The following is a 57671-nucleotide window of genomic DNA, read 5'->3' as shown; positions in this document are numbered from 1 at the left end:
TGGCGGCAATCCTTACAGCGTGCTGGTGGGGGATTTTGAGTTTGGTCGTCACCCGCAGGACGTGGCGCTGCTGGAGAAAATCTCTCAGGTTGCGGCGGCGGCTCATGCGCCGTTTATCGCCTCTGCCAGTCCACGCCTGTTTGATATGGGCTCGTTTGCCGAACTGAGTGTCCCGCGCGATCTGGCGAAGATCTTCGAAAGTACCGAGCTGATTAAATGGCGGGCGTTCCGCGAGAGCGATGATTCCCGCTATGTGTCGCTGGTGCTGCCGCACGTGTTACAGCGTCTGCCGTACGGCCCGGATACGGTTCCGGTGGAGGGCGTTAATTTTGTAGAAGACGTCAACGGCCTCGATGCCAGCAAATATCTGTGGGGCAATGCGGCCTGGACCCTGGCTACCCGTATTACCGAGGCGTTTGCCCTGTACGGCTGGTGTGCGGCGATTCGCGGTGCGGAAGGCGGCGGGCTGGTATCCGATCTCCCGGCGCATACGTTCTCCACGCCATCCGGCGATATCAGCCTGCGCTGCCCGACGGAGATCGCCATTACCGACAGGCGTGAGAAAGAGCTTAACGATCTGGGGTTCATCGTGCTGTGTCATAAAAAGAATACCAACACCGCCGCGTTCTTTGGCGGACAGACCACCAATCAGGCAAGGATCTACAACACCCCGGAGGCCAATGCCAACGCACGGATCTCCGCAATGTTGCCCTATATCCTCGCCGCTTCCCGTTTTGCGCACTACCTGAAGGTGATTATGCGCGACAAGGTCGGCAGCTTTATGAGCCGCGATGATGTCGAGAGTTACCTCAATAACTGGATTGCTGACTATGTGTTGCTGCGCGACAGCGCGCCACAGGAGGTTAAAGCGCGTTATCCGCTGCGTGAAGCACGGGTGGACGTGAGTGAAGTTCCCGGCAAACCCGGCGTTTATCGCGCCGTTGTATTCCTGCGTCCGCACTTCCAGTTAGAAGAGTTGACCACCTCGATTCGCCTGGTGGCAGAACTGCCGCCGCCAGCCGCTGCCTGATTACTAAGGAGATAAACCATGGATGCGATTTTTTTAAAGCTTGACGATATCAAAGGCGAAAGCCAGGCCGATGGCTTTAAAGACCAGATTGAGATCATGTCGTTCAGCCATAACGTGGCGATGCAGGTCACTAACGACGTCAGTAATACCGAGCGTACCTCCGGGCGGGCGCACGTGGGTGAGATGTCGTTGACCAAGTTTGTCGATCTCGCCACGCCGGTGCTCAATGAATATTGCTGTAGCGGGAAGGTGATCAAAGAGGCGAAGTTGACGCTCTGCCGTAACGACAATAGCGCGATGCTGCCGTTTATTGTCTACACCCTGAGCAACGTGGTGATCTCACACCTGAGCGTCAGCGGCGGATCCGGCGGTAAGCCGGTAGAGACGATGTCGCTGAACTTCACCAAAATCAAATGGGAAATCACCGCCCAGAAATCGGAAGGCACCCAGCAGGGCACCAGTTCATCCGTCTGGGATATGGCGCTGAATAAGAAAGGCAGCTAATGGTGGAACCTTTCATCCCGGTTGCGCTATTCGACAGGCTGCTGGATGAGGAGATAAGCCCGCGTGAGTCGGTGTGCCGGGAGTTGAGGCGATTATTCAACTCCCGCGCACCAAAGGATGCCGACGCGTTACCGGCGCTGCTCGCCTGGGGCGTGCCGGAATGGCACCGCCTGAACGTGGGCGATGAGCGGGTACTTCACTGGTTTTGTCGCCAGCTTCGCGCCGCCATTCTCCGCCATGAGCCGCGCATTCAGGCGCTGATGGTGAGCGTCAAAGATGCCCGTCATCAGACGCTGACGCTGCATCTCGATGTGATGTTGTGGCGCGACGACGAACCGCTGACGCTGGATCTGACGTATCTGCACGGCAGCTGGCGATGACTATCGCAGGAGAAGATCAATGGACGATCGATTGCTGAACGACTATTTGCAGGAGCTGAGATGGCTGCGTACCGCCAGCGGCGAGTTCGCCCGGCGGCATCCGCACGTTGCCTCCCGGCTGCGGCTGAGCGAGTTTGATTGTCCTGATCCCCATGTCGAAAGGCTGCTGGAGGGGGTCGCCCTGCAAAGCGCCCGACTGCATCAGCGCCTTGACGACGGCTTTGGCGAGCTTTGTGAATCGCTGCTGGAGCAACTCTCTCCTCATTTAATGCGGCCTTTTCCCTCCTGCGCTACCGCCTGTTTTACGCCCGATCCGCTGGCGGGCGATCTGCATCAGGGTTACACCCTTCCTGCCGGAACGCCGCTGTATGTGCAGAAAGAGAGCGGGGAGACAATCTGGTGGCGTACGGCGCTTGAACAAACGCTGTGGCCGCTGGTTATCGAGGATGTCGTCTGGTGCGATGCCGGGCAGGCCCGGCAGCTGAGCGGGCTGGCGCAGGCGCGCGGCGCGTTGCGTATTGTGTTGCGCTGCCTGCCGCCGCATCAGTTTTCGACGCTGACGGTAGACACACTGCGGATCCATCTCTGCGGGTCGCCGCAAATCAACGCCACGCTGTTTGATCTGCTGTACGCCCATGTGCCTGGCCCACGGCGTCCGTTGCCGGCAGGGCTACTGAATGCTGAGCAGATTTTGCCTGGCGAACCTGGCGTGGAGTCCAGCGCGCTGGCGTTAAGCGTGTGGATGAACTGTCCGCAGGCGCTGATGTATTTTGACCTGCCGCTCCCGGAGCCTGGCGAGGGCGATACGCTGACGCTCTGCATTCCGTTCGACAGGGCTCCGCAGGCGGCACGGCATATTCAGCCTGGCGATATTCGTCTGGGCTGCACGCCGGTCGTCAACCTTTTCACCCGCACCTCAGAGCCGCTGCTGGCTGAACACACCCGGAGCGAGCATCGGCTGGTGGCGGATCATCATGACAAAAATGTGCAGATCCATCGCCTGCAAGAACTGTGGATGAGCCGCCGTGAGGAAGCCTGGCGCGTCCCGCCGTACTACTCGGCGAGCGGACATAACCATGCCCGCTGGTTCTGGCACGCCCGACGCAACTGCCGTCAGGGGAATGAACTGTGGCTGACGCTGGTGGACAGCCGGTTCGATCCTTTTGAAGACGCGGAGGAAACCAGCCTGACGGCAAAACTGTGGTGCACTAACGGCGAAAGGGCCATGCAGCTTTCTGCGGGAACGCCGCTGACCTTTGAACAGCCCGGCCCGGTTGCGCAGGTTTGTTTACTTGGCACGCCGACGATGCCTTCGGTTCCAGCCTCTCAGCGGGATGCGCGCTGGAAACTGCTCTCAACGCTTGCGCTCAACCATCTGTCGCTGACGGCAGGGGAAATGGCGCTGGAGACGCTAAAAGAGCAGCTGGCGCTGTATGCCCCTTCCGCTGCGTCGCCCGCTATCTGGCAACAAATTAACGGTATCTGCGGGATGTACAGCCAGCGGGTGAGTGAACATCGGGGGCGGGATGCCTGGCGCGGCTGGCGTAACGGTATCAGGGTGACGCTCACACTCGATCCACAGGCATTTACCGGCAGCAGCCGGCTGCTGTTTGCGGGCATTATCGCCCGTTTTCTGGCGCGCAATGCCACCGCAAACTGCTTTATTCACACAGTATTGCAGGACGAAGGAGAGGAGCTGTCGCTATGGACCGAAGCCGAACAAACCACGCAGATAGCGTAATGGCGCAGCTTAAGGGCGAGCCGTGGCGCTTTTCGCTGGAGCAGTGTGTCCGCATCCTGGAGGCGGAAGGTGAAACGCCTGAACTGCGGGGCGATCTGGGGCTGGCATTTAGCCCGGCGGAAGTCAGTTCGCTGGATAACGGCTCTCTTCAGGTTCGCAGCCTGGGGCCGGGCGGGGCGGACGGCGTGCTGCCCTATGGCTGGCTCGAATGGCTGCAACAGGCGGCGCAGGACAAAAACGGCGCGCCGCAGGATTTTATCCACCTGTTCCAGCAGCGTTTTATTCAGCATCACTGCCGTAGCCTGAGTGTGTATCGCCTGGCGACGCCTTACGCCCGCCGCGATTGCGCGCCGGGGCTGGTGGTGATGCGGTCGCTGTGCGGCTTCGATACCGACGCCATGAAAAAGCGTGAGTCTGCACAGATACCGAACCTGTTGGCGCATAGCGGCGGGCTTGCCCGACGCAGACGCTCGACGGCGGGATTTGTCGCGCTCGTGGCGGCGGTACTCCGTATTACCGTGAATATTGAAGAGTTTGTCGGACGCTGGCAGCCCTTGCCGCTGGCCTCTCAGAGCCGGACCGGATGCCGACTGGGGCGCGACAGCGTGGCCGGACGGCGAGTATGGAATCAGCATGCGGCGCTGCGGGTGCGTCTGCTTGCCAAAGACGCCGCGCAGTGGCGGGCATTTTTACCCGGCGGGCCGGGTTTTGTTCAGCTTAAGCGACTGGGTGACATCTGGTTTGGCGCAGGGATAACGCTTGAGCTGATGATGCGCGGAACGCTGACGCTGGACAACCGTTTAAGGCGCGCTGCGCCGCCGCGCCTGGGTTATACCGCGCAGCTGACAGGGCGCAAACCTGCGTCGTTTCGCTGCCAGCAGTATCTTGAGGAGAACAATACATGGATTTAAAAGTGCGGGTACAACGCCTGAATCCGCTCTGTTTTCGGGCGCTGGAGCAGGCCGCCGAACGTAGCCGGGCGCAGGGACACTGGTTCGTGGAGCCGGAACATCTGCTGCTGGCGCTGCTGGATGATGAACATAACGATCTGGCGTACTGCCTGAGCAGCGCGTCAGTTTCCGTTGATTCTCTGCGCGAAGAGATACGCCGTGCGCAGGCGCAGTTTAAAACCGGCTGTACGCGGATGCCGGTGTTTTCCGTACAGCTGGTCGAACTGCTGGAAGGCGCAATTTTGCAGGCCGTGTTCCAGCGCATTTCACAAGTGCGTTCCGCTCTGTTACTGCTGACGTTACTCACCCGCGAGCGGCTGCGCGCTCAGCTGGCGCAAGGGATGCCGTCGCTGCTGAAGCTCTCCGCTGATGTGCTGGGGAGCCAGTGGCAGAACTGGTGCCGACGTTCCGTAGAGGAAATAAGCGACACGCATGAGGGGGAACCCGTGGCGCGTGAAGGCGGGGTGCTGGATCAGTACACTCACGATCTGACGCGCGACGCGCGGGAGGGGCGGATCGACCCGATCATTGGGCGCGATGCCGAGATCCGCCAGTGTATCGACATTCTGCTGCGTCGTCGGCAGAACAACCCCATTCTGGTCGGCGCGCCCGGCGTCGGGAAAACCGCCGTTGCCGAAGGGCTGGCGCGACGCATTGCCGAAGGCAGCGTACCGCCGCCGCTGCGTGATGTGGCGCTGCTCTCGCTGGATCTGGGTCTGTTACAGGCAGGCGCAGGCGTAAAGGGCGAATTTGAACAGCGTCTTAAAGGGGTGATCGACGCGGTAAAAAAATCCTCACAGCCGATCGTTTTGTTTATCGACGAAGCCCACACGCTGATTGGCGCGGGGGGCGCAGAGGGCGGCAGCGACGCCGCGAACCTGCTGAAACCCGCGCTGGCGCGCGGGGAACTGCGTACCATCGCCGCGACCACCTGGCAGGAGTACAAAAAATATTTCGAGAAGGATCCGGCGCTGGATCGGCGTTTTCAGCGCATCCAGATCGAAGAGCCGGACGAGAACAGCGCGGTGGTGATGCTGCGGGCGGTAGCGGACAAGCTGGAAGCGCACCACGGGGTGCAGATTCTGGATACCGCTATCCGCGAGGCGGTGCGCCTCTCCCTGCGCTACATCTCCGGACGTCAGCTACCGGACAAAGCCATCAGCGTGCTCGACACCGCCTGTGCGCGGGTGTCGCTGGCGCAGCACGATGTGCCGCCCCAGCTTGAGGAGATCCGCCAGCAGCTGGCGGCAATAAAAGAAGAGAGCGAACGCCTGAACCGCGAGCTGCTGGTGGGCGTAGATCATCATGACCGATTGTGCGAACTGGAGGCGCAGGCGGAAAAACTCCAGCTTCAGGCGCAGGAGGTGGAAGGGCGCTGGCAGGATGAACGCCAGCGGGTGGGCGAACTGCTCGCCGCCCGTCAGCGGATGCTGGATCTGAGCGAGCGGCCGGACGACGACGATCTGGAGCAGGATCTGGTGGAGTGCGCGGCGCTGATCGGCAAACTGGAAACCGCCGCCGCGCAGCTGCGCGACGAGGTGCCGCTGGTGCCGGACTGCGTGGATGCCGCGACCGTTGCGGCGGTGATCGGTGGCTGGACGGGGATCCCGCTCGGGCAGATGCTGACCGACGAAGCCCACGCCCTGCGCACGCTGGTTGAACGGATGAGCGCGCGGGTGATGGGGCAGCAGGCGGCGCTGGAAACTATCGCCCGGCGCCTGCGCGCTTACCGCAGCGGCCTGACCGATCCGCAAAAGCCGGTCGGCGTGTTCCTGCTGGTGGGACCAACCGGCGTCGGTAAAACCGAAACCGCCTGTGCGCTGGCCGATGCCCTGTACGGCGGGGAGCGCAATCTGATTACCATCAACCTCTCCGAATACCAGGAGGCGCACACCGTCAGCCAGCTGAAAGGCGCGCCGCCGGGCTACGTCGGCTATGGCAGCGGCGGGGCGTTAACCGAAGCCGTGCGCCGTCGCCCCTATTCGGTGGTGCTGCTCGACGAAATTGAAAAAGCGCACCCGGACGTGCTGGAGGCGTTTTATAACGTCTTCGACAAAGGGGTGATGGAGGACGGCACCGGGCTGATTGTCGATTTCAAAAATACGGTGATGCTGGCGACCAGCAACGTGGGCGCGGAGCTGATTCTCGATACGCCTGCGGCTGAATTAAACAGCGAGCGGTTTAACGAGGATTTGCGCGAGGAGCTGTTGCGCCATTTCCGCCCGGCGTTCTTAGCGCGGATGACCACGGTGGCCTATCGGGCTTTGGATGAAGAAATATTAAAAGGGATAGTGCTGGCTAAATTAGAGAAATTAGCGCAGCGCTATTTCGTGGCGACGGGGGAAAAATTAAATATGGAGGATGGATTGGTGGAAAGTGTAATGGAGAAATGTAAGGGTGTGGGGGCCAGGGATGTTGAGAACCTGGTGGTTGGGGAAGTGGAGTTAATTTTGTGATTTTATGGGGGGTATTATGATTGGTCTGATTCCTTCAGTTAATAATTTTCAAGCCATTTATAGGCGCTCTGTCGCTTATCTTTGTAACTCACCATTTGCTGCAGAAGTAATTTCTAGTTTAGATGAGTCGCCTTTGCACTTGGGTATTCTAATAACAGTACAAGGAGGATGCGAATATGTTCCTCCTTATGATAGAAGATGCCCTAGATATTTAGATGGAGGGATTATTTATTGGAATATAAATAAGACAGTAGAAACAATGGATTTTGCTTATAATGACCCAAGATTGGGGCTCAACGAAGCTCGAAGAGAGAATGTACCATGGAATCGTGAAATATCTTTTCCTGGTCGAGTAATGGAAGTATTTTTTGGTCCTAGGACGAGATTGGGATTATTGTCTCCATCAATGTGTCTTATGCATGAAATGGGGCATGCATTACAATATTTTTCTGATTCAAACGCATTTTTGCAATTGCATAATAATAATTATATGGAATTGGAAAATATCAACATCAGAGCCATTGAAGCAACTGTGGTTCAGGAGTTACGAAATTTAGGTTATGGTGAAACAGCAAGATGGGATTATGCTCATATAAATCATTATCCAGGAGGTCGAGCTTGGCCTAATTGGTTAAGATGGTTTTATGGGTAGGTAGTTTTAGATGGCATTTGAATATTTAGCTCAATGAAAGTTTAGTCGGATATATTCAATAAATATAAAAGGACTCTCCCATGCCCGACACCACCATCATCAAACTCACCGCTCCGGCCCTAACCGGTCTTACCGCCGCTACCGCACAAACCGACTCCCAACTTAACGGCCTGACCACCGCCACTATCGCCGCAACCACCTCCGCGCCGTTAACGCTTGATGCTGTGCTGGCAACCCATCTGACCGCCACCATCAATAACGCCGACTACGACGGGCTGATTGCCGAGGCGCACCAGCTTCCGGCGACCGGTAACGCCGACCGCTACCAGTTTGTGCTGCGCCCGTGGCTGTGGTGGTTGACGCTTGCCAGCAACAACCGCGTGTTTCAGAACCTCAGCGCGCAGGAGATCGTCGAGAAGGTGTTTAAGGACGGCGGTTTTACCGACTACACATTCCAGCTCAAAACCAAACCGGCAAAGCGCGAATACTGCCTGCAATACAACGAAAGCGACTTTAATTTTGTCTCGCGGCTGCTGGAGCAGGAGGGGATTTTCTGGTTCTTTACCCACGAGCAGGGCAAGCACACGCTGGTGCTGGCGGATGATAACAGCGCCTTCCCGCCGATTCCTGGTGAGAAAAAGGTCAGGTATCAGGCCGCGCAGAGCGGCGAGCGGGAAACCGGCGCGATTCGTTCGGCAGAGCTGCGTTTGCAGGCCACCGCGCAGGGATTCCAGAGCAGTGATTATAACTACGAGCAGCCAAAAGCGGCGCTGTTCGCCCAGGCCGGTGAGAAGAAGGGCGGTATGCACTATCAGCACCCTGGCCGTTTTAGTGAAAAAGCCCAGGGTGACGCGCTGGCGGCGTGGAAGGTTAGCGCCCTGAAGGCGCAGGCGAAACAGCTGGTCGGAGAGAGCGACTGTGCGGCGCTGGCCGCCGGGCACTGGTTCAGTTTGACCGATCACGATGACAAAGCATTAAACATCGACTGGCTGGTGACCGCCGTCAGCCACGAGTACGACGGCGAGCGCTATCGCAACCGCTTTACCGCCATCCCGAAGGCCACGCCGTACCGTCCGCAGGGCAGCACGCCGAAGCCGTTTATGCATACGCAAACGGCGCGGGTAGTTGGCAAAAGCGGCGAGGAGATCTGGACCGACAAGCTCGGGCGGGTAAAAGTGCAGTTCCCGTGGGACAGAGAAGGTAAAAACGACGAAACCAGCTCCTGCTGGCTGCGGGTCGCCACCGCCTGGAGCGGCAACGGTTATGGCGCGCAGTTTATCCCGCGCTTCGGACAGGAAGTCGTGGTGAGCTTTATCGACGGTAACCCGGATAAGCCGCTCATTACCGGCTGCGTTTACAACGGCGCGAATGCCCTGCCGTATGCGCTTCCGGCAAATCAGACCCAGTCCGGCATTAAGACCCGCAGCGACAAAGGCTTCAACGAGCTGCGCTTCGACGACAAAAAAGATGCCGAGCTGCTGGCGATGCAGGCGCAAAAAGATTTTCAGCTCACCGTGCTGAACGACAGTAAAACCACCATCAGCCACGATGACATTCACAGCGTCAAAAATGACCGCACCCGCACCATTGAAGAGGGCAACGAAACCGTCACCCTGAAGAAGGGGAATCGCACGGTAAAAATCGAAAAAGGCAGCGACACGCTGGAGGTGAAAGAGAAACGCAGCGTGACGGTGAAGGGCGATCAGGAACTGGCGGTGGATGGCAACGAGACGCACAAGGTGAAGGGCAACTACACGCTGAACGTCGACGGCAATCTGACGATTAAGGTCAGCGGCACGCTAACGCTGGAGAGCGGCAAAACCCTGAGCGTGAAGAGCGGGGCGGCGCTGAACGCCAGCGCGACCAGCGATCTGAAACTCGACGGCGCGAATATCGCCAGCGAAGCCAAAGCCTCGTTGACGCAGAAAGCGGCGACCATCAGCCATGAAGCCAAAGCCACGCTCACCAGCAAGGCCAGCGCCACCCAGACCGTGGACGGCGGTGGGATGCTGACCATCAAAGGCGGTATGGTGAAAATTAACTGATGCGCGAGATGATGGAACATCAGCAGGATAGCGTCCGGCTACAGGCCGAACTTAACGGCGGTCAGCTTAACGGCGAGACGCGGATTGAGGAGCACGGACGCCTGCTGGCGGTGCTGCGCTATCGGCAGGGCGTGCTGCACGGCGTGATGGAGCGCTGGCACCCTAACGGGCAGCTTGCCATGCAGCAGGCGTACTGTGAGGGCCGGCCGGACGGTGTGGCCCGCTACTTCTCGCAAGAAGGGACGCTCTTACGTGAAGAACAGTGGCTTAACGGTCAGCTGCACGGCGAATGCCGCAGCTTTTATCCTTCCGGACAGCTACAGGTGCGCGAACAGTGGCATCAGGGATTGCGTCACGCGCTCAGCGAACAGTTTTACCCGGACGGCACGCGGGCGGTGCGTCAGAATTATGAAAAAGGGATGCTGAAGGGGGACGCGGAGCGCTGGTTACCGGACGGGCGCGGCATTGACGCCAGCGGTAAACCGCAGTCGCGGATCGGTAAATGGACAGAGCGGCTGTGAAACGCTCCGCGCTGTCCGTCAGGCGTTCAGAACGTGGGTAAACCCAGCCCGCGTTTGACTTCATGAAGCGTTGCCTGGGTTACCTCATGCGCCCGCTGGCTCCCTTTTTTTAGCATCGCCATCAGCATACCTTTATCCTGAATAAAGGTTGCCCGCCGTTCACGCATGGGGGCGATCAGCGTCTGCAGACACGCCTCCAGCTCGTTTTTGCAATTACGATCGCCAAGCCCGCCCTGCTGATAGTGCTCCTTCATGGCTGCCACTTTCGCTTTATCCGGATGAAATGCATCAAGGTAGGTAAATACGACGTTCCCCTCGACCTGTCCGGGATCGCTGACCTTCAGGTGATGAGGATCGGTATACATCGCCCCGACCGCCCGGTGGATCTCCTCTTCGCTGGCAGAAAGCAGCAGCGTGTTGCCAAGAGACTTTGACATCTTGGCGCAGCCATCAATTCCGGGGAGCCGACTGGTATCGCTGAGAATGGCCTGGCAGCGTTGTAGCACCGGCGCTGGCAGCAGGCTGTTCATTTTATGCACGATCTCATTGGTCTGCTCGATCATGGGTAACTGATCGTCGCCAACCGGGACATATTGCGCCTTAAAGGCGGTAATATCCGCGGCCTGACTGATGGGATAGGCCATAAAACCCACCGGTAACGAGCGGGCAAATCCTTTCTGAGCAATCTCATTTTTCACCGTCGGGTTACGTTCCACGCGAGCCACGGTGACAATATTCATGTACAGCACCGTGAGTTCGGCGAGGGCCGGTAAAGCGGATTGCAGGCAGATCGTGGTGAGATCCGGATCGATATCCGCCGCCAGATAATCCGCTAATACTTGCGGAATGTTGTCACGGATCTTCTGTGGATTGCTGCCGTTATCGGTTAACCCCTGCAAATCGGCAACCAGCACAAACTGTTGATGCGTATGTTGCAGGGCGACGCGCTGACGCAGCGAGCCGACGAAATGACCAAGATGTAGCGCGCCGGTTGGGCGATCGCCAGTAAGAATGATGGGTTTGCCGTGCATAAAGACTCCTTCGTGGACTAAGAGCCTGGCCCGTCAGGTCACTGTGCCTGCCATTTTGAACCCGGGCCGCGCTCGCCATCCTCACGTACGCCGTGTACGCTCCGGGTGCTCCGCGCCATCCGTATTCAAACTGCCTGCGCCATAATGCCTGGCAGGCCAGCCTCTGAAAAAGCCGAAAGACGTCTCTGAAATGCAATAGCCGCCTTTCGGCGGCTATCTGAATGGAAAAAACAAATCCGTGCCGCCTTAAGAAGGCAGCCACCAACGGTAATAATGTGAAAGGGTGACGGACTGTTTGCTGTTCATCTTTTTATCCTGCCACGGTAACACGATCCGGTCAATGTGATAGCGGTAGCCGAAAGGGGGCAAAACCGGTTCGCTTTCGCTGCGCTATGACTTTTACGCATAGCCTCTAATAAAACGGCATTTTTTACATACACATCAGGGTGATAGTGTCTTTCTGAATGACGGCGAAAGAACGGAGGCAGGCGATGAAACATACCATTGGGATTCTGGGCGGCATGGGGCCAGCGGCAACGGCAGACATGCTGGAGAAATTTGTTGAACTGCGCAGCGCCAGCTGCGATCAACAACATATCCCGCTTATCGTCAGCTCAATCCCGGATATTCCCGATCGCACGGCCTGCCTGCTTTCTGGCGGTCCCTCTCCCTGGCACTATCTTGAACGTTACCTGCACATGCTGGAGGACGCCGGGGCAGAGTGTATTGTTATCCCCTGCAACACCGCGCACTACTGGTTCGACGATTTACAGGCGGTGGCAAAGGCGGAGATGATCAGCATTCTGGACGCCACGCTCAGTGAGATCCCACCCGGCATGACGCGCGTCGGCCTGCTGGCAACCCACGCCACGCTGGCGACGGGGCTGTATCAGAAAAAAGCCATGGCTCAGGGACTCTCCCTTGTTCAGCCGGAAGAGGACGGACAGGCGCAGGTGATGGAGGCGATTTATGCGCTGAAACGCGGTGATAAATCCGCGGCGCAACGTTTGCTGTTCCCACAGGTCGGACAGCTGATTTCCCGCGGCGCCCAGGTCATTATTATGGGCTGTACCGAGATCCCGCTGATTGTCGCGGGGCATGAGCAGGAATTTGGCTGTCGGTTTATTGATTCCACGGCATCGCTGGTCCGGGCCGCTATTCGCTGGTATGAGTCCTGGCCGGATACGCAAGTCGATCCATTCCTGGCCCAGGCGGTCTGCGCCTGAGTCAGGGGACGGTATGCTGGTTGCGTAGCTCCTGCCAGAACCGCTCTGCCAGCGTGTTCATCCGCGTGTCCATGCGGTAAGCGTAGGCCTGGATAGGGATAATCAGCGCGTCCTGATCCAGCACAATTAGCTGCCCGCTGCTGATTTCCTGACGAATGGCATATTCCGGGAGCCAGGCGATTCCGCAGCCGTCGAGCGCAACCTGTTTAAGCAACTCACTCATTGAAGAGACAAAAAACGTGCTGAAACTCAGTCCGGGATGGCGGGTCAGCGTGCGATTGATCAGCCTGCCCATGTAGGAGTTCTGACTATAGTTGAGCAGCGGGAAATGAGCCTGATCGAGCGTGTATCGCGGTTGTCCGCGTTCATCGCTGGCGCAGACGGGAAACAGTTGCGATTCGAACAGGCGAATATTGGCGAACGGCGGCTGGAGCAGATTTTCGTCGTGATAAGAGAAGATAAAATCGCTTTGGCCTTCCCGCAGCATGTCCACAGCCTGATCGACATCGATCGCCTCAACCGCCCAGGTAAACTGGGTGGGCATCTGCCTGACGATACCGGGCAACAGGCCGAGCGAGAGGGAGTGCGCGGCGGCAATCTTGATTTTACGTAGCGTGAAATCGCTGCCGCCACGGAGTTCAGCCAGGTTGCTTTCCAGCTGTTGTAGCAAATGGCGTACCTGAGAGTGAAAGATTTTCCCCTGTTCAGAGAGTTGCAGCGGCGAGACCTGTCGATTGAACAATTCAACCCCTACCGCGTTTTCCAGCGCGCGAATGCGGCGACTGAAGGCAGGCTGCGAGACGTTACGGATAATCGCTGCCTGAGAGAAGTTTCGGCACTTTTCCAGGGTCAGGAAGTCATAAAGCCATTTTGTTTCAATGTTATACAAGCCAGCACCACTCACATCCATTTATCATTACCTGTCAGCCGTTCGCCTGCGCCATTTTACGGGCATTCGCACGGCTGACAATCGATTGCTCTTACTCGAAGGTGCCTTTCACGCAGGCCTTACCGTCAACGACCATCCGTTTGCCGCGGGCGTAAACCTGCGCAATGCGCAGCTCCGGAGTCATCACCAGCAGGTCGGCATCGTTACCGGGGGCGATTTCGCCCTTAGCGGAAAGGTTCAGGAACGCGGCAACACTGGTGGTGAGCGGACGTAGCGCATCGGTCAGGGTAAATCCGTAATCGTTCACCAGCGCCTGTACGGTTTCCAGCAGGCTTTCGAAGCCCGCCACGCCGATTCCGGTGAGCTTTCCGGTGTCGTCGAACAGCGGCTGGCTGCCGTTACCGTCAGAGCTGACGGTAACCCGGGCAAGCGGGACACCGGCTTTTACTGCGCGAGCCACACCCTCAGCAGACGCGATCGGATCGGGAATGCCGCTGGTGATATCGATGGTGCCGCCCTTGATCGCAAAGGCCAGCGCTTCTTCAAACAGCGCCTCATTGCGATTCACATGGGTGGGAAGCAGCTTGCTCATCGGCACATCGCTGTTTTCCAGAATGTCGTACAGCGGTTTGAGTCCTTTTTTGCTGTCGCCCATATGGAACACGCTGACGCCCGGCTTGCCGCCCAGCAGGCCGCCAACGCGGGATTCCGCCGCCATATTAGCCAGTTGATAATCGCCGGGGGCGGCAGAGCGGTGATCGGACACTGCGCATTTCACGCCGATAACGCGGTCAATCAGCGCCACATCTTTCTCCACGGAACCCGTAATGGTCGGGGAAGGCACGTGGTAAGCGCCGGTCAACATCCAGGCGGTGATCCCTTCTTCATTCAGCGCCCGGGTTTTCGCCAGCAGCGACTCCGGATGGCGGGTCACGGAGTCGGTGCCAAGCAGACCAATGACGGTGGTGACCCCGGCTTCGGTCAGTCGGCTCAGCCTGACCTCCGGCGTTCGGGTGGTGGGGCCTGCTTCGCCGCCACCGCCAATCAGGTGAACATGCTGGTCAATAAAACCCGGACACAGAATCTGTCCGCTGAGATTGATAACCTTACAGTCCGGCACTATGTGAGGAGGAATATCGCGTTCTACGGCAATAATCTTGCCGTTGGCGAGAAGTACGTCGCAAATCCCCTGGTCTTCTGGCGCGTAAAGATGCGCCCCCTGTAGCAGCGTAAAATCTGCAACGGATAAATCAGGCATGGTAACTCCTTACTAAACAATGATCTGCATGACCCAAATCGACAGCAATGCGTTGATGGCGCATACAGCGATGATGTGGGGATAGTATTTGGCGTTCACTTCAGCGGTACCGAGGCAGCGACCCACGTTCTGCACCGGGTTGCCCATCAGATAGATAGCCGGGAGCAGGACCGTCACGTCGTGGCCGTTTAATGCGCCGGCAGCGAGCAGACTGGCGGAAACGCCAACCGCGCCGCCCATACTCATCAGCGAAGCCAGCAGCACCGTGGCGGCTTCACCGGGAAGTCCCCAGAGTGCCATGACGGGCTGAAAAATGTGTCCAACCCAGTCAAGTAAACCGGTAATTTTCAGCGCCTGAATAATCACGAACGCCATGACCACGTTAGGCAGCAGGTTGGTGGTGGCAATGGTAAAGCCGCGGCGGGCACCGTCGATAAACATGTCCATGACATTTTTACGTACCTGAGTGGTCATGCTTGTGCTCCTTGCGTTGGGTTACGGCGTTCTTCAAAGTTGATCCAGATACGTAGCAGATTGGCACCGACAAATTTAAAGACCAGAATCACGGCCAGCGGGACAATAACCGACGTTCCCAGAAAGGCGAAAACGGCGACGCCAGAGGAAAAATAGTTGGTGATAATGGCGCTACCGCTGGTCTGGTACGCGGCAAAAATGACCTTGTCGCGCTCGGTGATTTCGCCATCCTGCGCCAGTTCTTTCGTCATACCGGCAGCCGCATCGGTATTTTGCAGGTTAGCGATGAGCGCCAGCGAGCAAATACCGGGGATCCCCAATAGCGGCTTTAAGACAGGGGTCATCAGTTGCTGAGCCGCACGCAGTCCGCCAAGACCGTCGGTAATGGAAATAATGCCCAGTGAGAGGATGACCGACGGAGCGAGTTCCAGCGCAAAGAGAAAACCATCTTTTGCGCCAGTGCCGGTCGCGCCGCGGAATGTCACGGACGCTTGTCCGGCGCCATTGGCGATTTGGCCAAATGAACCGTTCAGCACGGTAAAATCAAAAACGCGCCACCAGCCTTCCGATCCGGAAAATACGCCGGAAAAGAAGATGATGGTCATAAAAAATGCAAGATACCCTTTAATGCCGACTTTCTCTGTTGCAAGCGGCATCGCCGCCTGTTCCCCTTGTTGCGCCATTGCGAACCCCGTTATTTTTTTGATGATGTGTGTTTGTTGCGACAGGCCAGAAGCGGCCCGAATCGCAATGACCTTATCAGCCATGAGGGTATGGGGAAAATGCAAGAATGTTTCGCGCCATGCGTTTATTGCATAGCGCGGCAGGCAGGATTACTGTCTGAGCGGCATGGCGCTGATTATCGCGGCGCAAAACAAGGCTGCCGCGCCGCACAACGTTGCATCCACGATCGCGTCCGTTCCCCCCCTGAGCCAACTGGTCAGCAGCGGGCCGAGAATTTGTCCGATGCCATAGGTCAGTGTGACAAAGCCCAGCAGGTTGATGTTTCCCGGCACGCTGAGCTGGCGGGCGAGGGTCATGACCAGTGAGACGGTGCCCATAAAGGTGGCGCCAAATCCCACGCTGCTCAGAATGAGCAGCGGCGGGGAACTGCTGGCGATACTCAGGAGGACGCACAGGCTTTGAATCACTAAATTCAGCGTCAGGCTCTGTAACACTCCCCAGCGCCTTGCCGCCCACAACCAGCCAAAACACCCCGGAACAATGGCCAGGCCGACCAGCGTCCAGAGATGGATCGTGAGCAGCGGGGAACCGGCATTTTTTGCCATCAACGGCAGGTAGGTGGCCACAATGATGTAACCGAAACCCGCCAGTCCGTACAGCACCGCCAGCAGCCACCAGCGCATGGGGTGCTGCTGGGGGGTTGCCAGCGGCGCTGGCGTATGGGCGTCAGTGCGCGACGGAAGCAGCAGCGCCAGCAGAAGGATCGGCAGGACAGAAAATATTCCAGCTCCTGTCCACAGCGCGCGGGAAGAGAGTGCCCCGTTCAGCCCGGCGATCACATATTCATTCCCCAGGGCGATCCCGATCCCCACCCCCGAAAAGAGGGAGGCGATAACAAAGGGATTACGGGTGTGTCGCAGGACAATTGTCGACCCAAAAATCAGCATCCCGGCGCTGGCGATCCCGGCCAGAAATCGTACCAGCATGATAACCGCGGGTTGAGTGAACAAGGCCATAGCAAAGAGCAGAAGTCCGGTTGCGATCGCCGAACTTAACAGCATGGCGGTTGAACGTCCTGGAAGGTGAAAGAGGCTAAAGGAAAATAAAAGGCTTCCCACCAGGTAACCGGCATAGTTGACGCTGGCAATCCACGAGAGTTGTGTAAAGCTGAAGTGACCTTCAGAGAGTAAAACAGGCAGCATTGGGGTATACAGAAAGCGTCCGATCCCCATTCCGACAGCCAGTACCATCATGCCGAAAAAGGCCGTCTTAAGGGCGTCGCGGTCGGTGATGTGGTGTTGCGGGTGCATATTTTGTCGGTTCCCTTAGAACCAGTCCCATCAGACGGCTTTGTTCGCCATTTTGGGGGCGGAGCGCTGTCCGATCCCCGACAGGCTTCACCCGCTACGGCCGATGGAATAAGTTCTTATTCTTATGATTTGTGCTTATGCTAACAAGAATAACAAATTCATAACAATTGGACAGGGGGAATGTGAGATTAATGAGGCGGCTGTTTCGTAAAACGATAAAACAGGTTCGGTTCCCCGACGATAAAAATGTTTCCGTCGGCGTCCAGGGCAATGCCCTCTGCCTGCTTGATTTCGCGCGCCAGGCCGTGGCTGCCTTTCGTTAGCGGTAATTCTCCCACCACGTCGCCAGACTGCGTGACCTCTTTTAACACTCTGGATTCATGAGACAGAATAAGCAGCGTTTTGTTTTGCGGATTAAATTCCGCGCCGGAGATATCTTTCACATCGAGATTGCGTTTCAGGGCGCTGTCTTCTGTGATTTCCAGGTTGTCGTCTCTGAGTAACCCCGTGATCTTGTAGATCTCAATGGGATCTTTCTCTTTAAAAAACCAGAAGGTTTTCTCCAGCGGCGAATAGGCTAGCCCTTCAAATCCGCTGTTTGTCGGCGTTTTTTGCAGGGCAAGAGTGAGCGTCTTCAGCACCCTGACCTCCGACTTATCGTTCAGGGTGATGGTGTAAATGGCGTAATCGCTCTCATCGCTGATAACAAAAATGTCGTCGCGAATATATTCGATTGTCTCGGTATCTTTCACAAAATCGAGCGGGATCGTGCGGATAAGTTCACCCTCTTTGCTGAGTTCCACAATGGTGGGTGGCTTGTTGATCGTGCTGTAGAGGGTACCGCTTTTCTCTGACCAGGTGAGGGATGAGATATTCTTTTTAACGCCGGTTATCACTTTGCCATCAATGGTTGCCCGGTAACCGTCGAGCGTTGAGGGGGGGCGATCCTGATAGTAAATCGCCATACCGGCAATAATCATGACCAGAAGCGCGCCTGTAGCGACGACGCTTTTTCTTCGCAGGGATATCCGTTTCATTAGGCTTCCATCTAATATCCCTGTCATACGTCAGGTTGTTGCCGCGTTGCCTGGCCTTCGGGACCCGCGCAGGCGCTGTTCAAAACGACCAGGCCGTGTTGTCCCGCAACTCGAATTATTTAGGGCGTAAAATCAATGAGATATTCAGGCAGTATATCTAAAAATCTTAAGCATTCCTTAACACCATGGTCGGAATCGGCTATGCGAGTGATATTGTGCTGTGCCACATCACAAATCTGACGTTCTGTGATATCACTAGCCGTCTGCAACCGGCTAAGAGGATAAGGATATGTGGCAGACGCGTGCGCTGGAGCTGAATAATCAGGCCTACTGGAACCGGGAGAAAGCCTGCGAGCTGGTCGAATGGGCCGTGAAGCACGAATTCAATACGATAATCGTCGGGCAGACGGATTTGTTTGACAAGCTGGTCTCCCCAAAGGGCTATACGCCGCATCAGTATAACGATCGTCTTTCCAGCCAGCAGCGCGCCCGCTGTGTTTACCTTAATCGACTTGGGCAGCTGTGCCAGCAAAAAGGGCTGCGTTTCTATCTCCAGGCCAAAGAGTTTAACTTCCCAACCGACCTGCTGCTGGCACATCCGCATCTGTTTGAACCGGGCCGTGGCGTGCGGTTCGACGTCGATTTCTGGTGCGGTTATCTGGCCGATAAAGTGTCGCTGATCTGCCAACGGATCCCGTCGCTCAGCGGCCTGCTGATAGCCATTTCAAATACCGATGGTCTTCTTCCGGTTTCGCGCCCCAACTGGGAGCTCCAGTCGGAAGAAGAGGCCAGCCAGCCGCAGCGCGATGAGCGCAGCTTTGCTATTTACAGCCGCTGTTTCAACACCCTTTCCCGCGTGATGCAACAGGAAAACAAGCACCTGGTGCTGCGGGTGTTTCCGGCGGGCAATCACGATCTCGGCAACGTACTGGAGGCCATCCGTCCTCTGCCGACAAGCGTGAGTGTGTCAATCAAACTCACCCCTGAGCGTTTCTGGCCATCGTTTCCCAATAATCCTGCGCTGCTGGCGGTGCAGGAGCGCGAGGTGTGGGCGGATATCGATCTGGTGGGCGAAGAGGTGGGATGGGGGATCTTTCCGTTTCTGCGAATTGATGAACTACAAGGGAGATTACTGTGGTGTCGCGGCAATCCGGCGATTCGCGGGGCAGTATGTAAGGCCAGTTGGGAGGGCGTGGATAACCACTGGATTATCGGCACCCTCAGTGAATGTAATCTGGTGGCCTGTAGCCGTCTGCTCGTCAGCCCTGACGCCGGTCTGACCCAGGCACAGCTGATAACATACTGGCTGGATGAAGCCTATGGCTGGCTGCCGGATGAGCAGACTTTTGCGGCTTTCTGCTCTCTGCTGGAGCGGGCAGGGCAGGTGTTGTACAACGCAATATACGTTCGTGACCACGTCTTCCATCGTCACAGCCAGGTGCCGGAAAGCTACGGACAGGCGGTGTGGAGCCTGTACGGACAGCTCAATCGCAGCCACTGGCTGCCGGGTTCGGAGCGGGATATTTTCTTCAGCCGCAGCGATGTCGACACCTCTGCGGCCTGCCTTTCGCGCATTGCCAGTGAAAAGGACGAAGCCGGCGTCGCTTCGGTGGCCTTGCGTGACGAAGCGCTACGTTTCGCACAGAGTGCGGCCTTCCCCTGGGCGCTTGAGCGTCGCTGGCGGGAAGAGTGGGAGGGATTCGCTCTCTATTGCCATCTGTTTTTACATGCGCAGAAGGCGTTTTTCACCCTGCGTTTTGCCCACGAAGCGGAGAACAGCTGGAGCATGCGTGAGATCTGCCAGATTAATATTCAGGAGCTGTATCGCAGCGCCTCGGAGATGGACGATTTCTGTACAAAACATGCGGATGCCTCGCCGGGTTTGCACGTGTTATTTGATGCTTCCCGCGTGCGCGCCCTGGCAGACAGCCTGAGCGCGGAGCTTAAGAGCCTTAAAGGGTGATTCACGTCACGAAAAATTTGCCGATGCAGGATTTATTGTGATTTTTATCACATCACAGTCCCTTCCCCCGGAACGGGCTGTGACCCTCATCACGCAGAAAAGCCTCTGCTTCTGCGGATTGTGAGTTGCCAGGCATATCCCGATAATCCTCAATAATGGCCGCTCGTCTTAATAAGCGAATCCGCCGATGATGCCCGCATGGCGCATGAGGTCCTGCGGGAGATGAGGAAATATGTCACAGCGTGACTGGCAGTTAGAACAGGGCGATGCGATCGCCCGTTTTTTGTTTTCGCCGCTCAAAGCGGAACGATTCGCTGAGTTTTATACCGGAGAAGGAGCGTTACCGGACGCCGATGAATCATATTGTCGCCAGGTGTTTCGCCAGAGTATGGCACAGCGCGTGGTCGACCCCGACAGGGCGTTGCCCTGTTCGACGATCGCCGTGGCTGATGAACGCGGTATTGTTTCATTCTCCGATTTCAGCCCGCGTCCCTTCCACCATCAGCGCTGGTTGCAGGTCGATCTTTATGCCCCGTATGCGGGCAACTTTTCGTTTCGCCTGGCGACCTGCGGCGCTATCCGGATCTGGCGTTCGGGCGTGCAATGTGTTTGCTTCACGCCGTTAAGCCGCAATCTGATGTCGCAGACCGAATGCGAGCTGCCGCTGCTTGCCGGTAAGAACCGCCTGCTTATCCATCTCGATCAACTGGCGGAACGCGACACGCTTTGTGCGTTGCAGATCCTCTATCAGGGAAGCGTTCCTCTTGGTTTTGGGCTTACTGATGCCCGTAACCTGCCGGAGTTCCAGTGCCTGCCGCCGCGGGTTGTGAATCAGAGTGATGAGTCAGCCCGCCGTCTGCTCACGGTCATGCAGCAACGGGAATATGGTCCCTATGCTGAAACGCTGTTGTTAAACACGCTCAGGCATATCAGCGCCAGGGAAGAGTGCTGTGTTTTCTCGGTGCTGCCGTTATTGCAACTCTGGCGTTTTCATCAGGGGGAATACTTCCCCGACGTGCTCTGGCGGCGGGTGAAATCAACCCTGCTGGGCTTTCGCTACTGGCAGGATGAACGAGGCTGTGACGCGATGGGGTTTAGCAGTGAGAATCACGCGCTGGCCTTCCATGCGGCGCAGTATCTGGCGGGGCAGTTCTTCCCGGAAGCGCTGTTTGTGGCCTCCGCCCGCAGAGGACGTGTGCAGCAGGCCGTTGCCAGAGAGCGGCTGGCGTCCTGGTTTGCCAGGGCGGAAACTCAGGGGCTGACGGAGCGGAATCACCCCGCGTACTACCCTACCGATTACCGGGGGCTGTTGGCGCTACAGGAGATGGCCGACGACATAAAACTGCGCAAGCGTGCGGGTCAACTGGCAGAAGGAGCACAGGGATGAATAGGGAAGCGCTGATGGCGACGCTGGATCGCGTGGTACGCGGATTTTGTCGGCTGAAAAATCTCGATGAGATCGGAACCAGCGACGGATTCGCTATCCATTTTGAGGAGTGGGAATGGGAGATCGGCGTGGGCCTGTACGGTTTCTGGCGTTTCGCTGACTTTCAGCAGGATACGGCATTACAGCAGTCGATCCTCGCCTGGTATGAAGCGCAGATCGACAACGGTCTGCCAGAGATGCAGATCAACACTACAGCACCGATGATCGCCCTGGCGCTGGTGGCCGGGCATCACCAGCGCCAGGATCTGCTGAAGGTGGTGAATGATTGGGCCGATGCGCTGCTGCGTGATCTACCTAAAACCGAAGAAGGCGGGTTTCAGCATGTGGTGAAAGAGCAGCCCAATACCGGACAGCTGTGGGATGACACGCTGTTTATGACCTGCCTGTTTCTCGGCGTGGCGGGCATTGTGCTCAAACGTCAGGAGCTGATCGACGAAGCGGGGTACCAGTTTTTGCTGCATACCCGCTATCTCAGCGATCCGGTAAGCGGCCTGTGGTATCACGGCTGGACGTTTGTCGATAAGCACCATTACGCGGGGGCGTTCTGGGCACGGGGTAACGCGTGGATCACCGTGGCGATCCCGGAGTTTCTTGAGCTGATGGGCGAGCATCTCGATACCAGCGTGCGGCGCTTTCTCTCGCAGGTGGTGGCACGTCAGGTACGAACATTGTGTGAACTACAGGCTGACAACGGGATGTGGCACACGGTGCTTGACGATCCGTTTTCTCCGCAGGAATCGTCAGCCACGGCGGGTATTGCTTACGGGATGCTGCGCGGCGTGCGGGCGGGGATTCTGGAACCGTCGGTGAGTCCGTTCGCCCTGCGCGCGTTTGAGGCGGTGAGGGGACGTATTGACGACAACGGGCTGGTGCAGGAAGCCTCACGCGGCACCATGCTGGGCTGGGATATTCAGTATTACTGCGACATTGCGATGGCGCCCGTACCTTACGCGCAGGCGCTTACCATGCTGCTGCTGCTGGAGATGGAGCAGGGGAACTGGCTGAAATCTACGGCGCGCTGAAGCTCGCCACGCACCGCCAGTCGCCATTCTCCAGGCGATAAATCGACTCGGTGTGCCCGGCAATGACCCACTGCTTCTCCTTACCGGCAGGACAGGTCAGGTAAATACACAATCCGCATCCTCCGCGCAGCTGGCGGGGGATGTCCGCGACCCGAAAGGCCATCCCCTCAGCCTGCAACGCTTTACGGGTCTGAATGACGCCGACAGTGGAGTGAAACAGGAACAGAAACTCCGTCATTCGCATCTCCTCTGGCGCTGCCCAATCAGCGCAGCTCCAATGGCTCCGGCAAACTGTGCGTCAGGATGGGTATGCACCGTCCTGCCGACATGACTTTCCAGCATGCGGGAAAACGCTGAGCAGTGGCTGACGCCGCCGGTGAACAACAGCGGTCCTTGTGAAGATAGCCGCCCGATAAAGTTGGCGCTCCGGCGAGCCATTGCGTTGATCACGCCCGCTAAAATCGCTTCCGGGGCGACCCCCGCAGAGCGCAGGCTGATCACCTCTGACTCGGCAAAGACGGTACACATACTGCCGATCGCGTGCGGCGCCACGCCAGCGGTAATCACATCCAGTTGCTCCACGCTCGCGCCCAGCGTGCGCGAAATCACTTCCAGAAAGCGCCCGGTTCCCGCCGCGCATTTATCGTTCATCAGAAAGTCGGTGAGGTTGCCATCGTCATCCAGCTGGATCACCTTGCTATCCTGCCCGCCGATATCGATTACTGTGCGGGTGGCGGGCGCAAGTAAGCGCGCCCCCAGCCCGTGACAGGAGATTTCGGTGACCTGCTTGTCGGCAAAATCGACTAACTGGCGACCGTAGCCGGTTAAGGTCAGAAACGGGCGTGTTTCCAGCCCTGCGCCGAGCGCTTCCCAGGCTTCGCGAATCGCATCGGCCGGGCGAAATGGCGTAGGACACAGGAAGCGTCGCTGAACCACGCCGTCTGCCAGCAAAATACCTTTTGTCGCCGTTGAGCCGGAATCAATACCTATCGAATACGTCACGCCTGCTCCTTACAGCATTTCGATAAAGGCCGCGACGCGGGTGCTGAGCTGGCCGATGTCCGAAGTGGAGTAGTCTGTTTCGATGGCGATATAGGGAATGTTATGCTGCTGACGAACGTGACGTTTAATTGCCAGTGATTCAACGGCATAGGTATGGCAAGCCTGTAAAATGACATCCACCACGCCATCCGCCTGATACTCTTCCACCATCTGGCTGAGCAGCGTTAAGCGTTGGTCGTTCGGCGAGATACAGGAGCAGCCGATGGCGAGGTATTTATCGGTTAGCGCGTCGTACACATCACCGGTTTCCGCAACGCACTGTTCGGTGGCCTTCGCGCCGGTGCAGTTTTCGAAGCCGACCACCCAGCCGCCATTCTCTTCAATGGCGCGCACCACTTTTTCCGCCGCGCCGCCAATCGGACAGCCGGTGATAAGAATGCGCGGGCGGGCGTCCAGGCGTTTGCCTTCCTGCCAGTCCTGACGCACGCGGTCAGCCATGCTGTTCAGCTCATCGATCAGCTCGTCTTTATCAAAACGGAAGGTTGCGCCATACACCACTTTCAGGATATCGCTTCCGGAGAGCGCCGGGGGGTTAAGCTGCCCAAGACGGTAGAAATTTGCCAGCGCACGGCGTTCGCGGTTTTTGAGGATAATCGCCTCGCGCAGCGCGGCTTCGGTGACTGGCGTACCAAAACGCGCCTCCACCGCCTGTTGCAGACGCAGGATTTCCGCTTTCCACAGCGCGCGTGACGCGGCATCGTTCACGCTGTTAGGCAGCTGCATGACGTGTACCGCTTTAAACCCGGCCATGTACTCGTACATTTTCTTTTTGCCGTCGCAGGTGGTTTCCCCCACCACCAGATCGGAAAAGTAAAAGTAGGGGCATTTATCGGTTTTACCGAAGCCGTAGCTGCTTTTTATTAGCGGACACAGGTTGCGCGGCAGCTCTTTTTCCGCCTCTTCGATGGTTTCGTCGGAGGTTGAGCACAGCGAGACGACCACTGCCCCCGCCGCCATCGGGATCTCCGACGGCATGAAGGTGCAGTAGGTTCCCACCAGCGGGATACCCTGCTCTTTGAGATCCATTACGGTAAGAAAGCCTTTCTGGCGAGCTTCAGAGAACTGGTCGAAAATGACGGGTAGATCGGTGATAAGCGACATAGATTTTCCTTCCCCGTGACACGGGAGATGTTGAAAAGACCCTCGCATTATAACCATGTTAATATTGTGTAATTATTGATCTCCCGCGCAATAAATCGTCATAAGATTTTCTTCAGATCCATCTCTTCCTGGATGCGTTCGCCCCACGCAAGATGGGTACGAATTGCCTCTTCAATACCGGCGTTGTAGAACGCCGGTCCCAGTTTTTCAATAATAAAATCAATGAAGAACTCGGCATCAAACTGCTCAAGTTCCAGATCAAAATGGTCGTTACAATAGGTTTCAAGCGCCTCGCGCAGACGGTCGCGCTCCGCCGGGGAGAGGGTGATGTCAGCCATGGATTCTCCTTAAAAGCCAATCAGCGTCGGAATTTGCGACAACAGATATAACACCAGTCCAATCGTCCCGCCAACCAGCGTGCCGTTAACGCGGATAAACTGTAAATCTTTACCAATATTGAGTTCAATCTGCCGTGACATATCCCGCGCATCCCAGCTTTTTACCGTATCGCTGATGTGCCGCGTCAGGAAGGTAGCAAACTCTGGGGCAACGCGGAGCGCCGCCTGTTCAAGATGCCCATTAAGCGATGTCCGCAGCGCTTCATCGGCAATCAACGTCTCGCCAAACCATTGCCCGGCATTGGCAATTCGCTGTTTCACCCGCGAATCTGCGCCATTGATATCCGCTTTAAGCCATTCGCGCAGATCGGCCCACAGCTCGCCAAGATAGCGGTTAAAGGCTTCATCCTCCTTCAGATACTCTTTGATGCTTTCGGCACGCAGGGCCATCTCCGGATCGTTTTTCAGCTTGTCGATAAGTCTGAACGTCGCACGATCGAAAGCGTGGCGGATCTGGTGCGCCCGATCGTGGCTGATGTCGTCGAGCAGCGAATTAACCGCATCGGAAACCAGTTCGGCGCTGTGCTCGCCCAGCCACTCTGTCGGCAGGATTTTGGCTTTGAGCGGATGCTCGGTTTCCAGCCAGCGCACTACCTGCCGGGCGATGAACGTCCGCGAACTGTCACGCTGGAGCAGGGCGATAAGCTGGGCGATAAGCGTGTCGAGCAGCACCTGATGGCGATCGTTTTTGGTCATGCTTTCCAGCATTAATGCGCTGGTGCCGGAGAGATCGACTTTATCAATCGCCTTATGCACCGCTCGTTTCAGCAGGCGCTGAATTCGGGCATCGTCGGTCAGTTCCAGAAAACCGCTCATAATCTGTAGCAGATGCTGCCCCACCCGCCGGGCGTTATCCGGCTGGCTGAACCAGTTGCCGATCAGCAGTGCCGGTTCGTGGCGGCGAATCAGCGCAACCAGAGACTGGGTATCGAGAAATTTTTCCTGCACGAACTGGCCGAGGTTTTCGCCAATCCGGTCTTTATTACGCGGGATAATGGCGGTATGTCGGGCAATAAACGGAATGGGGACGCGGCGAAACAGCGCGACCACGGCGAACCAGTCGGCCAGCGCGCCGACCATCGCCGCCTCAGCAATGGCCTTAATCCCGTTCACCCAGACGTTGGGCGGCAGAAAGAGCGTGATGACAAACGTGGTCGCCGCAATCAGCAGCAGGGAGAGCGCCAGCAGTTTAGCGCGTTTGAGTTCAGCGATTTTATTCATAGGGTTAAGAATAGAGCCAGACGGGGGGATCGTGCAAAAACAACGGCGTTCAGCCTGGGATCCAGTTATCCCAGGCGGGTAGCGTACCCAGCTCCGCCACCAGAAAATCGATAAATGAACGCACCTTCGGGTTGCTGTATTTACTCGGAAAATAGAGCGCATAGAGGGTATGCGTTTCGCAGGTGATGGTGCCGTCGAGCATCAGCGGTGTGATCTCTTCCTTCTGGATATGATCGCCAATCAGGTAAGTAGGCAGATAAGCCACGCCCTGATCTTCCAGCACGGATTTCAGCAGTACCAGGCTGCTGTTGGCCTGAATCGGCATGTGTAGCTTTAACTGGTGCAGGCGATCCTGTTCGTCAGCGACCTTAAGCACCGGGGTGAGTCCGGGATAGACCAGGCAATCATGGTTTACCAGATCGACGCGGCGCTGCGGCATCCCTTTTTTTGCCAGATAGCCGGGGGAGGCGCAGTAAGCCCAGCGAATCGGCACGAGCTTACGCATGGCATAGTTTTGTGGCGGCGCGGTGGAGATGCGCAGGGCGATATCGAAATCTGTTTCGTTCAGATTCACGAAGTTATCGTTGAGATCGATGTAAAGATTCACGTCCGGGTACTGTGTACGGTATTTATCCACCAGATTCACTAACCGGGAATATCCAAAGGCAATTGAACAGGTTATGCGTAATTCACCTTGTGGGCTGTGATAATAACCGGAAGTGGTATTTAGCGCTTCATCAAACTCGTTGAGTAATTTCGTGGCCCGATTAAATAAATATTGTCCGGCATCGGTCAGGGTAATACTGCGGGTGGTGCGTTTAATTAACGTCGTACCTAACGTCTCTTCCATTGCCGCCAGGCTTTTACTGACCGCCGAAGGCGACACGTTAAGCTGCGTGGCCGCTTCAGATAATCCGCCGCAATTCACGATCTTGATAAAAAACTCTAAATGCTTCAGGGAAATTGGCGCGCTCATTGTTTCCTTTTATTCACAAGTGATTTGCGAAAATGGTACGACAAGGCCGTTACATTGGCATTTGAAACATGTAACTATTGAATCACAGGAAACAACTCTCTGACAAAATGAAAAAATAACAACTTAAGTGAGTTACGTCACAAATTAAAAAGGAGGCAAAAGCAGAAAGTCTAAAAATTGTGAATTTAATCTCATTTAATATACCCCAATAATGCGAATTGCATGAAAGCGGCAAGGGCGCGACAAATTCGTCAGGCGCGAACCTCAGCCGCCAACGCACAGGCAATTTGAAGTATGACGGGTAAAATATTTTAATTATAAGGTGCCTGTTATGTGGTCACGACTCGAACCCTACAGATCTTCTATTATTTTATTACTCGCTCTGGTTGTCGGCGGTCTGTTCGGTATTTATGCGCCGACGTATGCAAGCAAACTCCAGCCGATAGGTCAGATTTTCCTGAACCTGTTATTCATGATCATCGTTCCGCTGGTGGGAATTAGCGTTATGTCCTCTATCGCCAGTATGACCGACCTGAAACGTCTGGGACGCATTATGGCGGTCATCTTTATCGTCTCCATCGCGATGGCTTTTATTCCGGCCGCCGGGATTGTGGCGCTCGCGCTCTGGTATAACCCGGCGCAGGGGGTAACTATCGATCTTTCGCAATCCGTGCAGGCGGGCAGCGGCAAGATGGACTTCGTCAGTATGATCACCACCAGTGACTTTATCGGACTGTTTTCTAAGTCCAATATTCTGGCGCTGATCGTGATGGCGATTATCGCCGGGATCGCCATAGGGCAGTCGGAACAGGCGGGCAAACGCATCGCCTCGCTGCTCGAAGATGCCAATACGGTGATCATGAAGATCGTGGCGATCATCATGAAGGTTGCCCCCATCGGACTTGGCTGCTATTTCGCCGCCACGATGGCCAGTCAGGACTCCGGCCTGCTGCTGACCTTCGCCCGGGCTATCGGCCTGTTTATGGCTGCCACGCTGGTTTACTACATCTTCGGATCTGTTCTCTACTCTTACATTGGCGGCGGGATGCCTGCGGTGAAGGCCTTCTGGCGTAACGCCATTGAACCTTCGGTCACCGCGCTGGGGACGTGTTCCTCGCTGGGGACGCTGCCGGTCACCCTGCGTGCGGGCAAAGCGATGGGCATTAACCCGGAAATCGTGGATGTGTCCATTCCGCTGCTGGTGAACCTGAATAAAGGCGGCGTGGCGATGATTGCCGCACTGAAGATTGTCTTTATCTATTCCGTCTTAGGCATGGAGTTCACTACCGAGACGTTCTTCCTGACAATGCTGATTTCCGTACTCTCGGCGATTATCGTCGGTGGCGTACCCGGTGGGGCATTCCTCGGTGAGATCTTTATTGTCACCACGTTGGGCTTGCCGATGGAGGCTATTCCGATGCTGGTGGTGCTGGGTACGATTACGGATGCACCCGCAACGCTTATCAACGTGATTCATGATTTGAACGCGGCGCAGATTGTGGAGCGCTTTTCCGGAAAGAAGCCGGTGAACGCTGACATCAATACCACGCCCGCTGTGGTATAGGTTTTCCGCACGGATTAAGGAAGTAACAGGAGACGTTATGAAAGATTCAGTTAAGCTCGACACGCAGTTAATCATCGCCGGACGCGATAAACGTTACACCCAGGGGGCGGTTAACCCGGTGATCCAGCGCGCGTCTTCACTGGTGTTTGATACCGTGAAAGACAAAAAATTTGCGACGGCCAATCGCGCGAACGGCGAGCTGTTCTACGGTCGCCGTGGGACGTATACCCACTTCGCGTTCCAGAAGGCGATGAGTGAACTGGAAGGCGGCGTCGGCTGCGCGCTCTACCCCTGCGGCGCAGCGGCAGTGACGAATGCGATTCTGGCCTTCGTGCAGGCAGGCGATCATCTCCTGATGACCGGGGCGGCCTATGAACCTACGCAGGATTTCTGCAATAAGATCCTGAGCAAGTTCGACGTATCAACGACCTATTACGATCCGCTGATTGGCGCGGGCATTGCCACACTGATCCGCCCGGAAACCAAAGTGGTGTTCCTCGAATCCCCCAGTTCCATCACCATGGAGGTCCAGGATGTTCCGGGCATGGTGAAGGCGATTCGGGCGGTGAATCCGGAGATTGTCATTATGATCGACAATACCTGGGCGGCAGGAGTGTTGTTTAAGGCGCTCGACTACGGCGTGGATATTTCGATTCAGGCTGGCACCAAGTACACCATTGGTCATTCCGACGGGATGCTGGGAACGGCGGTGTCGAATGCCCGCTGCTGGGATCGTCTGCGGGAGAACTCCTATCTGATGGGACAGACGCTGGATGCTGATACTGCTTATAACGGCAGCCGCGGCTTACGCACGCTGTCGGTACGCCTGAAACAGCACCAGGAGAGCAGTATCCAGATTGCCCGCTGGCTGTCGGCTCGCCCGGAAGTGGCGCGGGTAAATCATCCGGCGCTGCCGGAATGTCCGGGACACGAGTATTTCCAGCGTGACTTTTCCGGTAGCTCAGGTCTGTTTTCATTCGTGCTGAAAAAGCGACTGACCGATGAGCAGATGGCAAACTTCCTCGATAACTTCTCGCTGTTCCATATGGCCTATTCGTGGGGGGGATTTGAGTCGTTGATTCTGGCAAACCAGCCGGAAGAGCTGAACAGTATCCGTCCTGCCGGTGATGTTGATTTCAGCGGCACGCTGGTCAGGGTGCATATCGGCCTGGAAGATGTGGGCGATCTGATCGCCGATCTGGACGCCGGATTTGCGCGTATCGCTTAAAAAATCAGGCCCCGCATGGCGGGGCCTGCACTTATTTCTCTGTTGCCAGCTCTGTTGCCTCATGCTGGCGCACACGCTGTAGCAGCCCCTTCAGTGTGAACACCACCGCAATTCCTGCCACCACGGCCAGCAGGTGAAACGGAAGCCGACCACCGTTAAACCACAGCCCGCGACCTATTTCGACGGAAACGGCCATCACGGTCAGTATCACCATGTTCAGCGAGGCTGAGACGGTCCCTTTCGGCAGGTTATTGGAAAACAGCGTGAAGCGGAACAGCGTCGGGAAAATCATCCCGATACCAAACGCGTACAGGCTGGTACCTAACACGGACCACAGCCAGACGTGTGGCCACAGCAGGTTTCCGGCAATCAGTACCGCCAACCCGCTCAGCTGAATGGGGACGGCTCTCCAGATAAAATGCGGCGCGGTGGGATCTTTCACAAAACGCGCAACAATCATGTTGGCGATAATCACCGCGCCAAACACCGGAACCTGTGCCCAGGCGAACTGTGAGGTCGTCATACCGCCTGCGTCGATCAGGATCACCGGTGAAACGGCCACCCAACTCATCATCGGGATATAGCTCAGAGAGAGGGTTGCCGCGCCGGACAGGAACACGCGGTTGCGAAACACATCGCGAAAATCACGCAGCACGCCAGCGGCGCTGAACGGAACCGCGCCACGCTTCACCGTCTCCGGCATGGCCATCAGCAGTCCGGCAAAGGCCAGAAAGCCCATTACGGCAATGATGCCAAACAGCACCTTCCAGTGAACAAAGTGCATCAACGCCGCCCCGGAAAGCGGGCCGATAATGGGTGCGATCAGCACGATAGAGGTGATGATCGCCATCAGCTTAATCGCTCTGGTCTGCCCGAAAGCTTCCTGTACGGTGACGTAACCCACCGTTGCGATAAAGCAGATGCTGGTTCCCTGGACGACACGCGCCACCAGAAACTGCGTCATTGAGGTCGTGAACAGCGTGGCGGTACAGGCAAGGGCAAAAATCAGGGCGCCCGTTATCAGTACCGGCCTGCGGCCAATTCGATCGGAAAGCGGCCCCAGCAACCATTGCAGCACCATCCCGCCAGCCAGATAAAGGCTGACCGCTGCCGGAGCAAGACTGACATCGGCATCAAATTCACGCACAACATTGATGATCCCCGGCTGGATCAGGTCCGTCGAAAGATAGGCGGCAAAGTCATACAGGATCAGCGCCATCGGGAAGAACAGCGTCGTGGCGTGCCGGGAGAAAAACTCAGAAATCCGTTGCATATAAAACGCACTCCATGTCGGAGAAAACCCATAACGGGAAGTGTAAAATTCAATACCGTCGCACGGACGTCGGGCAGATGATGGGAAAACAGACTGCGGATGCATTGAATTTCACGTAATCAAAAGCACTGTCTGTTGATTCAAAAACAGACAGGAAAACGCGGTCTGATATCCGTCAGAAAGCGTAGCGATTACAGAGAACAATCAGCACATCACACCTCGGGAACGTTAAGTTGAACGGAAAATATACACGTTAAGTGTAATTAAAATTTGATGTTAATCAAAAGAGTTTATCCGGTTAAGAAAGAGGAAATCCCGGGCCTTAACCCGGCACGCAGAGAAGCAAATCATATAAAAAACGCAGCAAGATCCCGCTACCAAAAACGATCAATACCGCCCCGGCCAGACGTTCGATCCACAGGATCCCTTTCGTTAACCGTCGCTGGATCTGCGGCAGGCCGATGCACATTGCGATTAACAGATCCCAGCACAGCACCACGCTTGCCATCCAGATACCGCTGACGGTTTGTTGTAGTAACGTCACCGACGGGCCAAGCAGTGCGGTCATCAGCGCCAGATAAAACAACGCATTCTTTGGGTTGAGCAGTGAGGAACCAAGTCCCAGCAGCACCTGCTTGCCAAAACCAGGACAGGTGGCCTGCGCGTCTGCGTCCGTCAGTGCCTGTGAGCGACTGCGGATCAGCAGGCTGCCAATCCACAATAAATAGAGTGCGCCAGATAGCTCAATCAGCGTAAAAAGCAGGGGGAATTGCCGCAGAATCCCCCAGCCGACAATGGCCAGCAGGATATACAGCCCGTTACCCGCCGCTATCCCGACGCACAGTCCGGCGCTGCCGCGCAGCCGATAACGTACGGCGTAGCCTACCAGTAAAAAGAAATCAGGGCCGGGGCTGAGCAGAGCAACAAAATGCGCCAGCGCCAGTGCTGGAAAAGCAGAGGGAAAGAGTACGGAAAGCAGTGCCATAGCGACCTCAGAGAATGAATCTGAGATCAGCGTACGTCTGACGCAACGCTAATTATTGTCTGATATTGATCGACCCAGCGCATACTGGCGCGGCGTTGCGGCGGTGTAGCTGACAAACGTACGGTGAAAATGACTCTGGTCGGCAAATCCGCTCTGGTAGCCAACGTCGGCAATGTCATCGCCAGCACGCAGACGCTCCCTGGCGAAATCAATGCGTAAGATGTTCAGATAGCTGCCTGGCGTCAGGCCGGTATCTTTTTTGAAAGTGCGGATGAGTGTCTCTTTACGCATGCTGCACTCCTGCGCCAGGTCATCCAGCGAGGGGGGAGTCAGAAGGTTGGTTTGCAGCCGTTCCTGTAGATACTGGCTGGTGGTGCGCTGTTGGCAAGGCTTATCTGACTGCAACGGGAGCAGGTGCAGCAACGCACATACGACATCGGGGAGCCGTGCCGTCTGCTGCTGCTGCATTAACGCAACCAGCCGCAGGTAGTGCTGAAAGGCCGGGGGCTGACGAATCACCGGGGATGGGGCGCTTAGCGATGAATCCGTACTCAGACCGGGCAGGTGTGCCAGGCACCAGCGCATATCCAGATACAGCATATGATAACTGCGATATTGCCCCTCCACAGGGTTACAGCTGTGGGGGACCCACGGCGGAACCACAATGAGATCGCCGGCATGCAGACGGTATTCCTTTCCATCATAAACGCAGCAGGTTTCCCCCTCCAGAATCGCACCGACCGACAGCTGCGGATGGTGATGACGCTTATAAGCCTGCTGGCTGCGCCAGGTGCTGCGCAGCTCCAGCCACGGCAGTTGCTCATCACGCCAGAACGATTGTGGAATATCCCGGGTATGCGTCACATCGTGTCCTCCATGAAAGTGATGATTTGTTATAGCACAGGCCCTGCGGTGAAAAAGCGGGAATGTGCATTGAGGTCGTAATTCTGCGCGATGCGTTCCAGAAAAATGCAGACATTACAAAGGGGCGTTTTTATCCCGGAAATTGTCTCGCAAAGAGAGAAAGTTACAGGTGAGGGTGTGGTTTACCAGCGCTACAGTCACGGCATCTTATTTCCAGGTGACGGATCGCCATGAACAAAGCACCGACTTCCACCCCGCATGATGCGGTCTTTAAAACGTTTTTGCGCCACCCTGAGACAGCTCGGGATTTTCTACAAATACATCTTCCTGCTTCGCTGCGCGAACTTTGCGATTTTCAGACGTTGAAACTCAAGCCAGATAGTTTCATTGAAGAGGATTTACGTGCGTACTATTCCGATGTGCTGTGGTCCGTGAAAACGACGGAAGGTGATGGCTATGTTTATGTGGTGATTGAACACCAAAGCACACCGGATGCGCATATGGCATTCAGGTTGATGCGCTACGCGGTAGCGGTCATGCAGAAACATTTAGATGCCGGGCATCAGCAATTGCCGCTGGTGGTGCCGATGTTGTTCTATCACGGTGCGAAAAGCCCGTATCCTTATTCCCTATGCTGGTTGGATGAGTTTGCTAACCCGAAGCTGGCTCGTCAGCTGTATGCTGTGGCGTTTCCGCTGGTGGATATTACGGTTATCCCGGATGACGAAATAGTGCAGCATCGACGTATGGCGCTGCTGGAGTTAATCCAAAAACATATTCGTCAGCGTGACCTTATGGGGCTGGTCGAGCAAATTGTTTCCCTGCTACTTACCGGACTGACTAATGACAGCCAGATAAAGACGCTGTTTAATTATATTTTACGAACTGGTGATGCACTTCGATTCAGTGAGTTTATTCGTGAGGTTGCCGAACGTTCACCGCAGCATAAGGAGCATTTGATGACGATCGCCGACAGATTACATGAGGCAGGGCTACAAAAAGGCAGGCTGGAAGGGTTACAGGAAGGACGACAAGAAGGGCTTATAGAAGGACGACGTGATGAAGCGCTCCGCATTGCCCACACCATGCTGGCAGACGGTATTGATATCTGCACGGTACAAAAAATTACCCGGCTTTCCGCAGAAGATATTCAGGGTTTAAGTCATTAGATATGAGTTAAATCGCATAATCGCCTGCCCGGAATCACCGGGCGGTCCGGTTTACTCTATCGCCATCTTTACCGCCTCGCCGAGCTTTTGCATCACTTCCTGATGCTTCTCGTTTGGCGGCAACGCGCAGTTAATGCGCACGCAGTTGCGGTATTTTCCGGATGCGGAGAACAGCGATCCTGGTGCGACCTGGATTTTCAGGCGACAGAGCTGCTTAGCGACGCAGACCATATCGACCTGGAGCGGCAGCTCGACCCACAGCATAAAGCTGCCTTTCGGTCGGGTGACGCAGATCCCGCAGGGAAAATATTCCCGTACCCAGCAGGTATAGATCTCCATATTACGCTGATAAATCTGGCGCATACGCCGGATATGCCGATGGTAATGACCTTCGCGCACAAAGGAGGCTGCTGCCAGCTGCGTAGCGGGAACGTTAGTACCAATGACGGCGTACTTCATGTGTAGCAGTTTGTTGTAATAGCGACCGGGAACCACCCAACCCACGCGCAGTCCTGGGGCTACGGATTTGGTAAACGAACTGCAGAGTATTACACGGCCGTCACTGTCCCAGGAGTGGATCGTACGCGGGCGCGGATAGTCCGTCGCCAGTTCGCCATACACATCATCTTCAAAAATGACGATGTCGTGACGCTGGGCGAGGGCGAGCACCGCTTTCTTACGTGCGTCCGGCATAATAAATCCGAGCGGATTATTGCAGTTGGGAACCAGAATAACCCCTTTGATCGGCCACTGCTCCAGCGCCAGCTCGAGCGCTTCAATACTGATGCCGGTGTCTGAATCGGTTGGGATTTCAATTACCTTGAGCCCCAGGCCGCGCAGCAGCTGCATTGTGCCGTAGTAAGCAGGTGATTCAACAGCGACAATGTCTCCAGGCAGACAAACCGCCAGCAGCGCCAGCGACATTCCGCTCTGGCTGCCGTTGGTGATCACAATGTCGTCGGCGTTGATGACTGAACCGCTATCCAGCATCAGGCGGGCAATCTGTTGGCGCAGTTCCCGGCAGCCGGGTAGCTCGTCGTAACCCAGCACCGCCTTCAGATTATGCTGAGCCACCCGGCTAAGCTCGCGCCAGAGCGGTTTCAGGCTGGGTTGACTGATATCCGGAATACCGCTGCTGAACGGGATAATGGATTGATCACGATGGCCTTCCAGCATATCCAGTACCTGATCCCACTGGGTTATCTCGACCGGACGCTGTACCGGGCGCGACATCGGCGGCACGGGCGGCTGTGCTTTCCGTGGCGCAACGAAGTAGCCGGAACGCGGCTGTGGCGTAATGAGCTGTCGCTGTTCCAGCATCTGATACGCCTGCTGGACGGTGCTGATACTGACTCCGTGTTCCTGGCTCAGGCTACGCACCGACGGCAGTTTTTCCCCATGACGATACAGCCCCTGCTCTATACGCTCGGCCAGCAGATTAGCCAGATGTTGGTAACGCGTCATGCTGTATCCCTTATGGATGCCATACAGATAGAAAAACCAGCACAGATTGCTGGAAATCATGCGGTGCAGATACCGTTTTAACTAATCTGTATGTTAAATAAAAGTAGTTTTTGAATCTGTATTGCAATGCCTCAACGCCCGCAGAATAAAGCCTCTGACAAGATGGGGAGGTGGGTATGGAATTTCATGAGAACAAAGCAAAGCAGCCATTTATCGGGTTTGTTCTGATCTGGCGGGCATATAAGGCATGGCGGTTACGGGCGCAAACGCGGCGCGTACTGCAACGCTTGAGCGATGAACGATTGCAAGATATTGGGTTACGGCGCGATCAGATCGAATAGCCGTGGATGGTTTTTCCTGAACGGTTTTGTGGCGACCTCGTTTGTGGTGGGGCGATGGAATAGGAAGGACTGGGAGAAATTGCTCCTGGTTCTGCAAACGAAGGGAGTATTATTGATGCACTTTGCTTCACGGAAGGAACAATACCAGGATGAAAGCCACAGAAGCCCGATTACTTGATTTTCTCAAACGTTCACAGCAATTTGTTATTCCCATCTATCAACGAACCTATTCATGGTCTGAGCAGCAATGCCGCCAGCTTTGGGACGATATTATTCGAGCCGGGCAGCGTGATGATATTTCAGCCCATTTTATTGGGTCCGTGGTTTATATTGAGCAAGGTTTGTATCAGGTTTCGGGGATTTCTCCGTTACTGGTTATTGATGGTCAACAGCGCCTGACGACGGCGATGTTACTCCTTGAGGCGTTATCCCGTCATCTTGGCGATGAAGAGCTGATTGACGGTTTTTCCGCCATGAAATTACGTAACTATTATTTGCTCAACCCCTACGAGTCCGGAGAGCGGGGATACAAGCTGTTGCTGACGGAGACGGATAAAGACAGCCTGCTGGCGCTGATTAAGCAAAAACCGCTGCCTGAAAACGGTTCGCAGCGGATTGAGGCCAATTTTAGATTCTTCGATGAACAAATCAGCAAATTAGGCGATGATCTGGTTTCACTGTGCCGTGGGCTGTCCAAATTACTGATTGTTGATGTGGCACTGAATCGCGGGCAGGATAATCCACAGCTTATTTTTGAAAGCATGAACTCTACGGGCAAGGCGCTCAGCCAGGCCGATTTAGTGCGTAACTTTATTCTGATGGGGCTGGAGCCAGAGCATCAGGCGCGCCTGTATGACGATCACTGGCGGCCGATGGAAATTGCTTTTGGTCAGAAAGGATACAGCGAGTATTTCGACAGCTTTATGCGTCATTACCTGACGGTAAAAACGGGGGATATTCCGCGTACCGATGAAGTTTATGAGGCTTTTAAGCTGCATGCGCGTGACCCTGCCGTTGCTGAAGAGGGTGTGGATGCGCTGGTAGAGGATATTCAGCGCTATGCGGAATATTTCTGTGCGATGGCGCTGGGGAAAGAGAGCGATAAGCAACTTGCTATAGCGTTTCAGGATTTACGGGAGTTAAAGGTTGATGTTGCTTATCCGTTCCTGCTGGTGCTGTACCACGATTACCGGGAGGGCAATTTATCACACGATGATTTTCTGAGTGCGATACGCCTGGTTGAGTCGTATGTTTTCCGCCGCACGGTGTGCGCTATTCCAACCAACTCGCTGAACAAAACATTCGCCACGTTTTATCGGGTGTTAAATAAAGATAAAGAACGCTACCTGGAAAGTATTCAGGCGCATTTACTGGAACTGCCGAGCTATCGACGTTTCCCGGACAACGATGAATTTAGCCACAAGTTAAAAGAGCGCGATCTGTATAACTTCCGTAGCCGTAGTTACTGGCTACGCCGCCTGGAAAATTACGGGCGCAAAGAGCGCGTGGCGGTGGATGAATATACGATTGAACATATTATGCCGCAGAATGAAAATCTGTCGGCAAAATGGCGTGAAGAGCTGGGTAGCGACTGGCAGCGGGTACATAAAGAGCGACTGCATACGCTGGGGAACCTGACGTTAACCGGCTATAACTCCCGTTACAGCGATAAAGCCTTTGTGGAAAAACGCGATATTGATGGCGGCTTTAAAGAAAGCCCTTTGCATTTAAACGCCGGATTAGGGCTGTGCGAGAAGTGGGATGAAGCGGCGATGGATGCTCGGGCCGAGCGGCTGGCGAAGCGTGCCGTTCAGGTCTGGAGTGCTCCTGAGTTGGATGAAGATGTTCTTGATGGCTATCGTCAGCAGCCTGAAAAAGCGATGAACTACAGTCTGACGGATTTCCATCAACTGGAGGTCGGCTCACATAGCCGGATGCTATTTGACCAACTGGCACCAGAAATTTTAAAGCTGGATGCGAGTATCACACAGGAAGTGCTGAAGCTGTATATCGCCTTCAAGGCAGAGACCAATTTTGTGGATGTGGTGCCGCAGAAAAGCCGGTTGCGCCTGTCGCTGAATATGCCGTTCCATGAACTGGTCGATCCGAAAGGGATGGCGAAAGACGTAACGGATCTTGGTCGCTGGGGCAATGGTAATGTAGAGGTCGGTTTCAGCGATCTTGCCCAGCTTCCGTATGTGATGGGGCTAGTCCGCCAGGCGTTTGAAAAACAGATGGATAGTGTGGCTGTGTAGCCTCGATGTCAACCCGGCAGCGCAGAGCTGCCGGATGGCTGGTTTTATGGTTTCCGCCTGCGGGGCTTGTCGGCAATGATGGCAATAAACTCCTGTACCTGACGCTGCTTACGCGCGGATAATTTAGACACCCGGCGCAGAGACTGTAGCAATACGGGCTCTTTCGGCTCCGGCAGCTTTGCCGTCAGCACAATGCATCCAGGCATCATTCTGACATTGATTGAGGTGCCGGCGGTAAAACCGGCGGCTTCCAGCCACAGGCCTTTCATCATAATTGCCGGAACATGCGCTTAATCCGGATTACGACTCGCATAAGTCACGGTACCTGAGCGGTTATTTGTCGGGGAGACTTCTGGAGCGGTGAATGCTGCAATAGAATGCGGGGTAGTCATGATGGCTATTCCTCTAGAAATAGTGATTGTGATTATCGAGACGCTCGTGTTGCAGCACGAGCGCCTTGCGTTAAAAAATACCTGTAAATCCATACAAGCATTACCTTCAACTCAAGTCGAATGCTTAATGAAAACAATTTAATCTACTAATGGAAATAGAATATGTCGGAAATACTGGACCCCATTATTAAATTTCTACAATATTGTATTGAAAATAAAATTATTGAGGTGTGGGTTGCTTTCCTGTTGATAGCCTCTGTCATCTTTATTTATTTCTCATTGTTAAAAATAGACTATGTTAGCCATTTGATTGGGCTATTCAGGAATCGAAAAGAGAGAGCGCTGATTAACATTATGCAGGATGAATACCTTCCCGCTGAAACGAAAAACTGCGCACGGCAGGAGTTTAAAAGGATAAAGAATAAAAAGCTTTGTGGTTTTGATGATGTTATCAGACAGAACTATTGTGTGGTTTTGTCTAATAAATACCATGAATTAGTTACCGTGTTCTTCTTTAAAAAATTCAGATCGAATATCTGCGTGGGAGAAAACCTGAACCCATTAATAAAGATAGGTAAGGGAGTATGGTTTGAATGGGGAATAGGGATGATATACACACTTCAATTTTTTGTACTTGCGATATTCTTCATCTCCTTATCTATTTTTAATCCGGGACAGCTGCCCTTATGGAAACATGCCATACTCTATCTCTCCGTTGCGGTGCTATTATGGACCGGTGTCATGATGTCGAAACAGTTTCCGTCATTGGGCGAAATTAAACTACTAAAAGAGCTTAAGCGCCGGGAAGAACAGGCTAAGGATTGAACAATAAAAGGCTGCGAAAACTACCGCAGCCTTTTTAACATTAAACCCCTTTCAGCAAATCAAACACCACGCGCGCGAACCCTTTCGCCAGCATTGGATTCGAAAGATACTGCATCATCATCTCCTGCTGTGCTTCATTACTGTCCATTACCGCATCATCAATCGCTTTCGGGAAATCGCCCAGCATCGCCTGTTCGCGAGTATTATTGGCGATCTGCGTCATTACGGCCTGGTTCTCTGATAATTTATCGCGCACGGTAAAGGCATAATTAATCATATCTTTATCCGTCAGATTATCGGTTATAAACAGTTCGTTCATTCGCGACAAAATATGCGACAGAAATTCCTCTTTCTTGAAAATCTCCAGACGATCTTTTTCCTGCTTGCAGGCGTTAAAGCTATTTTCCGCATTGGTAATTAATACCGTATCGCTTGTTTTTTTTGTGCGCTCAAACATCTCTTTTGCCATCATGTAAGCATCGATTGCCAGGGCGTAGCGCTTTTTCCAGCGTTCGACCGCCGGTTTGCAAATATTGCTGATTGCCGCGTTGGATTTATTTTTGCTGAAAAATGCCATGCAGAATTGCTCTACTTCATTCCACTGGAAAATCTGCGCAGCACGCAGTTTTTCAAACAAATCGAACACCTGCTGCGGACTGCTGACGTCGGTCAGTTCCGCCGTCTGGTTATAGGGCTGGAACACGCTGAGGATCTTGTCCGGCCTGTGGGCGTAGGTTTTGAGACATGGTGGGGAATTGTAGGCCCGAAAGCTGCGCGCCATCGGGCAATCCAGAATGAGGGTTACTTCTTCAACCCCGCAAACGCGGCTCTGATCTCGTCTTCCGGCAGATTAATGCCGATAAACACCAGCGTACTGTGCGGTTGCTCGTCGCCCCACGGGCGGTCCCAGTCGGCGCTGTACAGGCGCTGAACGCCCTGGAACAGCAGACGGTTCGGTTCGCCGTCAATCCACAGCATCCCTTTGTATCGCAGCAGTTTCTCCGCTGATTCCAGCAGCAGGTTCTCCATCACGCGGGAGACGTCGCCGATATCCACCGGGTAATCCAGCTCCACCACAATCGAGGAGATATCATTTTGCTTATCGGCAATAAAGTGGAAGCGCGGTTTGGCGCTGACTACGTTCTCTTCCAGCATAAAACCGTTGGTGTCGAACAGTTGCGAGAGATCGATATCGCCATGCGTGACGGTATACACCGGGGCGCGGGCGTTGATGCGCGCCAGACGTTCACGCAGTTTTTCACTTCCTCCCGCCACGTCGGTTTTGGTCAGCAGGATGCGATCGGCATAGCCAACCTGTGACTGGGCAATGGTGAACTGGTTCATCTGCTCGTCGGCGTGCACCGCATCGACCAGCGCAATCACGCCGTCCAGCAGGTAGCGCTGGCAAATCACCTCGTGGGAGAAAAAGGTCTGAATGATCGGGCCGGGATCGGCCATGCCGGTGCACTCAATCACCAGACGATCAAAGTTGATATTGCCCTGGTCGAGATTGTCCAGCAGGTCTAACAGCGCGTCTTCCAGCTCGTTCGAGCGGGTGCAGCAGATGCAGCCGTTGGTCAGGGTTTTGATCTGGGTAGCGCGATCGCCAATCAGCTGATCGTCGACGGAAACTTCACCGAATTCGTTTTCGATAACGGCAATTTTATAGCCGTGTTCTTCGTTAAGAATGTGGCGCAGCAGGGTGGTTTTGCCCGCGCCGAGAAAACCGGTGAGTAGGGTGACTGCAATCGGGGTCATTCACTTCTCCTTCTAACAGCAGCGCATGCCGCCTTTACCGTCGCCGCCGTAGCGCGCCTGCTGGCGCTCGCGGAAGAATTCTTCATAGGTCATGTACGGCTTGTCCGGATGGTTGGTCTGCATATGCTCGACATAGTTGTCGTAGTCCGGAATGCCAATCAACATTTTCGCCGCCTGGCCGAGATATTTTTTTGCCTGACCTAAGTTACCAAACATTTTCTCATCCAGATATGAATAAAGCCCGGCGAACCGGGCGTTGGCTTTGCCGGATGGCGCTGCGCTTATCCGGCCTGTGAGTGCTATTACACTTTGCAGGCCGGACAGGGCGTTTTTGTCGCTATCCGGCACGTTTTTTAATGGTGTGAAGAGGTCTTCACTCCGCCTTCCGGTACCGGTATGTACGGCGTTTCTTTGTCGGTACGTTTATCAACATTGCGCACCTTCATCCAGGTTTTGAAACCGTAGAAAATGATGCTGTATACCACCACCAGGAACAGAATACTCAGACCTGCGTTGGTGTAGTTGTTGACGACAATATGGTTCATGTTGGCAATCTGCTCTGCGGTCAGCTCGCCGCCGCTGGCAATCTTCTCTTTGTACTGGTTAGCCATGTAGAAGAAGCCTTCCATCTGCGGGTTGGCGCTGAACAGTTTCAGACCCAGTGCCCAGGTGGTGCAGATCAGCAGCCATACAGCCGGGATAACGGTAACCCAGATGTATTTGGTGCGCTGCATTTTAATCAGTACCACGGTGCCCAGAACCAGCGCCACGGCTGCCAGCATCTGGTTAGAGATACCGAACAGCGGCCACAGGCTCTTAACGCCACCCAGCGGATCGACCACGCCCTGATACAGCAGGTAACCCCACAGGCCTACGCAGCCCGCAGTACCCACGATACCCGCAACCAGAGAATCAGTTTTCTTCAGGAACGGAACGAAGTTACCCAGCAGATCCTGCAGCATAAAGCGGCCGGAACGGGTACCGGCATCCAGCGCGGTCAGGATGAACAGCGCTTCAAACAGAATACCGAAGTGGTACCAGAAGCCCATGTCAGCCATCGGCAGCACTTTGTGGAACACGTGGGCGATACCTACCGCCAGCGTCGGGGCGCCACCTGCGCGGTTCAGTACGGACGGTTCGCCGATGTCTTTCGCGGTCTGCAGGATCTGCTCAGGCGAAATCACAAAGCCCCAGGAGCTGACGGTCGCCGCCGCGTGTGCGGTTACGTCTTTCAGCTGCGCCATAATCAGCGGCGCGTTCTCGCCCCCCATTTCATGCAGGTTCGGCATGGTGATACCGAGGCCCGCTGGCGGGGTGTTCATCGCAAAGTAAAGGCCCGGTTCGATGATGGACGCCGCAACCAGCGCCATAATCGCCACGAAGGATTCCATGAGCATTGCGCCGTAGCCGATGAAACGCGAGTCGGTTTCACAGGCCAGCAGTTTCGGCGTGGTACCCGAAGAGATCAGCGCGTGGAAGCCAGATACCGCACCACAGGCGATGGTGATGAACAGGAACGGGAACAGAGCGCCTTTCCACAGCGGACCGGTACCGTCGATGTACTGCGTCATCGCTGGCATTTTCAGCTCTGGGTTGAGGATCACAATCCCCAGCGCCAGGCCGACGATAACGCCGATTTTCAGGAAGGTTGCCAGATAGTCGCGTGGCGCCAGGATCAGCCACACCGGCAGCAGCGCAGAAACAAACGCATAGCCAATCAGCGCAAAGGTAATGGTGGTGTCTTTAAAGGTCAGCGCCGGACCCCAGTACGGGTCGTGCGCGATCACGCCGCCAAAGTAAATGGAGGCAACCAGCAGCACGATACCAATCACGGAGACTTCACCCACGCGTCCCGGACGCAGGAAGCGCATGTAGATCCCCATAAACAGTGCGATAGGTACGGTTGAGCAAACGGTGAAAACCCCCCACGGGCTTTCGGCCAGCGCTTTTACCACAATCAGCGCCAGTACGGCGAGAATGATGATCATGATTAAGAAGCAGCCAAACAGCGCGATGGTTCCCGGTACCGGCCCCATCTCTTCTTTGATCATCTCTCCGAGAGAGGCGCCGTTACGGCGGGAAGAGATAAACAGCACCATGAAGTCCTGTACCGCACCGGCCAGCACCACGCCCGCCAGCAGCCACAGGGTACCCGGCAGATAACCCATCTGGGCCGCCAGAACCGGACCTACCAGCGGGCCTGCGCCAGCGATTGCCGCGAAGTGGTGACCGAACAGCACGTAGCGGTTGGTTGGCACGTAGTTCAGGCCGTCGTTATTGATGACCGCAGGCGTGGCGCGCGTTGGGTCAAGTTTCATCACCTTCTGGGCGATGTAAAGGCTGTAGTAGCGGTAAGCCACCAGATAAACCGACACGGAAGCGACCACGATCCACAAGGCGCTGACGTGTTCACCCCGACGTAAGGCGACTACCGAGAGGCAGAAAGCACCGATGATTCCGAGAATCACCCAGGGTATGTGCTTGAATATCTTTTTCGTATCCATAGTAAAACCTGGCTGTTTAAGATTAATAATTGGCCGAAGCCGTTTTCATTTGAGTTGCGTTTGAGGAGGTAAATTGACTGCAATGCTGGAAAGATCTTGCCAGAGATACGCGCGCGTAAAGTAAGGTAAATAAGCGAGTGGTTATATGTCAGCTTAAGCGGTCAGAAGTGTCAGTAAGCGGTAAAGAGAGCGGCTAAGGGGCGATATTTATGTGATTGAGATCACAATGAAAAATCTGCGGGTGAAAACTATCGGGTTCACCACGATTACCGTCTACCCTTATTGCCGACAACATCACAAGGAGAACATTATGGAAACAGTGAACCTCTCTTTAGCAGAGGCTTACGCACTGGCGCGAGAAGTGTTGAGCAAGAACGGGTTTAGCGCCGAACATGCCGACGCTATCGCGCGGAACGTGACGGCAGGCGAGCGCGACGGCTGCGCCTCTCACGGCCTGTGGCGTTTGCTGGGGATTGTGGAAACCCTGCGCAAAGGGAAAGTGTCGGCGGATGCGCGCCCGGAAATCAGCGATCGGGCACCTGCGATTGTGCAGGTGGATGCGGGGGGCGCTTATTCGCTGGTGGCGTATGAGCTGGCATTACCGCTGTTGATGGCGAAGGCTCGCCAGTGTGGAATGGCGGCGATGGCGATTAACCGTTGCGTCCATTTTTCCGCTTTATTTGCCGATATCGAACCCCTGACCGATGCCGGACTGGTCGGCTACGCCTGCACGCCCAGCCATGCCTGGGTGGCTCCTGCTGGCGGCACGCGCCCGCTATTCGGTACCAATCCCATCGCCTTCGGCTGGCCGCGTAAAGATAAGCCGCCTTACCTTTTTGATATGGCGACCAGCGCGGCAGCGCGCGGGGAGATCCAGCTGCATCAGCGTGCCGGAAAATCCATCCCTGAAGGCTGGGGGATCGACAGTGAAGGCCAGCCGTCGACCGATCCGCAGGCGGTGCTGGACGGGGCGATGCTTACCTTTGGCGGACATAAAGGTTCCGCGTTTGCGGCGATGGTTGAACTGCTGGCGGGGCCGCTGATTGGCGATATGACCAGTGCGGAGTCGCTGGCCTGGGATGCCGGTGCGGGGGGCTTGCCCTATGGCGGTGAGCTGATCCTGGCGTTTGATCCTGTCAGATTCCTCGGTGAGGAGGCGCATGTTCATCTGGCGCGTGCCGAAACCCTGTTTGCGGCAATGCAGGAGCAGGGGGCGCGGCTACCCGGCGAGCGCCGCTTTATCTGCCGGGAGAAGACCACGGTAGAAGGGGTGACAATTCCCTGCAAACTGTATGAAGAGATCCGCGCTCTGTGAAAATTCCGGCAGGCGAGGCCTTGTTCCTCGCCTGCTATCGAAGCGGGTAGTTTGTAATCGCTTTTTATGCCAGTTAATTGAACAAATTTTCTGCGCCAGACCTCGATTTTGCATAAAGTTTTTCCTTTTCAGGCCGACAACCAGTGTATCTGTCTAGCGGAATGAGAAAACATGTTAAAACGAATCAAAATAGTGACCAGTTTATTGCTGGTCCTGGGGTTGTTTGGCCTCTTACAACTGACATCGGGCGGTCTGTTCTTTAACGCATTAAAAAGTGACAAAGAGAACTTCACCGTTCTGCAAACTATTCGCCAGCAGCAATCCACGCTGAATGGCAGCTGGGTGGCGCTACTGCAAACGCGCAACACTCTCAACCGTGCGGGCATCCGCTACATGATGGATCAGAGCAATATCGGCAGCGGGGCAACCGTTGCGGAGCTGATGCAGATTGCAACAACCTCCCTCAGGCAGGCGGAGAAAAACTGGGCTGACTATGAAGCGCAGCCGCGCGACCCGCGTCAGAGCGAAGCCGCTTCCGCGGAGATCAAACGTACTTATGATATCTATCACAATGCGCTGGCTGAGCTGATCCAGTTGCTGGGGACGGGCAAGATCAATGAATTTTTCGATCAGCCAACCCAGAGCTATCAGGATGGCTTTGAGAAACAGTATGTGGCTTACCAGCAGGAAATAGATCGTCTGTACAAGGCCGTGGTTAGCGATAACAACGACTCCTACAATCAGGCGATGTGGGTGCTGACGATCGTGCTGATCGCGTTGCTGTTGGCGATCGTCGCCGTCTGGTTTGGTATCAAGCTGTCGCTGATCGCACCGATGAATCGCCTGATCGAGAACATTCGTCATATCGCCAGCGGCGATCTGGTGAAGCGTATCGATGTGGAAGGCACCAACGAAATGGGACAGCTGGCGCAAAGCCTGCGCCATATGCAGGGCGAGCTGGTTCGTACCGTGGGCGATGTGCGTAATGGCGCCAACGCTATTTATAGCGGTGCCAGTGAAATCGCGATGGGCAATAACGATCTCTCTTCCCGTACCGAGCAGCAGGCCGCCTCCCTGGAAGAGACTGCCGCCAGTATGGAGGAGCTGACTGCCACGGTGAAACAGAACGCCGAGAACGCCCGTCAGGCGAGCCATCTGGCGTTGAGCGCCTCTGAAACCGCGCAGAAGGGCGGGAAGGTTGTTGATAACGTGGTGCAGACTATGCGCGACATTGCTTCCAGTTCGCAGAAAATTGCCGACATTATTAGCGTTATCGACGGCATTGCCTTCCAGACCAATATTCTGGCGCTTAACGCCGCGGTAGAAGCGGCCCGTGCGGGTGAACAGGGCCGTGGTTTTGCGGTTGTGGCCGGTGAAGTACGTACCCTGGCAAGCCGCAGCGCCCAGGCTGCCCGCGAGATTAAGAGCCTGATTGAAGACTCCGTGAGCCGCGTGGATGTCGGCTCAACACTGGTGGAAAGCGCCGGTGAAACGATGGAGGAGATCGTCAATGCGGTAACCCGCGTAACCGACATCATGGGGGAAATCGCTTCCGCGTCTGACGAACAGAGCCGCGGTATTGACCAGGTCGGGCTGGCGGTTGCCGAGATGGATCGCGTCACCCAGCAGAACGCCTCGCTGGTGCAAGAGTCTGCCGCCGCCGCCGCCGCCCTGGAAGAACAGGCCAGCCGCCTGACTCAGGCCGTTGCCGTGTTCCGTATTCAGCAGGAACAGCAGCGTGCGCGTGATGCGGTCGCAGCAAAACCCGTATCAACCCCGGTCCCGCTACGTAAAGCGGCAGCGGCCGATACGGGTGAGAACTGGGAAACGTTTTAAGAGCCTGGTCCATCAGGCTATTTTGCGCTCACTCTGTGTGCCCTCTGCTGAGGGCACTTTTACAAACTGGGTAAAAAAGTGGTGAGGGCCGGAATAAACGTCACCATCAAGAGTACGACCAGGAGCGCAATAAATAACGGTATCACTTCGCGAATAAATTCTGAAATTTTGGTTCCGGTGATCGACGTTGCCACAAACATAACCGTACCCATAGGCGGTGTCAGGCATCCCACGGCTAAATTCAGGATCATCATGACGCCAAATTGAATAGGATCGATTCCCAGCATTTTTACTGTCGGCATCAGGAGCGGCACCAGGACGATAATCGCCGCATTTCCTTCGATGAACATACCAAGAAATAACAGTACTGCATTGACGATCAGAAGAAACAGATAAGGATTATCGGAGAACCCTGTCATCAGGACAGCCACATTCTGCGCAATTTGCTCATTGGTCAAAATCCATGCTAATGCAGAACAGGTCATAATGATGAGCATTACGCTTGCCGTTGAGCGTGCCGTTTCCAGGACTGAAGCAGCGATATCTTTTAAGGTCATTTCCCGATAGAAAAGGGTACCGACGATAATGACAAAAAGTACGGCGATAGCACCCGCTTCTGTCGGTGTGAATATACCAAAACGAATCCCGCCAATAATCACCAGGATAAGTACCAGCGCTGATGTTGCGCCTTTTCCCGCCTCCCAAAGTTCACGGACGGTGGGGCCGTGGCTTCTCGCGGGCAAATAACCGCGCTTTTTCGATATCAGGTAGATGGCAATCATCAATGCGACACAGCACAGCAGGCCGGGAATAATCGCCGCCATAAACATCTTGCCGATAGAAACATCGGCGACAAAGCCATAAATAATTAAAGCAATGCCAGGGGGAATAATCGGCGTTATTAACGATCCTGCAGCCGTTACTGCGGTAGAGAATCCTTTGCTGTATCCCAGTTTCGTCATTTCGGGTACCAGCATTTTTGACAACATCGCACAGTCGGCGAGGTTTGAGGCCGATAGCCCTCCCATCATGGTACTCAGCAGGACGTTGGATTGCGCCAGTCCGCCAGGGTAATGACCAGAGAGAACGCCCGTAAACTTTAACATCCGGTGAGTAATCCCCGTATAGTTGAGGAGATTACCCAGCAGAATGAAAAAGGGAATTGCCAATAGCGTGACGTTTTCACCTGCGCCGATGATGCGCTGAATCGCAATTAAGGGCGATATATCACCTGCCATAAAGAAATAAATCAGAATAGCAACCAGAACGCTGATGAAAATTGGCGTATTCAGCATGAACAGAAACAGTAAAACAATACAGGCAATGGCTACTGACATGCGACCTCCCTGTTTTTCATTCTTTTAATATCTTGCCAAAGATGTTGTAGACAGAAAATAACCATGAGCCCAGCTCCGGTTGGCACCGCAAAGTCAATGTATAAATAAGAAACCCCGAGGATGGGTGTTATTTTATCCTCTGCGATTAAAGACAGCTCATAGCCCAAATAACCGAATGTAGACAGCGCTATAATAGAAATAATGTGCGTGAAGATAGTACAGATAAGCTGCAATTTTTCGGGTAGCATTGCGGTTAAGGCATCGATACTCACATGCATACGTAACCGCATGGCAGAAGCGGCACCTAACATAATGAGCCATATATAACAAATAATGAGTACTTCTTCTCCCCAGATTAGTGGAGAGTTTAGCAACCAGCGCATGAAAACGGCCAGGACTGTTATCAGCACAATTCCGCTGGTTGCGACACCGGCTAATATATCGCTAAATCTGTTGAAAAAACCGAACATAGCAATTCCTTTAAAATGACATGTTTATCAGGCAGGCGCGGTATCTCTTCGAACGCCCCTCTGTCAGTCTCATCCCGGTTCTTTTGGGGCTGCGCAGGTGATAAACCTGCGCAGCCTGACGGTTATTTGGCAATGATTTCCTGCGTTTTCTCGTATAAAGCGGGGGTCCATTCCGGGAATTTCGTATAGAAAGATTTTGAGGCGTCGCGGAACAACGTGCGATCGACTTCAACAACGGTAACACCCTCGTTTTTCATTTTTTCTATCAGGCTCTTCTCTTCTTTCAGGACCAGATCCGTCAGATACTGACCTGCTTTATTACCCGAGTCGATCAGCGCGGTTTGAATGTCAGGTGGCAGCTTTTTGTATGTGCGACTTCCCATGACCAGATTCGTCACATTTTCGACATGCCCTGTCAGGATGAGGTATTTGGCCGCTTCATAGTGTTTTTGCCCATATAACACGGGAATTGGATTTTCTGCGCCATCAATGATTTTTAAATTTAACGAGGTATAAACTTCTGCCAGCGGGAGTGGCGTTGGCGTTGCGCCCATCGCTTTCATCCCTTCAATCTGAATACGGTTGTTCGGTACCCGGATTTTCAGCCCTTGCAGATCTTCCGGCTTATTAACCATTTTGTTGGTTAACATGTGACGGGAACCATATAACCAGTCTTTCGTGATGATGTGGAGTCCCTTCGCATCCAGTTTACTTTCCAAATCCTTGTACCAGTCAGACTGATTCAACTTGAAAATATCCAGGTAATCATTACCCAGATAAGGGCCAAACATAATGCCGAAATCCGGCACATAGTCAGAGAAGAAGGCACCATCGGCCAGGGTTATCAGCGGGCTTCCCAGCTTCATTTGTTCGATAACATCTTTCTTCGAGCCTAACTGAGAGCTGGGGTAAGGGACTAATTCACCTTTCCCGGCAGTTTGTTCACTGAACAGGCGCGCCCATTCATGAATGGCTTGATCAAACGGTTCTCCAGGGTTGTTTTCATAAGCGACTTTTAATGTATATTCAGCCGCGGCAAAGGCAGAACCCGTAAGGGAGGCGGTTGCGATTATCGAACCCATTGCAAATGCCAGTAACTTATTTCCTTTTTTTATCATTTTACTCATCATTGCTCTCCAGTTTCGTGGGAACTGCGGAATTAATTCACATTACGATAGGGGAAGGATAGTCCGGTCAGGTTGATGCTTATTTTGTTCTATACTCGTCATACTTCAAGTTGCTGGTGCGTTGGCTTTCCTCGCTCACCCCAGTTACGTACTTATGTACGCTCCTGGGGATTCGCTGCGTTGCCGCCTTCCCGCAACTCGAATTATTTAGAGTATACTGCCCAACTCGCGGGTCTATTTTCTATGTGAAGATTTAGAGCCTATTATCTCATCACCATCAGGTGGCTTTTTTTAGGTGATTTTGTGGTAGTGGTAATGCTTTATTGTTTTTAATCGGTATTTAACCAGAGGTATTAATCGAATGAACCATGGTCTGTCTGGCTGTTTGCAGGTGCTGGCGTAAAGCGGTGGTGGCGCCAAAATCATTACGGCAGATTAACGCGCTAAGAATGGTCATATGCTCATTGACCGCAATAATATTTCTCTGTTTAAGATCGCTTTCATCCCATTGATAATGAAAATGAAAAATGACTGAGATAATCTCCAGCGACTGGTCAAAGAAAACATTTTCTGCCGCGCTCAGCAGTAGCGTGTGAAACTCTCTGTCCAGTGAGGAAAACATACGATAGTTGTCACCAATCGTGTCTCGCAGGGTGCGATGATGGTCAAGAAGATCGCGGGCTTTCTGCCAGCGAATGTCATCGGCTGGAAGGTTAAGGAAACGTTGTAACGCGTGCGTTTCCAGCATTTCACGCAGTTCGAACAGCTGCTCGGCATAGGCCTGATCAAACTGTTTCATGCTCCACTGACCACGTTTTTCACTTTGGATTAGATTGTAACGTCCGAATTTTAAAAGAAATTCCCGGACAACGACCGGGCTTACGCCAGCCGCGCGGGAAAGCTGAAGTTCGGTAAATGTCTCACCTGCCCGCAACAGGCGCTGGTTGATCATCGTAAAAAATGCCTGTTCAAAAATGCGATTTTGCTCAGTCAGCGAGGCGCTGTTGCAGGCGAAGCCATCATCATGATCGGGTTTACGGGCAATGACGTAATCGCTGCCGACCTGCGTCAGTACGCCGCATTCGCTGAGATGGCTCAGCATGTGGCGTACCGTGGTGCGACTGATGTTGTACATCTCGGCCAGCGCACTTTGCGATGGCAGCGGTGAAGGAATATGACCGCGTGCCATATCGTCAATCATTTGGTTAATCACATTGTGGCGTAAATTCTGCGAACGACTCATGGCTCCCTCCTTTTTGAGCATTAAAACCCGATTTAAAACATTTTAATGCGCTGAGTTTCACAAGTTATGTCGCCCGTTTATTTTTAGAGGCTTTTTCCAGGATATCTGTTGCAACAGAAAATATGGGAGAAAAAACGATGGCAACAATGAATGTCCTGGTGTGTCTGGAACCCAAAAAAATGCACCGGGAAACGCGGGAAATACCCGTTCCGGGTGAGAGTGAAGCATTGATTAAAATAAAATCTGTCGGCATTTGTGGAACCGATATTCATGCCTGGTCGGGTAATCAGCCCTTCTTTAGTTATCCGCGTGTATTAGGACATGAAATATGTGGAGAAATTGTTGCTCTGGGGAAAAATATCCAGAACCTGAATAATGGGCAACAGGTGGCGGTTATTCCTTACGTGGCATGTCAGCAATGTCCGGCATGTGAAAGCGGTCGTACCAACTGCTGTGAAAAGATTTCCGTGATTGGCGTGCATCAGGATGGCGGCTTCAGCGAATACCTGTCGGTGCCGGTGAATAATCTGCTCCTCGCCGAAGGCATTGACCCTCACGCCGCTGCGTTAATTGAACCGTATGCCATTAGCGCACATGCAGTGCGTCGGGCGGCGATTGCGCCGGACGAGCAGGTGCTGGTGGCTGGCGCAGGGCCGATTGGTCTGGGTGCTGCGGCGATTGCGAAGGCTGACGGTGCCCAGGTGGTTGTGGCGGATACCAGTCCGGCTCGTCGTCAGCATGTAACATCACACCTGGGATTGCCGGTGGTGGATCCGTCAGCTGACGATTTCGAGGGGCGTCTGCGTGCCCACTTCGGCGGATCGCTGGCGCAAAAAGTTATCGATGCCACGGGAAATCAGCATGCCATGAATAATGCCGTCAATCTGATCCGCCACGGCGGCAGCATTGTGTTTGTCGGACTGTTCAAGGGGGATTTGCAGTTCCCGGACCCTGAGTTTCACAAAAAAGAGACCACCATGATGGGGAGTCGTAACGCAACGCCGGACGATTTTGCGAAGGTCGGGCGGCTGATGGCAGAGGGAAAACTGACCGCCGAAATGATGCTGACCCACCGCTATCCGTTTGCCACGTTAGCGGAAGCCTATGAGCGCGATGTGATTAATAATCGTGAACTTATCAAAGGGGTGATTACGTTCTGATGCGATTGCCATGCAGCGCCCGGAGCCGTGTTGGGCGCTGTTTTTTTTAGTCAGAGGCGAATACAGTATCATCCACGCGGACTTTCAACCTCCGCCAGTTACCGATCCTCAGGCAGGACGTATGTCGCGGTGACGTCCGCCAGCTTTAAGTCAGTGCTGACAACCGCAGGGGCAAAAAAGCCCGTCAGCGTACCGCTGCGCGCAGCCTGCCGAATGAGTCGGGTGCGCATGAGGAACCGGGGACTGTTTTACCGCAGACGAAACAATCCCCTGTTTCAGCTGAAAGTGCCTCCATCCGCTGCCGCATTTCATGTAGTCACGCCCACTCTCTTATCGATATTAAATAATTCACTGCGTAAATTAATTAATCTTTCTTGTTGATCTGGATCAATAACGCAATGCCACTTTTTGCTAAAAATGAGCGCTCAAAATGTGAACCGTATCACTATTAGAAACAGATGATACGTGCCGCAAAATAAATGATTACTGGCTGCGAGATGGACTGAATTTCAGGACATGGAGCGCCGTCGGCCACACCACCGACCATCATTTTTAGACATTATTTCCACATGAGACACCACCATGAAAAAGACGTTGAGCGCCTTTGTTTTTGCGACTGTAAGCGCTTCCACTTTTGCAGCCAATTCCACCTCTTATGACTCACTCCAGGATCAGATGATTGATAGTCTTCGCCTGAATGGTTATGACCACAGTGCGGGCATTCAGCGCAATGCTTATGACATTCGCAGCCTGAACAGTGACACTGCTGCGAAGCTGTCAGCGGTTAACGCTTATGTAAACCAGGTACAACAGCAGAGTAATGATCACGATGCGGCGCAGGATGCTGCTATCCGTAATCTGCAAAATATGCCGGTTGCTCGAAATGGCGTAAGCGGGCGCGACGGCATTGATGGTAAGGCAGGACACGATGGTAAAGATGGCGCGCAGGGGCAGAGTGGTGCAACAGGTGCAACGGGCAGGGCCGGGGCGCAGGGGGCCCGGGGTTTAACTGGGGCCGCAGGTCATGACGGGAAAGACGGCGTGACAGCGATTGTTCAGCAGACCGCTGCGGCAGATCTGGAAACAAAGGCACAGGCAGCGAAGAACGAGCAGGATATTGCTGAGTTGAAACGTGATGTCCGCAATCTCGGCGCATCGGCACAGGCTTCTGCAAACCTCCATTATAACGCCAATCAAAGCGGCTATGCCGTTGCCGTCGGACAGTATGAAAGCAGCACGGCAATTGCTGGCGGCATGCAATTTCAGGCAAATGCACATTCAGCCGTAACGGTACAGGCAAGTTATGACGGTACTGCGGCGGGCGGCTCTCTTGGATTTCACAGCGATTTCTAAGCTTTTCACCCCTACGACTTTCAGAACGGCTTTAATGAAAGCATCTGAAATGTCATTCACCTGGAAGAGAGATCGTAATGAAAAAGATGACCCCCGTTGTCGCTTTTGCTGCCCTGTTGGTTGCTTGCAACGCGAACGCCATTAGCTCCGGCTATCGTGCTCAACTCGAGCGTAGCGGATGTACGCAGGTAACTGAAGCCGATGGCACATGTGATATTCATAAGACGGCTGCCGGGAATGGCGTCAGCCCCTCACGGCATGTCGACGACAGGCATGGCACCGATGACCGTGTGACCGCTCGTGCCAGGCTTAACGCGGCATTAGACGAAAATGTTCTGGCACAGGATGTTGTGTCAGCAGCTCATTCGCTGAAAGAACTGGGTTTTCACCAGGTATCCGGGGAGTTTGTGAATATTAAAGGCGACCATGTCACGATCGCCGTGGATGAGACCGGCAAGGTCAGCACCGTGAAAGTTAAGCCATAAAACGGTTTCTGAAAGAGAAAAAGCCGCCCATAAGGGCGGCTATTCATGGCTGGTACGGCACCACCCGCGCCAGCCGGATCGTCCGGCACCACCCGAACGATCAAGAGACACCGCCATGAAGGCGATTCTCATAATTATATCGCGCACAAGTTGTGCAAATCAAAATTAAATCTGCCACGCCGTACGGCGGGCTGCTCTCCTGACGTTAACCTTCCGCATTCGTGACTTTGATTTCCACCATACCGATACCCAGCTTACGCGGCGAATGGCCGAGAATATTGCCTTCATTGGTTGCGACGGGATCTGGCGGGACAATCACCAGCGTGCTGGCGGCGCTGGGGTTGTCGAAGTGCAGGGTTGTGGTGCTGATGTCATTTCCCAACACCAGGGTATGCTCTTCGTTACCCACGCGGACAGGGATGGGCTTGTTCGCGTTGTCGCCAAAGGCTTTGGCGGTAATCACCAGATCAAATTTCTTGGGCAACGGCGCTTTGTACTCAATTTTAACCTCTTCACCGAGCTGAGCATTAGACCAGCGTCCCCAGGATTCCGGGCGGGAGATACCGCTAAACTGCTTCACCTCTTCCGGCGCGCCTGCGACGTTAAAGATAAAGCTGTCTGCTTTGTAGCGAATATCATTATCGACAATTTTCAGGGTATCGACATTGCCTTTATAACGCTCCATGTCGATGACCGTTTCTTTAAATGCGGTCTTGCCTTTCCACTGTGGTTTATCGACGTGCTGGATGATTTGTTGTCCTCCCAGCTGTCCCTGCGAAACGCACCAGTCAGTGGATAGCGCCAGTTCAGGCTTCCACAGCTGCGCCATCTTATAGCAGCGGTCAACCCAGACAAAGTTATCTCGTGGGGCAAAGTCGGCAAGCTGGAAGCGCAGTGGGGCTGAGTATTCGCTTTCCGGCAGCGGTTCGACGCGTTTGTCCGACACCCGTAGCAGCAGCGGCAGACGGAAGTGGCTGCCGGAGAAGGCGATCATCTTTTTATCCTGATCGACGGTAAAATCTTTCATCTCTTTCGGGAAGTTCCACAGGCGGATAATGTCCGGCTTCATCGCCAGAATCTTCTCTTTGCTGTTGAGGAAAACTTCTGACAATGACTGACCAGAGAGGCTGCTGCGCCCGAGGCCGAGAAAGTTATCGCCGCCAAGAATATCCAGCACGGTCGCGCCGTTATCGAGCGTGTTACGTTTGACAGCCAGCGTATCCTGCTGAGGCTGGTCACCGCGAATCACAAAGAACAGATTGTTACGATCCTGTTTATTGAGATATTTCCAGGCGGTATTGTTCATGGCCAGGTGGTCGGAAGAAACCACGATAACGGTGTCTTTAAACCACGGGGAGGTTTTGATCTTGTTAATAAATTCTGCAATGTTCTCCTGGCTGCAACTGACTGCGCTAAAGGACTGGTTGGGCTTGCCGTCAAAGTCGTAGCGTTTGCGGTTACAGGTGCGGGAGATAAAACCGTCCGGATGGTGGGTATCCACCGTTAGCGTAAACAGCGAGAAACGTTGCCCGGAGCGGGAGAGCGCTTCAAATTTCTTCCACGCTTCGTCGAGAACCGTGTCGTCGTAGAAGCCCCAGTCATTGCGATAGTCGGGATCCGCCACCACGGTTTTCAGCTCTTCGGCACCGTACAGGTGGTCAAAACCGTGAGATTTGAGGAACACGTCTTTTCCGGCAAAGCGTAGGTTCGCCCCCTGCACAAAATAGTTCTGATAGCCGGAATTTTTCAGGATATCGCCGAGGCAGACATTCTGCGGGAAGAAACTGGACATGGACGCTGAGGCGTTGCCTTCAAATGGCGCGAACAGCGGAATACCGCACTGGGAGGCGACCATCCCGGCGATGGTGTAATCCGTACCCGGCAGCTGCATGGTGTGGCTGAAGTCCAGTCCTTCATTTTTCAACGCCCCCAGTTCCGGGGTGAGATCCGGGAAGGCATCGTTATCGAAATAGGTACGTTCCAGGCTTTCACCGTAGATGTAAACCAGGTTGAGCTTCGGTTTGGGAATGCTCTTTGACGGTTCTTTGTACCAGACGGTGAAATCCGGATCGCCATCGCGCGACTGAGATTTGACCAGCTCGCTAATCTGGCGAAACGCCGGGCTGGCGTCCACGGAGCCTAATGCCAGAATCAGAGCCAGCAGGCTGTAACCGAAGTGGTGAGGATGGTGACGGCGACGGCGCAACACCCAGCCTAATGCCGTAAAAACCGCAACTAATGCGAGTGTGATCCCCACGCCCGGTAATATGTACTTACCCACGCCAGCGCCCGTCAGGCTGTTGGTCAACGTGTAGAGAACCGCGTCGTTAATGCCGTCACCGGTAAAGTAGTCACTGGCATACAACGTGATATTTAAAACGACAAACAGCCCCAGCACCGTCAGGGTGGCAGCAAACCACCAGGTATTGCGTCCCGCTTTCAGGGCATAAATCAGCACGGAGGCGAGAAACAGGGTGAGAGAGAGTAGTTCAGACAACCGGCAATCCTCAGTAAACCAGCATTCGACTGGCAGCGTATTCTCTTTTCAGGAAGTACAATGTAATTGTGATGTCATCTTGCTGCAATTCTAGTGACATTAAAATGCACTGCCATTCAGAATTGGTTTAGAAATGGACATTTTTGATCGTCTTCACTTCCCGCCTGGCGAGTGAATGTACGTAAAAGAAGGGGAGAAAAAGAGGTTTGAAGCTGCGCTCACCGGGAAGCGGCTAAAGCGCAGCGTTTAGGGATCAGGAGATAAAGTTGACGCCCTGTTTCAGAACCAGGTCGCAGGCTTTGGTTTTTACCTTTTCCGCCAGCGGAGTACTGCCAATATTGTTGAGATCCAGCTGCTGACCATCTTTGGTGTTCAGCAACCCCTGGATCCCATCCAGATAGTTGGTGTCCTGTTTTTGCTCTGTGGTCCCCAGACCCAGTTTATCCAGCACCTGGTTTTTCACGTTCTCTGTGTCGGTAACGGAAGCCAGCTTCTGCCTGGCGCAGTACTGCATAATACCTGCGGCGTTATTCATGTTACTGGCGCTCAACGCCTGATTACCGCCGTTTAGCAGGCTGGTCAGGGAGGAGAGTGATGTACCGCCCTGTTCGGTGCTGCTTTGTTTGCTAAGTTCGCTGGCGGCGCTGGAGAGCGAATCTTGCCAGGAGGCGGCAAAAGTGCTGGTGGCGATGAGTGCGCTGGCGGCAATCGCGCAGCACAGAAGACGTTTTGTCGTTTTCATGGTTATTACTCGTGTATATGCCGTGTGTTGCAGTATAGCGCTGCTGATGTTAGGAATGGTCTTAATACTCTTTTCCGGTCACGCGGCTGCGGTAACTCTCCCAGTT

General features: G+C 54.5%; 52 protein-coding genes and 2 pseudogenes (2 of these 54 cut by a window edge). 24 read left to right on the top strand and 30 right to left on the bottom strand.

Translation table 11 applies throughout. The annotated features are described in order from the left end of the window. From tssC to C3432_RS19335, 9 genes are all read left to right on the top strand, one after another. Positions 1-1030, top strand: the 3' portion of a protein-coding gene (gene tssC / locus C3432_RS19370; protein WP_103778180.1) for a type VI secretion system contractile sheath large subunit. Its footprint begins 452 nt before the window's first position; the window shows 1030 of its 1482 coding nt (coding positions 453-1482); the start codon falls outside the window, past its left edge; its stop codon occupies positions 1028-1030. 18 nt (positions 1031-1048) lie between these two features. Continuing rightward, positions 1049-1534 (top strand): Hcp family type VI secretion system effector, encoded by a 486-nt coding sequence (locus C3432_RS19365; RefSeq protein ID WP_103778179.1) that lies wholly within the window; start codon positions 1049-1051, stop codon positions 1532-1534. After that, positions 1534-1914, top strand: a complete 381-nt coding sequence (tssE, locus tag C3432_RS19360; protein ID WP_103778178.1) for a type VI secretion system baseplate subunit TssE — start codon at positions 1534-1536, stop codon at positions 1912-1914. The genes C3432_RS19365 and tssE overlap by 1 nt, the downstream gene beginning before the upstream one ends. A gap of 19 nt (positions 1915-1933) precedes the next feature. Next, complete coding sequence (gene tssF, locus C3432_RS19355; protein WP_103778177.1) at positions 1934-3655, top strand: type VI secretion system baseplate subunit TssF; 1722 nt, start codon at positions 1934-1936, stop codon at positions 3653-3655. Then, a complete protein-coding gene (gene tssG, locus C3432_RS19350; RefSeq protein WP_103778176.1) occupies positions 3619-4566 on the top strand; it encodes a type VI secretion system baseplate subunit TssG in 948 nt (315 codons plus the stop codon). Before tssF ends, tssG begins: the two co-directional genes overlap by 37 nt. Further along, positions 4557-7061: a type VI secretion system ATPase TssH gene (gene tssH / locus C3432_RS19345; RefSeq protein WP_103778175.1), complete on the top strand. Its 2505-nt coding sequence runs from the start codon at positions 4557-4559 to the stop codon at positions 7059-7061. Before tssG ends, tssH begins: the two co-directional genes overlap by 10 nt. Positions 7062-7077: 16 nt before the next feature. Further along, complete coding sequence (locus C3432_RS27500) at positions 7078-7713, top strand: hypothetical protein (RefSeq protein WP_146050931.1); 636 nt, start codon at positions 7078-7080, stop codon at positions 7711-7713. A gap of 80 nt (positions 7714-7793) precedes the next feature. Further along, entirely contained in the window at positions 7794-9758 is a 1965-nt protein-coding gene (locus C3432_RS19340; protein ID WP_103778174.1) for a type VI secretion system Vgr family protein, read from the top strand. An 8-nt stretch (positions 9759-9766) separates the two neighbouring features. Beyond that, a complete protein-coding gene (locus C3432_RS19335; RefSeq protein ID WP_258041631.1) occupies positions 9767-10279 on the top strand; it encodes a toxin-antitoxin system YwqK family antitoxin in 513 nt (170 codons plus the stop codon). Positions 10280-10305: 26 nt separating this feature from the next. Here C3432_RS19335 and trpS read toward each other — a convergent pair whose 3' ends face one another. Then, positions 10306-11310: a tryptophan--tRNA ligase gene (gene trpS, locus C3432_RS19330; protein WP_103778172.1), complete on the bottom strand. Its 1005-nt coding sequence runs from the start codon at positions 11308-11310 to the stop codon at positions 10306-10308. Between the two features lie 491 nt (positions 11311-11801). Here trpS and C3432_RS19320 point away from each other — a divergent pair, with 491 nt between their 5' ends. After that, positions 11802-12536, top strand: coding sequence for an aspartate/glutamate racemase family protein (locus tag C3432_RS19320; protein WP_103778170.1), 735 nt, complete (start codon positions 11802-11804; stop codon positions 12534-12536). A gap of 1 nt (position 12537) precedes the next feature. Here C3432_RS19320 and hypT read toward each other — a convergent pair whose 3' ends face one another. The 6 genes from hypT to C3432_RS19290 form a co-directional block, all read right to left on the bottom strand. Beyond that, a complete protein-coding gene (gene hypT / locus C3432_RS19315; protein ID WP_103778169.1) occupies positions 12538-13446 on the bottom strand; it encodes a hypochlorite stress DNA-binding transcriptional regulator HypT in 909 nt (302 codons plus the stop codon). Between the two features lie 70 nt (positions 13447-13516). Then, positions 13517-14683 (bottom strand): beta-aspartyl-peptidase, encoded by a 1167-nt coding sequence (iadA, locus tag C3432_RS19310; RefSeq protein WP_103778168.1) that lies wholly within the window; start codon positions 14681-14683, stop codon positions 13517-13519. Positions 14684-14695: 12 nt separating this feature from the next. Then, positions 14696-15157 carry a YjiG family protein gene (locus tag C3432_RS19305; protein WP_103778167.1) on the bottom strand — a complete coding sequence of 154 codons (462 nt, stop codon included), beginning with the start codon at positions 15155-15157 and terminating at the stop codon, positions 14696-14698. Next, entirely contained in the window at positions 15154-15840 is a 687-nt protein-coding gene (locus C3432_RS19300) for a nucleoside recognition domain-containing protein (protein ID WP_103778166.1), read from the bottom strand. The genes C3432_RS19305 and C3432_RS19300 overlap by 4 nt, the downstream gene beginning before the upstream one ends. A 150-nt stretch (positions 15841-15990) precedes the next feature. Continuing rightward, positions 15991-17151, bottom strand: coding sequence for an MFS transporter (locus C3432_RS19295; protein WP_103778165.1), 1161 nt, complete (start codon positions 17149-17151; stop codon positions 15991-15993). A 188-nt stretch (positions 17152-17339) separates the two neighbouring features. Then, positions 17340-18131 (bottom strand): SdiA-regulated domain-containing protein, encoded by a 792-nt coding sequence (locus C3432_RS19290; RefSeq protein ID WP_258041635.1) that lies wholly within the window; start codon positions 18129-18131, stop codon positions 17340-17342. Positions 18132-18477: 346 nt separating this feature from the next. Here C3432_RS19290 and C3432_RS19285 point away from each other — a divergent pair, with 346 nt between their 5' ends. From C3432_RS19285 to bglB, 3 genes are all read left to right on the top strand, one after another. Further along, on the top strand, positions 18478-20151 hold the full coding sequence (locus tag C3432_RS19285; RefSeq protein ID WP_103778163.1) for a hypothetical protein: 1674 nt from the start codon (positions 18478-18480) through the stop codon (positions 20149-20151). A 232-nt stretch (positions 20152-20383) separates the two neighbouring features. Beyond that, positions 20384-21538 carry a hypothetical protein gene (locus C3432_RS19280; protein WP_103778162.1) on the top strand — a complete coding sequence of 385 codons (1155 nt, stop codon included), beginning with the start codon at positions 20384-20386 and terminating at the stop codon, positions 21536-21538. After that, positions 21535-22620 (top strand): beta-galactosidase BglB, encoded by a 1086-nt coding sequence (bglB, locus tag C3432_RS19275; protein ID WP_103778161.1) that lies wholly within the window; start codon positions 21535-21537, stop codon positions 22618-22620. The genes C3432_RS19280 and bglB overlap by 4 nt, the downstream gene beginning before the upstream one ends. Here bglB and C3432_RS19270 read toward each other — a convergent pair. The 6 genes from C3432_RS19270 to C3432_RS19245 form a co-directional block, all read right to left on the bottom strand. After that, positions 22607-22858 (bottom strand): DUF3343 domain-containing protein, encoded by a 252-nt coding sequence (locus tag C3432_RS19270; protein ID WP_103778160.1) that lies wholly within the window; start codon positions 22856-22858, stop codon positions 22607-22609. The two genes, bglB and C3432_RS19270, sit on opposite strands and share 14 nt — an antisense overlap. Beyond that, entirely contained in the window at positions 22855-23622 is a 768-nt protein-coding gene (gene yjiL / locus C3432_RS19265; RefSeq protein ID WP_103778159.1) for a putative 2-hydroxyacyl-CoA dehydratase activator YjiL, read from the bottom strand. The genes C3432_RS19270 and yjiL overlap by 4 nt, the downstream gene beginning before the upstream one ends. A gap of 9 nt (positions 23623-23631) precedes the next feature. Continuing rightward, positions 23632-24783 (bottom strand): double-cubane-cluster-containing anaerobic reductase, encoded by a 1152-nt coding sequence (locus tag C3432_RS19260; RefSeq protein WP_103778158.1) that lies wholly within the window; start codon positions 24781-24783, stop codon positions 23632-23634. A 98-nt stretch (positions 24784-24881) separates the two neighbouring features. Next, complete coding sequence (locus tag C3432_RS19255; RefSeq protein WP_103778157.1) at positions 24882-25121, bottom strand: DUF2164 domain-containing protein; 240 nt, start codon at positions 25119-25121, stop codon at positions 24882-24884. Positions 25122-25130: 9 nt separating this feature from the next. Further along, positions 25131-26402, bottom strand: coding sequence for a DUF445 domain-containing protein (locus C3432_RS19250; protein ID WP_103778156.1), 1272 nt, complete (start codon positions 26400-26402; stop codon positions 25131-25133). A gap of 49 nt (positions 26403-26451) precedes the next feature. Next, complete coding sequence (locus tag C3432_RS19245; RefSeq protein WP_103778155.1) at positions 26452-27378, bottom strand: LysR family transcriptional regulator; 927 nt, start codon at positions 27376-27378, stop codon at positions 26452-26454. Between the two features lie 331 nt (positions 27379-27709). On the opposite strand from C3432_RS19245, the gene C3432_RS19240 reads away from it, so the two are divergent. Both C3432_RS19240 and metC read left to right on the top strand, forming a co-directional pair. Continuing rightward, entirely contained in the window at positions 27710-28942 is a 1233-nt protein-coding gene (locus tag C3432_RS19240; protein WP_103778154.1) for a dicarboxylate/amino acid:cation symporter, read from the top strand. A 37-nt stretch (positions 28943-28979) separates the two neighbouring features. Next, on the top strand, positions 28980-30170 hold the full coding sequence (gene metC / locus C3432_RS19235; RefSeq protein WP_103778153.1) for a cystathionine beta-lyase: 1191 nt from the start codon (positions 28980-28982) through the stop codon (positions 30168-30170). Positions 30171-30201: 31 nt separating this feature from the next. Here the strand turns inward: metC and mdtM are convergent, their stop codons facing one another. From mdtM to C3432_RS19220, 3 genes are all read right to left on the bottom strand, one after another. Further along, on the bottom strand, positions 30202-31443 hold the full coding sequence (gene mdtM, locus C3432_RS19230; RefSeq protein WP_103778152.1) for a multidrug efflux MFS transporter MdtM: 1242 nt from the start codon (positions 31441-31443) through the stop codon (positions 30202-30204). 322 nt (positions 31444-31765) lie between these two features. Then, positions 31766-32428 (bottom strand): LysE family translocator, encoded by a 663-nt coding sequence (locus C3432_RS19225; RefSeq protein WP_103778151.1) that lies wholly within the window; start codon positions 32426-32428, stop codon positions 31766-31768. 48 nt (positions 32429-32476) lie between these two features. Continuing rightward, positions 32477-33292 carry a helix-turn-helix domain-containing protein gene (locus tag C3432_RS19220; protein ID WP_103778150.1) on the bottom strand — a complete coding sequence of 272 codons (816 nt, stop codon included), beginning with the start codon at positions 33290-33292 and terminating at the stop codon, positions 32477-32479. Positions 33293-33522: 230 nt separating this feature from the next. Between C3432_RS19220 and C3432_RS19215 the strand changes: the two genes are divergently transcribed. Continuing rightward, a complete protein-coding gene (locus tag C3432_RS19215; RefSeq protein WP_103778149.1) occupies positions 33523-34461 on the top strand; it encodes an Rpn family recombination-promoting nuclease/putative transposase in 939 nt (312 codons plus the stop codon). Between the two features lie 51 nt (positions 34462-34512). Here the strand turns inward: C3432_RS19215 and C3432_RS19210 are convergent, their stop codons facing one another. Continuing rightward, positions 34513-35925, bottom strand: a complete 1413-nt coding sequence (locus C3432_RS19210) for an aminotransferase-like domain-containing protein (protein WP_103778284.1) — start codon at positions 35923-35925, stop codon at positions 34513-34515. Positions 35926-36101: 176 nt separating this feature from the next. On the opposite strand from C3432_RS19210, the gene C3432_RS19205 reads away from it, so the two are divergent. Then, the gene (locus C3432_RS19205; protein WP_103778148.1) at positions 36102-36266 is read left to right on the top strand and encodes a DUF1127 domain-containing protein; all 165 of its coding nucleotides are present in this window, start codon (positions 36102-36104) and stop codon (positions 36264-36266) included. A 149-nt stretch (positions 36267-36415) separates the two neighbouring features. Further along, the gene (locus tag C3432_RS19200; protein ID WP_103778147.1) at positions 36416-38521 is read left to right on the top strand and encodes a GmrSD restriction endonuclease domain-containing protein; all 2106 of its coding nucleotides are present in this window, start codon (positions 36416-36418) and stop codon (positions 38519-38521) included. Positions 38522-38565: 44 nt separating this feature from the next. On the opposite strand, the pseudogene symE reads toward C3432_RS19200, so the two are convergent. Then, a pseudogene (gene symE / locus C3432_RS19195) lies at positions 38566-38913 on the bottom strand (endoribonuclease SymE). A 162-nt stretch (positions 38914-39075) separates the two neighbouring features. Here symE and C3432_RS19190 point away from each other — a divergent pair. Next, the gene (locus C3432_RS19190; RefSeq protein WP_103778146.1) at positions 39076-39738 is read left to right on the top strand and encodes a hypothetical protein; all 663 of its coding nucleotides are present in this window, start codon (positions 39076-39078) and stop codon (positions 39736-39738) included. Between the two features lie 40 nt (positions 39739-39778). Here the strand turns inward: C3432_RS19190 and C3432_RS19185 are convergent. The 4 genes and pseudogenes from C3432_RS19185 to btsT form a co-directional block, all read right to left on the bottom strand. After that, positions 39779-40471: pseudogene (locus C3432_RS19185) on the bottom strand (type I restriction endonuclease subunit R); the annotation flags it as partial. 68 nt (positions 40472-40539) lie between these two features. Continuing rightward, entirely contained in the window at positions 40540-41496 is a 957-nt protein-coding gene (gene yjiA / locus C3432_RS19180) for a GTPase (RefSeq protein WP_103778145.1), read from the bottom strand. A 12-nt stretch (positions 41497-41508) separates the two neighbouring features. Then, complete coding sequence (locus C3432_RS19175) at positions 41509-41712, bottom strand: YbdD/YjiX family protein (protein WP_035893372.1); 204 nt, start codon at positions 41710-41712, stop codon at positions 41509-41511. 137 nt (positions 41713-41849) lie between these two features. Then, positions 41850-44000 (bottom strand): pyruvate/proton symporter BtsT, encoded by a 2151-nt coding sequence (gene btsT, locus C3432_RS19170; RefSeq protein ID WP_103778144.1) that lies wholly within the window; start codon positions 43998-44000, stop codon positions 41850-41852. 310 nt (positions 44001-44310) lie between these two features. On the opposite strand from btsT, the gene C3432_RS19165 reads away from it, so the two are divergent. Beyond that, positions 44311-45315 (top strand): Ldh family oxidoreductase, encoded by a 1005-nt coding sequence (locus tag C3432_RS19165; RefSeq protein WP_103778143.1) that lies wholly within the window; start codon positions 44311-44313, stop codon positions 45313-45315. 171 nt (positions 45316-45486) lie between these two features. Then, a complete protein-coding gene (gene tsr / locus C3432_RS19160) occupies positions 45487-47151 on the top strand; it encodes a methyl-accepting chemotaxis protein (protein WP_103778142.1) in 1665 nt (554 codons plus the stop codon). Positions 47152-47210: 59 nt separating this feature from the next. Here tsr and C3432_RS19155 read toward each other — a convergent pair whose 3' ends face one another. The 4 genes from C3432_RS19155 to C3432_RS19140 all read right to left on the bottom strand — a co-directional run bounded on the left by C3432_RS19155 (position 47211) and on the right by C3432_RS19140 (position 51328). After that, on the bottom strand, positions 47211-48488 hold the full coding sequence (locus C3432_RS19155; protein ID WP_103778141.1) for a TRAP transporter large permease: 1278 nt from the start codon (positions 48486-48488) through the stop codon (positions 47211-47213). Further along, positions 48479-48958, bottom strand: coding sequence for a TRAP transporter small permease (locus C3432_RS19150; protein ID WP_103778140.1), 480 nt, complete (start codon positions 48956-48958; stop codon positions 48479-48481). Before C3432_RS19150 ends, C3432_RS19155 begins: the two co-directional genes overlap by 10 nt. Before the next feature lie 122 nt (positions 48959-49080). Continuing rightward, positions 49081-50088 (bottom strand): C4-dicarboxylate TRAP transporter substrate-binding protein, encoded by a 1008-nt coding sequence (locus C3432_RS19145; RefSeq protein ID WP_258041630.1) that lies wholly within the window; start codon positions 50086-50088, stop codon positions 49081-49083. Between the two features lie 337 nt (positions 50089-50425). After that, complete coding sequence (locus C3432_RS19140) at positions 50426-51328, bottom strand: GntR family transcriptional regulator (RefSeq protein WP_103778138.1); 903 nt, start codon at positions 51326-51328, stop codon at positions 50426-50428. Positions 51329-51465: 137 nt separating this feature from the next. On the opposite strand from C3432_RS19140, the gene C3432_RS19135 reads away from it, so the two are divergent. Beyond that, a complete protein-coding gene (locus C3432_RS19135) occupies positions 51466-52488 on the top strand; it encodes a zinc-binding alcohol dehydrogenase family protein (protein ID WP_103778283.1) in 1023 nt (340 codons plus the stop codon). Between the two features lie 98 nt (positions 52489-52586). Here C3432_RS19135 and C3432_RS28065 read toward each other — a convergent pair whose 3' ends face one another. Beyond that, entirely contained in the window at positions 52587-52718 is a 132-nt protein-coding gene (locus tag C3432_RS28065) for a hypothetical protein (protein ID WP_258041629.1), read from the bottom strand. A 352-nt stretch (positions 52719-53070) separates the two neighbouring features. Between C3432_RS28065 and C3432_RS19130 the strand changes: the two genes are divergently transcribed. After that, the gene (locus C3432_RS19130) at positions 53071-53841 is read left to right on the top strand and encodes a collagen-like protein (protein WP_103778137.1); all 771 of its coding nucleotides are present in this window, start codon (positions 53071-53073) and stop codon (positions 53839-53841) included. Between the two features lie 77 nt (positions 53842-53918). Beyond that, complete coding sequence (locus C3432_RS19125; RefSeq protein WP_103778136.1) at positions 53919-54326, top strand: hypothetical protein; 408 nt, start codon at positions 53919-53921, stop codon at positions 54324-54326. 205 nt (positions 54327-54531) lie between these two features. Here C3432_RS19125 and opgB read toward each other — a convergent pair whose 3' ends face one another. From opgB to dnaC, 3 genes are all read right to left on the bottom strand, one after another. Beyond that, positions 54532-56823, bottom strand: a complete 2292-nt coding sequence (opgB, locus tag C3432_RS19120) for a phosphatidylglycerol--membrane-oligosaccharide glycerophosphotransferase (RefSeq protein ID WP_103778135.1) — start codon at positions 56821-56823, stop codon at positions 54532-54534. Between the two features lie 253 nt (positions 56824-57076). Next, on the bottom strand, positions 57077-57565 hold the full coding sequence (locus C3432_RS19115; protein ID WP_103778134.1) for a DUF2501 domain-containing protein: 489 nt from the start codon (positions 57563-57565) through the stop codon (positions 57077-57079). 61 nt (positions 57566-57626) lie between these two features. Next, a protein-coding gene (dnaC, locus tag C3432_RS19110; protein ID WP_103778133.1) for a DNA replication protein DnaC crosses the window boundary here: on the bottom strand, positions 57627-57671 show its 3' portion. 693 nt of this gene lie beyond the right edge of the window; the window shows 45 of its 738 coding nt (coding positions 694-738); the start codon falls outside the window, past its right edge — the gene reads right to left on this strand; the stop codon is at positions 57627-57629.

The sequence above is a fragment of the Citrobacter amalonaticus genome (assembly GCF_002918555.1).
Classification (GTDB): domain Bacteria; phylum Pseudomonadota; class Gammaproteobacteria; order Enterobacterales; family Enterobacteriaceae; genus Citrobacter_C; species Citrobacter_C amalonaticus_A.
This window is presented reverse-complemented; position numbering and strand designations above follow the sequence as displayed.

Excerpts from the sequence above, each read along its gene's own strand:
- C3432_RS19365 (WP_103778179.1), top strand. The coding sequence starts at position 1,049 with ATGGATGCGATTTTTTTAAAGCTTGACGATATCAAAGGCGAAAGCCAG.
- tssE (WP_103778178.1), top strand. The coding sequence starts at position 1,534 with ATGGTGGAACCTTTCATCCCGGTTGCGCTATTCGACAGGCTGCTGGAT.
- tssF (WP_103778177.1), top strand. The coding sequence starts at position 1,934 with ATGGACGATCGATTGCTGAACGACTATTTGCAGGAGCTGAGATGGCTG.
- tssG (WP_103778176.1), top strand. The coding sequence starts at position 3,619 with ATGGACCGAAGCCGAACAAACCACGCAGATAGCGTAATGGCGCAGCTT.
- tssH (WP_103778175.1), top strand. The coding sequence starts at position 4,557 with ATGGATTTAAAAGTGCGGGTACAACGCCTGAATCCGCTCTGTTTTCGG.
- C3432_RS27500 (WP_146050931.1), top strand. The coding sequence starts at position 7,078 with ATGATTGGTCTGATTCCTTCAGTTAATAATTTTCAAGCCATTTATAGG.
- C3432_RS19340 (WP_103778174.1), top strand. The coding sequence starts at position 7,794 with ATGCCCGACACCACCATCATCAAACTCACCGCTCCGGCCCTAACCGGT.
- C3432_RS19335 (WP_258041631.1), top strand. The coding sequence starts at position 9,767 with ATGATGGAACATCAGCAGGATAGCGTCCGGCTACAGGCCGAACTTAAC.
- trpS (WP_103778172.1), bottom strand. The coding sequence starts at position 11,310 with ATGCACGGCAAACCCATCATTCTTACTGGCGATCGCCCAACCGGCGCG.
- C3432_RS19320 (WP_103778170.1), top strand. The coding sequence starts at position 11,802 with ATGAAACATACCATTGGGATTCTGGGCGGCATGGGGCCAGCGGCAACG.
- hypT (WP_103778169.1), bottom strand. The coding sequence starts at position 13,446 with ATGGATGTGAGTGGTGCTGGCTTGTATAACATTGAAACAAAATGGCTT.
- iadA (WP_103778168.1), bottom strand. The coding sequence starts at position 14,683 with ATGCCTGATTTATCCGTTGCAGATTTTACGCTGCTACAGGGGGCGCAT.
- C3432_RS19305 (WP_103778167.1), bottom strand. The coding sequence starts at position 15,157 with ATGACCACTCAGGTACGTAAAAATGTCATGGACATGTTTATCGACGGT.
- C3432_RS19300 (WP_103778166.1), bottom strand. The coding sequence starts at position 15,840 with ATGGCGCAACAAGGGGAACAGGCGGCGATGCCGCTTGCAACAGAGAAA.
- C3432_RS19295 (WP_103778165.1), bottom strand. The coding sequence starts at position 17,151 with ATGCACCCGCAACACCACATCACCGACCGCGACGCCCTTAAGACGGCC.
- C3432_RS19290 (WP_258041635.1), bottom strand. The coding sequence starts at position 18,131 with ATGATTATTGCCGGTATGGCGATTTACTATCAGGATCGCCCCCCCTCA.
- C3432_RS19285 (WP_103778163.1), top strand. The coding sequence starts at position 18,478 with ATGTGGCAGACGCGTGCGCTGGAGCTGAATAATCAGGCCTACTGGAAC.
- C3432_RS19280 (WP_103778162.1), top strand. The coding sequence starts at position 20,384 with ATGTCACAGCGTGACTGGCAGTTAGAACAGGGCGATGCGATCGCCCGT.
- bglB (WP_103778161.1), top strand. The coding sequence starts at position 21,535 with ATGAATAGGGAAGCGCTGATGGCGACGCTGGATCGCGTGGTACGCGGA.
- C3432_RS19270 (WP_103778160.1), bottom strand. The coding sequence starts at position 22,858 with ATGACGGAGTTTCTGTTCCTGTTTCACTCCACTGTCGGCGTCATTCAG.
- C3432_RS19260 (WP_103778158.1), bottom strand. The coding sequence starts at position 24,783 with ATGTCGCTTATCACCGATCTACCCGTCATTTTCGACCAGTTCTCTGAA.
- C3432_RS19255 (WP_103778157.1), bottom strand. The coding sequence starts at position 25,121 with ATGGCTGACATCACCCTCTCCCCGGCGGAGCGCGACCGTCTGCGCGAG.
- C3432_RS19250 (WP_103778156.1), bottom strand. The coding sequence starts at position 26,402 with ATGAATAAAATCGCTGAACTCAAACGCGCTAAACTGCTGGCGCTCTCC.
- C3432_RS19245 (WP_103778155.1), bottom strand. The coding sequence starts at position 27,378 with ATGAGCGCGCCAATTTCCCTGAAGCATTTAGAGTTTTTTATCAAGATC.
- C3432_RS19240 (WP_103778154.1), top strand. The coding sequence starts at position 27,710 with ATGTGGTCACGACTCGAACCCTACAGATCTTCTATTATTTTATTACTC.
- metC (WP_103778153.1), top strand. The coding sequence starts at position 28,980 with ATGAAAGATTCAGTTAAGCTCGACACGCAGTTAATCATCGCCGGACGC.
- mdtM (WP_103778152.1), bottom strand. The coding sequence starts at position 31,443 with ATGCAACGGATTTCTGAGTTTTTCTCCCGGCACGCCACGACGCTGTTC.
- C3432_RS19225 (WP_103778151.1), bottom strand. The coding sequence starts at position 32,428 with ATGGCACTGCTTTCCGTACTCTTTCCCTCTGCTTTTCCAGCACTGGCG.
- C3432_RS19215 (WP_103778149.1), top strand. The coding sequence starts at position 33,523 with ATGAACAAAGCACCGACTTCCACCCCGCATGATGCGGTCTTTAAAACG.
- C3432_RS19210 (WP_103778284.1), bottom strand. The coding sequence starts at position 35,925 with ATGACGCGTTACCAACATCTGGCTAATCTGCTGGCCGAGCGTATAGAG.
- C3432_RS19205 (WP_103778148.1), top strand. The coding sequence starts at position 36,102 with ATGGAATTTCATGAGAACAAAGCAAAGCAGCCATTTATCGGGTTTGTT.
- C3432_RS19200 (WP_103778147.1), top strand. The coding sequence starts at position 36,416 with ATGAAAGCCACAGAAGCCCGATTACTTGATTTTCTCAAACGTTCACAG.
- C3432_RS19190 (WP_103778146.1), top strand. The coding sequence starts at position 39,076 with ATGTCGGAAATACTGGACCCCATTATTAAATTTCTACAATATTGTATT.
- yjiA (WP_103778145.1), bottom strand. The coding sequence starts at position 41,496 with ATGACCCCGATTGCAGTCACCCTACTCACCGGTTTTCTCGGCGCGGGC.
- C3432_RS19175 (WP_035893372.1), bottom strand. The coding sequence starts at position 41,712 with ATGTTTGGTAACTTAGGTCAGGCAAAAAAATATCTCGGCCAGGCGGCG.
- btsT (WP_103778144.1), bottom strand. The coding sequence starts at position 44,000 with ATGGATACGAAAAAGATATTCAAGCACATACCCTGGGTGATTCTCGGA.
- C3432_RS19165 (WP_103778143.1), top strand. The coding sequence starts at position 44,311 with ATGGAAACAGTGAACCTCTCTTTAGCAGAGGCTTACGCACTGGCGCGA.
- tsr (WP_103778142.1), top strand. The coding sequence starts at position 45,487 with ATGTTAAAACGAATCAAAATAGTGACCAGTTTATTGCTGGTCCTGGGG.
- C3432_RS19155 (WP_103778141.1), bottom strand. The coding sequence starts at position 48,488 with ATGTCAGTAGCCATTGCCTGTATTGTTTTACTGTTTCTGTTCATGCTG.
- C3432_RS19150 (WP_103778140.1), bottom strand. The coding sequence starts at position 48,958 with ATGTTCGGTTTTTTCAACAGATTTAGCGATATATTAGCCGGTGTCGCA.
- C3432_RS19145 (WP_258041630.1), bottom strand. The coding sequence starts at position 50,088 with ATGATGAGTAAAATGATAAAAAAAGGAAATAAGTTACTGGCATTTGCA.
- C3432_RS19140 (WP_103778138.1), bottom strand. The coding sequence starts at position 51,328 with ATGAGTCGTTCGCAGAATTTACGCCACAATGTGATTAACCAAATGATT.
- C3432_RS19135 (WP_103778283.1), top strand. The coding sequence starts at position 51,466 with ATGGCAACAATGAATGTCCTGGTGTGTCTGGAACCCAAAAAAATGCAC.
- C3432_RS28065 (WP_258041629.1), bottom strand. The coding sequence starts at position 52,718 with ATGCGCACCCGACTCATTCGGCAGGCTGCGCGCAGCGGTACGCTGACG.
- C3432_RS19130 (WP_103778137.1), top strand. The coding sequence starts at position 53,071 with ATGAAAAAGACGTTGAGCGCCTTTGTTTTTGCGACTGTAAGCGCTTCC.
- C3432_RS19125 (WP_103778136.1), top strand. The coding sequence starts at position 53,919 with ATGAAAAAGATGACCCCCGTTGTCGCTTTTGCTGCCCTGTTGGTTGCT.
- C3432_RS19115 (WP_103778134.1), bottom strand. The coding sequence starts at position 57,565 with ATGAAAACGACAAAACGTCTTCTGTGCTGCGCGATTGCCGCCAGCGCA.